General features: G+C 71.4%; 54 protein-coding genes and 1 pseudogene (1 of these 55 cut by a window edge). 28 read left to right on the forward strand and 27 right to left on the reverse strand.

Translation table 11 applies throughout. The annotated features are described in order from the left end of the window. From QC385_RS32530 to solA, 4 genes are all read right to left on the reverse strand, one after another. A partial coding sequence (locus QC385_RS32530) for an ABC transporter ATP-binding protein (protein WP_279544944.1) occupies positions 1-856 on the reverse strand: 856 nt, incomplete at its 3' end. Further along, the gene (locus tag QC385_RS32535; RefSeq protein WP_279544945.1) at positions 849-1,958 is read right to left on the reverse strand and encodes an ABC transporter substrate-binding protein; all 1,110 of its coding nucleotides are present in this window, start codon (positions 1,956-1,958) and stop codon (positions 849-851) included. The genes QC385_RS32530 and QC385_RS32535, both read right to left, overlap by 8 nt. Positions 1,959-2,327: 369 nt before the next feature. Beyond that, complete coding sequence (locus tag QC385_RS32540) at positions 2,328-3,008, reverse strand: haloacid dehalogenase type II (protein WP_279544946.1); 681 nt, start codon at positions 3,006-3,008, stop codon at positions 2,328-2,330. Positions 3,009-3,123: 115 nt separating this feature from the next. Beyond that, the gene (solA, locus tag QC385_RS32545) at positions 3,124-4,263 is read right to left on the reverse strand and encodes an N-methyl-L-tryptophan oxidase (protein ID WP_279544947.1); all 1,140 of its coding nucleotides are present in this window, start codon (positions 4,261-4,263) and stop codon (positions 3,124-3,126) included. A gap of 265 nt (positions 4,264-4,528) precedes the next feature. Between solA and QC385_RS32550 the strand changes: the two genes are divergently transcribed. The 3 genes from QC385_RS32550 (at position 4,529) to QC385_RS32560 (ending at position 10,442) form a co-directional block, all read left to right on the forward strand. Continuing rightward, positions 4,529-6,163, forward strand: coding sequence for a PucR family transcriptional regulator (locus tag QC385_RS32550; RefSeq protein ID WP_279544948.1), 1,635 nt, complete (start codon positions 4,529-4,531; stop codon positions 6,161-6,163). A 375-nt stretch (positions 6,164-6,538) separates the two neighbouring features. After that, positions 6,539-7,630 carry an extracellular solute-binding protein gene (locus QC385_RS32555; RefSeq protein WP_279544949.1) on the forward strand — a complete coding sequence of 364 codons (1,092 nt, stop codon included), beginning with the start codon at positions 6,539-6,541 and terminating at the stop codon, positions 7,628-7,630. A 37-nt stretch (positions 7,631-7,667) separates the two neighbouring features. After that, on the forward strand, positions 7,668-10,442 hold the full coding sequence (locus QC385_RS32560) for a SpoIIE family protein phosphatase (protein WP_443033052.1): 2,775 nt from the start codon (positions 7,668-7,670) through the stop codon (positions 10,440-10,442). Positions 10,443-10,451: 9 nt separating this feature from the next. Here QC385_RS32560 and aztD read toward each other — a convergent pair whose 3' ends face one another. The 4 genes from aztD to aztB all read right to left on the reverse strand — a co-directional run bounded on the left by aztD (position 10,452) and on the right by aztB (position 14,820). Continuing rightward, positions 10,452-11,648, reverse strand: a complete 1,197-nt coding sequence (gene aztD, locus QC385_RS32565) for a zinc metallochaperone AztD (protein WP_279544950.1) — start codon at positions 11,646-11,648, stop codon at positions 10,452-10,454. Between the two features lie 95 nt (positions 11,649-11,743). Further along, positions 11,744-12,703, reverse strand: a complete 960-nt coding sequence (gene aztC / locus QC385_RS32570; RefSeq protein ID WP_279544951.1) for a zinc ABC transporter substrate-binding protein AztC — start codon at positions 12,701-12,703, stop codon at positions 11,744-11,746. Then, positions 12,700-13,941, reverse strand: coding sequence for a hypothetical protein (locus QC385_RS32575; protein ID WP_279544952.1), 1,242 nt, complete (start codon positions 13,939-13,941; stop codon positions 12,700-12,702). Before QC385_RS32575 ends, aztC begins: the two co-directional genes overlap by 4 nt. A 21-nt stretch (positions 13,942-13,962) precedes the next feature. After that, the gene (gene aztB, locus QC385_RS32580; protein WP_279544953.1) at positions 13,963-14,820 is read right to left on the reverse strand and encodes a zinc ABC transporter permease AztB; all 858 of its coding nucleotides are present in this window, start codon (positions 14,818-14,820) and stop codon (positions 13,963-13,965) included. Positions 14,821-14,835: 15 nt separating this feature from the next. Here aztB and aztA point away from each other — a divergent pair, with 15 nt between their 5' ends. Further along, positions 14,836-15,576, forward strand: coding sequence for a zinc ABC transporter ATP-binding protein AztA (gene aztA, locus QC385_RS32585; RefSeq protein ID WP_279544954.1), 741 nt, complete (start codon positions 14,836-14,838; stop codon positions 15,574-15,576). Between the two features lie 94 nt (positions 15,577-15,670). Here the strand turns inward: aztA and QC385_RS32590 are convergent, their stop codons facing one another. Continuing rightward, positions 15,671-16,849, reverse strand: coding sequence for an acyl-CoA dehydrogenase family protein (locus tag QC385_RS32590; RefSeq protein ID WP_279544955.1), 1,179 nt, complete (start codon positions 16,847-16,849; stop codon positions 15,671-15,673). A gap of 141 nt (positions 16,850-16,990) precedes the next feature. Then, positions 16,991-17,359: a ferredoxin gene (locus QC385_RS32595; protein ID WP_059423021.1), complete on the reverse strand. Its 369-nt coding sequence runs from the start codon at positions 17,357-17,359 to the stop codon at positions 16,991-16,993. A gap of 125 nt (positions 17,360-17,484) precedes the next feature. Here QC385_RS32595 and QC385_RS32600 point away from each other — a divergent pair, with 125 nt between their 5' ends. The 11 genes from QC385_RS32600 (at position 17,485) to QC385_RS32650 (ending at position 27,061) form a co-directional block, all read left to right on the forward strand. Continuing rightward, positions 17,485-17,889, forward strand: coding sequence for a ChaB family protein (locus QC385_RS32600; RefSeq protein ID WP_150478596.1), 405 nt, complete (start codon positions 17,485-17,487; stop codon positions 17,887-17,889). A gap of 37 nt (positions 17,890-17,926) precedes the next feature. Beyond that, positions 17,927-18,286 carry a DUF6479 family protein gene (locus QC385_RS32605; RefSeq protein WP_279544956.1) on the forward strand — a complete coding sequence of 120 codons (360 nt, stop codon included), beginning with the start codon at positions 17,927-17,929 and terminating at the stop codon, positions 18,284-18,286. Positions 18,287-18,383: 97 nt separating this feature from the next. Beyond that, positions 18,384-18,734, forward strand: a complete 351-nt coding sequence (locus QC385_RS32610; protein WP_010044117.1) for a hypothetical protein — start codon at positions 18,384-18,386, stop codon at positions 18,732-18,734. A gap of 206 nt (positions 18,735-18,940) precedes the next feature. After that, positions 18,941-19,447: a SigE family RNA polymerase sigma factor gene (locus QC385_RS32615; protein ID WP_279544957.1), complete on the forward strand. Its 507-nt coding sequence runs from the start codon at positions 18,941-18,943 to the stop codon at positions 19,445-19,447. Positions 19,448-19,458: 11 nt separating this feature from the next. Continuing rightward, positions 19,459-19,977, forward strand: a complete 519-nt coding sequence (locus QC385_RS32620) for a cellulase (protein ID WP_279544958.1) — start codon at positions 19,459-19,461, stop codon at positions 19,975-19,977. Between the two features lie 199 nt (positions 19,978-20,176). Beyond that, complete coding sequence (locus tag QC385_RS32625) at positions 20,177-21,466, forward strand: bifunctional glycosyltransferase family 2/GtrA family protein (RefSeq protein WP_279544959.1); 1,290 nt, start codon at positions 20,177-20,179, stop codon at positions 21,464-21,466. Beyond that, positions 21,463-22,743: a hypothetical protein gene (locus tag QC385_RS32630; RefSeq protein ID WP_279544960.1), complete on the forward strand. Its 1,281-nt coding sequence runs from the start codon at positions 21,463-21,465 to the stop codon at positions 22,741-22,743. The genes QC385_RS32625 and QC385_RS32630 overlap by 4 nt, the downstream gene beginning before the upstream one ends. Positions 22,744-22,869: 126 nt before the next feature. Beyond that, positions 22,870-24,543, forward strand: a complete 1,674-nt coding sequence (locus tag QC385_RS32635) for a purine-cytosine permease family protein (RefSeq protein ID WP_279544961.1) — start codon at positions 22,870-22,872, stop codon at positions 24,541-24,543. Positions 24,544-24,725: 182 nt separating this feature from the next. After that, positions 24,726-25,184, forward strand: a complete 459-nt coding sequence (locus tag QC385_RS32640; protein ID WP_279544962.1) for a hypothetical protein — start codon at positions 24,726-24,728, stop codon at positions 25,182-25,184. 131 nt (positions 25,185-25,315) lie between these two features. Further along, a complete protein-coding gene (locus QC385_RS32645; RefSeq protein ID WP_059423030.1) occupies positions 25,316-25,801 on the forward strand; it encodes a cation:proton antiporter regulatory subunit in 486 nt (161 codons plus the stop codon). A gap of 6 nt (positions 25,802-25,807) precedes the next feature. Continuing rightward, positions 25,808-27,061: a cation:proton antiporter gene (locus QC385_RS32650; protein WP_279544963.1), complete on the forward strand. Its 1,254-nt coding sequence runs from the start codon at positions 25,808-25,810 to the stop codon at positions 27,059-27,061. 176 nt (positions 27,062-27,237) lie between these two features. On the opposite strand, the gene QC385_RS32655 is transcribed toward QC385_RS32650, so the two are convergent. Both QC385_RS32655 and QC385_RS32660 read right to left on the reverse strand, forming a co-directional pair. Further along, the gene (locus tag QC385_RS32655; protein ID WP_279544964.1) at positions 27,238-27,819 is read right to left on the reverse strand and encodes an Rv1733c family protein; all 582 of its coding nucleotides are present in this window, start codon (positions 27,817-27,819) and stop codon (positions 27,238-27,240) included. A 73-nt stretch (positions 27,820-27,892) separates the two neighbouring features. Further along, positions 27,893-28,993 (reverse strand): winged helix DNA-binding domain-containing protein, encoded by a 1,101-nt coding sequence (locus QC385_RS32660; protein ID WP_279544965.1) that lies wholly within the window; start codon positions 28,991-28,993, stop codon positions 27,893-27,895. A gap of 263 nt (positions 28,994-29,256) precedes the next feature. On the opposite strand from QC385_RS32660, the gene QC385_RS32665 reads away from it, so the two are divergent. Next, on the forward strand, positions 29,257-30,486 hold the full coding sequence (locus tag QC385_RS32665) for an acyl-CoA dehydrogenase family protein (RefSeq protein WP_279544966.1): 1,230 nt from the start codon (positions 29,257-29,259) through the stop codon (positions 30,484-30,486). A 256-nt stretch (positions 30,487-30,742) separates the two neighbouring features. After that, a complete protein-coding gene (locus QC385_RS32670; RefSeq protein WP_279544967.1) occupies positions 30,743-31,642 on the forward strand; it encodes a TauD/TfdA dioxygenase family protein in 900 nt (299 codons plus the stop codon). A gap of 56 nt (positions 31,643-31,698) precedes the next feature. Here the strand turns inward: QC385_RS32670 and QC385_RS32675 are convergent, their stop codons facing one another. The 4 genes from QC385_RS32675 to QC385_RS32690 form a co-directional block, all read right to left on the reverse strand. Beyond that, a complete protein-coding gene (locus QC385_RS32675; protein WP_279544968.1) occupies positions 31,699-33,279 on the reverse strand; it encodes an MDR family MFS transporter in 1,581 nt (526 codons plus the stop codon). Positions 33,280-33,459: 180 nt separating this feature from the next. After that, entirely contained in the window at positions 33,460-34,164 is a 705-nt protein-coding gene (locus QC385_RS32680) for a TetR family transcriptional regulator (RefSeq protein WP_279544969.1), read from the reverse strand. 52 nt (positions 34,165-34,216) lie between these two features. Continuing rightward, positions 34,217-34,666 carry a DUF1360 domain-containing protein gene (locus tag QC385_RS32685; protein ID WP_279545094.1) on the reverse strand — a complete coding sequence of 150 codons (450 nt, stop codon included), beginning with the start codon at positions 34,664-34,666 and terminating at the stop codon, positions 34,217-34,219. Between the two features lie 76 nt (positions 34,667-34,742). Then, a complete protein-coding gene (locus tag QC385_RS32690; protein ID WP_443033053.1) occupies positions 34,743-35,723 on the reverse strand; it encodes a Rieske 2Fe-2S domain-containing protein in 981 nt (326 codons plus the stop codon). Between the two features lie 110 nt (positions 35,724-35,833). Here QC385_RS32690 and QC385_RS32695 point away from each other — a divergent pair, with 110 nt between their 5' ends. Together QC385_RS32695 and QC385_RS32700 are read left to right on the forward strand one after the other, a co-directional pair. After that, entirely contained in the window at positions 35,834-36,247 is a 414-nt protein-coding gene (locus tag QC385_RS32695) for an SRPBCC family protein (RefSeq protein ID WP_279544970.1), read from the forward strand. Between the two features lie 16 nt (positions 36,248-36,263). Further along, a complete protein-coding gene (locus tag QC385_RS32700; protein ID WP_059419924.1) occupies positions 36,264-36,572 on the forward strand; it encodes a hypothetical protein in 309 nt (102 codons plus the stop codon). A gap of 239 nt (positions 36,573-36,811) precedes the next feature. Here QC385_RS32700 and QC385_RS32705 read toward each other — a convergent pair whose 3' ends face one another. Beyond that, the gene (locus tag QC385_RS32705) at positions 36,812-37,801 is read right to left on the reverse strand and encodes an SDR family oxidoreductase (RefSeq protein WP_279544971.1); all 990 of its coding nucleotides are present in this window, start codon (positions 37,799-37,801) and stop codon (positions 36,812-36,814) included. Positions 37,802-38,019: 218 nt separating this feature from the next. Between QC385_RS32705 and QC385_RS32710 the strand changes: the two genes are divergently transcribed. Continuing rightward, positions 38,020-39,114, forward strand: coding sequence for a glutamate--cysteine ligase (locus QC385_RS32710; RefSeq protein WP_279544972.1), 1,095 nt, complete (start codon positions 38,020-38,022; stop codon positions 39,112-39,114). A gap of 66 nt (positions 39,115-39,180) precedes the next feature. Here the strand turns inward: QC385_RS32710 and QC385_RS32715 are convergent, their stop codons facing one another. Together QC385_RS32715 and QC385_RS32720 are read right to left on the reverse strand one after the other, a co-directional pair. Then, entirely contained in the window at positions 39,181-40,218 is a 1,038-nt protein-coding gene (locus QC385_RS32715) for an SPFH domain-containing protein (RefSeq protein ID WP_279545096.1), read from the reverse strand. 5 nt (positions 40,219-40,223) lie between these two features. After that, the gene (locus tag QC385_RS32720; protein ID WP_279544973.1) at positions 40,224-40,655 is read right to left on the reverse strand and encodes an NfeD family protein; all 432 of its coding nucleotides are present in this window, start codon (positions 40,653-40,655) and stop codon (positions 40,224-40,226) included. 119 nt (positions 40,656-40,774) lie between these two features. On the opposite strand from QC385_RS32720, the gene QC385_RS32725 reads away from it, so the two are divergent. Next, positions 40,775-41,218, forward strand: coding sequence for a hypothetical protein (locus QC385_RS32725; RefSeq protein ID WP_279544974.1), 444 nt, complete (start codon positions 40,775-40,777; stop codon positions 41,216-41,218). A gap of 14 nt (positions 41,219-41,232) precedes the next feature. Here the strand turns inward: QC385_RS32725 and QC385_RS32730 are convergent, their stop codons facing one another. From QC385_RS32730 to QC385_RS32750, 4 genes and pseudogenes are all read right to left on the reverse strand, one after another. Then, positions 41,233-41,379, reverse strand: coding sequence for a hypothetical protein (locus tag QC385_RS32730; protein WP_279544975.1), 147 nt, complete (start codon positions 41,377-41,379; stop codon positions 41,233-41,235). Between the two features lie 3 nt (positions 41,380-41,382). Further along, positions 41,383-42,456 (reverse strand): PucR family transcriptional regulator, encoded by a 1,074-nt coding sequence (locus tag QC385_RS32735; protein WP_279544976.1) that lies wholly within the window; start codon positions 42,454-42,456, stop codon positions 41,383-41,385. A 358-nt stretch (positions 42,457-42,814) separates the two neighbouring features. Next, a pseudogene (locus QC385_RS44125) lies at positions 42,815-43,849 on the reverse strand (DNA repair ATPase); the annotation flags it as partial. Between the two features lie 94 nt (positions 43,850-43,943). Next, on the reverse strand, positions 43,944-44,342 hold the full coding sequence (locus QC385_RS32750; RefSeq protein WP_279544978.1) for a hypothetical protein: 399 nt from the start codon (positions 44,340-44,342) through the stop codon (positions 43,944-43,946). Between the two features lie 430 nt (positions 44,343-44,772). On the opposite strand from QC385_RS32750, the gene dhaK reads away from it, so the two are divergent. Genes dhaK through QC385_RS32765 form a run of 3 tightly spaced genes read left to right on the forward strand, consistent with a single transcriptional unit; the run spans position 44,773 to position 46,816 of the window. Beyond that, a complete protein-coding gene (gene dhaK, locus QC385_RS32755) occupies positions 44,773-45,765 on the forward strand; it encodes a dihydroxyacetone kinase subunit DhaK (protein ID WP_279544979.1) in 993 nt (330 codons plus the stop codon). A 48-nt stretch (positions 45,766-45,813) separates the two neighbouring features. After that, entirely contained in the window at positions 45,814-46,413 is a 600-nt protein-coding gene (gene dhaL / locus QC385_RS32760) for a dihydroxyacetone kinase subunit DhaL (RefSeq protein ID WP_279544980.1), read from the forward strand. Next, positions 46,406-46,816, forward strand: coding sequence for a PTS-dependent dihydroxyacetone kinase phosphotransferase subunit DhaM (locus QC385_RS32765; protein ID WP_279544981.1), 411 nt, complete (start codon positions 46,406-46,408; stop codon positions 46,814-46,816). Before dhaL ends, QC385_RS32765 begins: the two co-directional genes overlap by 8 nt. Positions 46,817-46,903: 87 nt before the next feature. On the opposite strand, the gene QC385_RS32770 is transcribed toward QC385_RS32765, so the two are convergent. Then, a complete protein-coding gene (locus tag QC385_RS32770) occupies positions 46,904-47,587 on the reverse strand; it encodes a glycoside hydrolase family 75 protein (protein ID WP_279544982.1) in 684 nt (227 codons plus the stop codon). 401 nt (positions 47,588-47,988) lie between these two features. Between QC385_RS32770 and QC385_RS32775 the strand changes: the two genes are divergently transcribed. Together QC385_RS32775 and QC385_RS32780 are read left to right on the forward strand one after the other, a co-directional pair. Continuing rightward, complete coding sequence (locus QC385_RS32775; RefSeq protein ID WP_279544983.1) at positions 47,989-48,975, forward strand: fibronectin type III domain-containing protein; 987 nt, start codon at positions 47,989-47,991, stop codon at positions 48,973-48,975. 171 nt (positions 48,976-49,146) lie between these two features. Continuing rightward, positions 49,147-49,689 (forward strand): hypothetical protein, encoded by a 543-nt coding sequence (locus QC385_RS32780; RefSeq protein WP_279544984.1) that lies wholly within the window; start codon positions 49,147-49,149, stop codon positions 49,687-49,689. 66 nt (positions 49,690-49,755) lie between these two features. On the opposite strand, the gene QC385_RS32785 is transcribed toward QC385_RS32780, so the two are convergent. Both QC385_RS32785 and QC385_RS32790 read right to left on the reverse strand, forming a co-directional pair. Further along, positions 49,756-50,316, reverse strand: coding sequence for a PadR family transcriptional regulator (locus tag QC385_RS32785; protein WP_279544985.1), 561 nt, complete (start codon positions 50,314-50,316; stop codon positions 49,756-49,758). Positions 50,317-50,344: 28 nt separating this feature from the next. Then, positions 50,345-52,360, reverse strand: a complete 2,016-nt coding sequence (locus tag QC385_RS32790; protein ID WP_279544986.1) for an NADPH-dependent 2,4-dienoyl-CoA reductase — start codon at positions 52,358-52,360, stop codon at positions 50,345-50,347. Between the two features lie 97 nt (positions 52,361-52,457). Here QC385_RS32790 and QC385_RS32795 point away from each other — a divergent pair, with 97 nt between their 5' ends. Further along, positions 52,458-53,624, forward strand: a complete 1,167-nt coding sequence (locus QC385_RS32795; protein WP_279544987.1) for a M20 family metallopeptidase — start codon at positions 52,458-52,460, stop codon at positions 53,622-53,624. A 70-nt stretch (positions 53,625-53,694) separates the two neighbouring features. On the opposite strand, the gene QC385_RS32800 is transcribed toward QC385_RS32795, so the two are convergent. Continuing rightward, complete coding sequence (locus tag QC385_RS32800; protein WP_279544988.1) at positions 53,695-54,063, reverse strand: hypothetical protein; 369 nt, start codon at positions 54,061-54,063, stop codon at positions 53,695-53,697. 235 nt (positions 54,064-54,298) lie between these two features. Here QC385_RS32800 and QC385_RS32805 point away from each other — a divergent pair, with 235 nt between their 5' ends. Beyond that, a protein-coding gene (locus QC385_RS32805; RefSeq protein WP_279544989.1) for a SpoIIE family protein phosphatase crosses the window boundary here: on the forward strand, positions 54,299-56,320 show its 5' portion. It continues 57 nt past the right edge of the window; the window shows 2,022 of its 2,079 coding nt (coding positions 1-2,022); it begins with the start codon at positions 54,299-54,301; its stop codon lies beyond the right edge, outside the window.

A 56,320-nucleotide genomic window follows, 5' to 3' on the forward strand; every position in this document is an offset into this window, starting at 1 on the left:
TGATCAGGCCGCCGGACGCATCGAGGCGGACCAGGGTGTGCTCGTCGGTGTGCTGATCGATGCGCCCGGGCAGGAAGTTGGCAGCGCCGAGGAAGTCCGCCACGAACGGGGTCCTGGGCCGTTCGAACAGCTCCCTCGGGGTGTCGAACTGCTCGATCAGGCCGTTGCGCATCACCGCGATGCGATCCGACATGACCAGGGCCTCTTCCTGGTCGTGCGTCACATAGATGACGGTCAGGCCGAGTTCCTGCTGGATCGCCTTGATCTCCACCTGGAGCTGGTCACGGAGCTTCTTGTCCAGCGCGCCCAGCGGCTCGTCCATGAGGATCACCGGCGGGCGGTAGACCAGCGCCCGGCACAGCGCGACACGCTGCTGCTGACCGCCGGACAGCTCACGCGGCTTGCGGCCGCCGAACCCGGACAGACCGGCGATCTCCAGCGTCTCCCCGACCCGCCTGCGGATCTCGTCCTTCGACACCCCGCGCAGCGTGAGCGGGAAGGCGACGTTCTCGCTCACGGTCATGTGCGGGAACAGCAGGTACTGCTGGAAAACGAAGCCGAGGTTGCGTTTCTGCGGGGCGAGCTTCGTGACATCACGGTCCCCGACGGTGATGGTGCCGGAGTCGGGTTCGCAGAACCCGGCGATCATCATCAGGGTCGTGGTCTTGCCCGACCCCGAGGCACCGAGAAAGGTGACGAACTCCCCGGCCGCGATCTCCATGGACGCCTCGTCGACTGCGACGACGTCCCCGTAGGTCTTGCGCAGGGCCACCACCGACAGCGCTTTGCCCGTCGCGGTGGGCAGGGTGCTGCCGGCCACCTTCACAGATGGTGTGGCGATACCGAATTCAGCCACGAGCCCACTCCAACCAGCGCTTGGTGACGGCGGTTTCGTTCTTCAGCCACCAGTCGATGTCGGTGTCGAAGCCCTCGTCGTAGTACTTCGGCGCACCGGCGAGAGCGTTGCGCTCGTCCTCGGTGAGCTTGGCGTAGGCCACCGGGGAGGACGGGTTCGACGGGAAGGCCTTGGCCAGGGCGGCCTGAACCTCGGCACGCAACGCGAAGTCCATGAGCTGGTAGGCACCGTCCACGTTGGCCGCGCCCTTGGCGATGGCATAGCCCGAGAACTGGCGGCGCATGCCGTTGAGCTGCCGCGCGACCGGGACACCCTGCTTCTGGAGATCGGCGATCCGGCCGTCCCAGACGGTGGACATCGTCACCTCCTGGCGGCTCAGCAGCACACCGGGAAGCGGGCCGCTGTCCCAGAACTTCTTGATGTCACCCCGCAGCCGGGTCAGCACCTTGAAGGCGCGGTCCACATCCAGCGGGTACAGCTTGTCCATCGGCACACCGTCGGCCAGCAGCGCGAACTCCAGCTCCGGCAGGTCACCGTCCGGGCTGACCATCGCGCGGCCGCCCTTGAACGCCTTGGTGTCCCAGAAGTCCGCCCACGACTCCGGCTTGCGGCCATCGAAGGCGTCCGTGCGGTACGCGATGCACTGGCCGTAGAAGCTGTGCCCGATGGCGTGGTCGGTGATCTGGTTCTCGGGGATCTTGGCGCTCTTCAGGCTCTTGAGCCGGCCGGGGTCCAGCGTCTCCAGGGCATCCTGCTTCACGTACTTGTGGTGGGACATCATCGAGTTGTTGATGAGGTCGCACTGCGGGCGCCCCTGCTTGATCTGGGCCAGCAGCGGGGCGTCGTCCAGGTTCAGCACCTTGACGCCGATCCCGGTCTCCTGCGTGAACGGCGTGTAGATCGCCTTCTGCAGGGCCGCGCCGTAGGAACCGCCACTGTCACGGACGACCACCGTCTTGCCGCCCTTCCCACCGGTGCCGGTGGAAGCGCTGCGGCTGGTGCCGGTACCGCAGGCGCTGAGGGCGGTCGCGGCGGCGAGACCCGCCGTGGCTCCGCCGACGCCGCGCAGGAAGAGTCTGCGATCTATACGGGCGTCTCTCATGGTATGCCTCCTGGGGGTGGTGCTAAGGGGAACAGGGACGGCTGGGATGGGGGGCTGGGAGTGGGTCCGTCTCGTCGGATCCGACGCCCGCGCCGGGGGGTCGGGAGGGTGCCGATTCGCGCGTGACGGGGACCCACGAGACGGCCAAGGCGGCCGGTTAGGCGCCGGGACGACGGTGAGGCCGTGCACCCCGTAGAAGATCCGACCGTCGGGCGGGGCGTGGACCGTGTGCTACCCGCCGCCGGCCGGGTCGATGATGCGGCGGTGGACATCGCCCCCTCGGCCCGGCACTTCGAGTTCTACGCGGGCGTCGCCGACAAGCTCAGCGGGGTTCTTCGGGGCTGTCCGTGCGGGGGCGTGAGCGACGTGTCAGATGCCGAGCATGGTGTTGAGGTCGTCCAGGGACTTCACCGGCACGTAGTCGTAGCCGTGCGTCACCGGGTCATAGCCGCGGTCCAGCAGGATGAGGTTGCGGAAGCCCATGTCGTGCATCGGCATCAGGTCGTAGCGGGTGTGCGAGGAGACGTGCACGAAGTCCTCGGGGGAGGCGTCGAGCTGGTCGAGCATGTACTCGAACGCGGCGTAGCGGGGCTTGTAGAAGCCCGCCTGTTCCGCCGTGTAGACCGCGTGGAAGTCCGCCCCGAGCCGGGGCACGCTCTCCTCCAGGAAGGCGTCGTCGGCGTTGGAGAAGATCACCAGCTTGTAGTTCTCGCTCATCTTCTTCAGCGGCTCCGGCACATCGGCGTGCGGGCCCCAGCTGCGGACACCGTCGGCGAAGCGCTTGCCCGCGTCGGGAGCGGCCTTCACACCCCACTTGCGGCAGACCCGCTCGAAGGAGTCATGCAGCACCTGCTCGTAGGAGTAGTACGCGCCGCGGACCTGGTCGTAGCGGTAGCCGCGGAACTCCCGGACGAACTGGTCCCACTGCCCGGCGGGAATCTGGTCGCCGACGAGCTCTCGCGTGATGGGGGTGATCGGGTACTCGATCAACGTGCCGTAGCAGTCGAACGAGACGTACTTCGGGCGGAATTGAAGCGAGGGAATGGGCATGAGGGTCTCCTGTCTTGGCTTGGGGGAACTGGATACGGCCGGCGCATGCCCTTCCGGGCATTCCCATGACAGAGATGTCGGGGGTGAGGGGCGATGCCGTCGGCATCGCCGGGGATCAGGCGGCGGTGCCGGCTCCGGCCGGTGCGAGGAAGCCGATGGGATGGTCCGTGGTGCCGTCGAGTGCCAGGTCGGCGGCGATCTCGCCCATGGCGGGCGAGAGCTTGAAGCCACTGCCGGAGAATCCGGCCATCACGACGATGTCGTCCTCGCCGGGGAGATGACCCACGAGCGGGTTCCCGGAGGCGGTGTAGCCCTCCATGTAGACCGACAGCCTGATGGGGTCGGGGTTCAGATCGGGCATCAGCTCGCCGATGAGCTCGCGGAAGGTGGCGAGTTCCTCCGGGCGGACCGTGCGGTCGAGCCGTTCGGGATCGGGTACCGGCAGGTAACGGGCGAAGGAGAGACCGAGCTTGACGGAGATGCCGTCGGGTGACGGGAGCCCGTAGCAGTCATGGGGTGCGCTGCGTACGAAGGCGGGGGCGCCGCCCGCGAACCAGTCGTGGCGGGTGGGGATGTGCCAGGAGCTGATCAGCCGGCGGATGTCGACGGTCTGCGGAAGGTCCGGGAGCAGGGTGTTGATCCAGGGGCCCGCGGTCACCACGGCGGTGTCGACGTGGTCCGTGCCCTGGTCGGTGACGATGTGCACGCCGCCGCCCGCCGCGGGGGCGATCTCCCGCACCGGGGTGTAGCGGTGCAGCCGGGCGCCCAGCTGTTCGGCGCGGGCGGCGGCTGCCTGGACCGACGCCTCGGGCCTGATGATGGAGCCCATCCGGTCGAGGACGGCGGTGTGCCCGTCCGGGAGGCGGTGCTGGGGGTAGCGGCGGGAGAGTTCCTCCCGGTCCAGAACCTCGTGGTCCAGCCGGTGGGTTGAGCTGGCGGAGAGGAGGAGACGCATCGACGGCGATGCGGTCTCGCCCATCACCAGGCAGCCGCTGCGACGCCGCAGTGAGGAACCGGTTTCGCGCTGGAGCCGGTCCCACATCCGGTCGGCGAGCCGCAGCAGCGGGATGTACCCGGGGTCCCCGAGGTGCACTGCGCGGAAGATGCGGCTCTCGCCGCCGGCCGCGCCGCGATCGTGCCCCGGGGCGTACCGGTCGTAGCCGATGACCTCGGCTCCGCGAGCGGCCAGTCGCCACATGACCTGGCTGCCCATACTGCCGGCACCGATCACGGCAACGCGCTTCGGGATGCGCATGAGGTCGCTCCTTTCGCCGGGTGCGGCCTGGGTGTCTCAGTGGTGCCCCGGCACGGTGGGGACACCGTGCGGACCCTTCCGATTCGGGCCCTTTGGGGATGGCGTTCACTCTCGACCCCGGCGAATACGCAGGTCAACCCACACTCTGTTCCGCCTCGGGCCCTTATCGAGACGAAGTGTCACGGCGAGCGGGCCGACCACGGAAAGTAACCCTGCCCCTCTTGTCACGGTGATGTGCCGGTGCGAAGGTGACCCCCACCCCCGGATGAAAGCACTCCCTATGCCGCCCAGACATCCCGCAACCGGACACTTCCCGACCATCACGGAGGTTCTGAGCCTCCCGGTGCTGGCCGAGGGGATGCCGCGCGTGCTGGCCGGTGAGTCACAGCTGGACCGTGGAGTGCGCTGGGTGCATGTCACCGAACTGCTCAACCCCGCGGATTTCCTCGAGGGCGGCGAGCTTGTCCTGACGACCGGCATGCCCTATCCCGAGGACGCCTCCGAGCTGTGCGGCTACGTCGACCAGCTCGCCGACGTCGGCGCGGCCGGCCTGATCGTGGAGCTCGGTTACCGGTACCGGAAGGTGCCCGACGAGCTGGTGGCGGCCTGCCGTGCCCGTGAGGTGCCGCTGGTCGAGCTGGCCCGCGGCGTCCGGTTCATCGACGTCACGCAGGCGGTGCACGCGCTCATCCTCGACGCCCATGGGGCGCTGCTGCGCCGCGGCAGGGACATCCAGGACATCTTCACCGCCCTGACGCTGCGGGGCGCGGCCCCCGAGGAACTGGTTCACACCACGGCCGAGCTCACCGGGGCCCCCGTGGTGCTGGAGGACCTCACCCACCGGGTCCTGATGTGTGAACTGCTCGGCCGGCCGTACGAGCCGGTGGTGTCGGCCTGGTCCCGGCGTTCCCGGGCCACCCCGACCCCGGAGAAGATCACACCCAGCGGCCCGGAGGGGTGGTTGATCGCGCCCGTGCAGGACCACCAGGGGCCGTGGGGGCGGCTGGTCCTGCTGGAGGGCCGGCTGAACCCGGAGCCCGACCCGGAACACGTCCTGGTCCTGGAGCGTGCGGCGGTCGCCCTGAGCATGGCTCGGCTGGCCGGGCCGGCCTGGTGGGAGCGCCGGGCCCACCGCTCGGTGCTGCGGGACCTGTACGAACGGCGTTTCCGCTCCCCCGCGGACGCCCGCGCACGCGCCGAGGCACTGGGACTGCCGACCCTCGGGCACCGCCTCTTCGCCGTGGTCATCCGCCATACGCACACCGGCACCGGGGAACACCTCGACGAGCGGATCGCGAAGGCGATGGCGCAGACCGGCATCCGCGCCCTGGTCGGCGAGACGGCCCCGGGCCGGATCGGCGTACTCCTCGCCCTGGCACAGGCCAGCGCCTGGCAGCCGGTCGCCGAGCGGATCGGCCGTCTCTGCCGCGAGGAGCTCGGCCCGGAGGCCGTCGTCGCCGTCGGCCCCGGCGTGACCGACCTCTCCGGGATCGCCCGGTCGTGGCAGGAGGCCGAGCAGACGGCCGAGGCCATCACGCCCGCCTCACCCGACCGCTGGTTCTACGTCCCCGCCGACGTCCGGCTGCCGGAGCTCCTGGGCGTGCTGCGGGAGGACATCCGCCTCCAGCGGTACGCGGAACGGCAGCTCACGCGTCTCATCGAGCACGACGACCGCAACGGCGGCGACCTGCTCCCGGCGCTGCGCGCCTATCTGACGGCGGCCGGGAACAAGTCGGTCGCGGCGAAACAGGCCGGCATGTCCCGGCAGGCGTACTACCAGCGCCTCCACACCATCGAACGGCTCCTCGGCTGCGATCTGGAGTCGGGCCTCCAGTGCACGTCCCTGCATGTCGCGGTGCTGGTGCTGGACGCGCGGGGAGCGGCGGCGCCCGGCACGTGACGAGGTCAGGTGCCGCGCAGCGCCTTGCCGGTCGCGCCGAGTGAGCCGGTCAGCCGTCCGTAGTCGCCGGATCGTGCCCTGCGAGCGGCCCCCCTCCGTCCTCGTCGAGGACGACCGCTTCGCCGCCGCCTTCGAGGAGTTCACCGGGCGGCTGACGGACAACTGTCGCAACGAAAGGCTGACCCGGGCTCTTCTCCCACCTCGCCCTGGTAAAGCAATCACATTGCCTGCATACTTGCACAACCCTCACGGAGGAAGATCTCTGCCGAAATGACGATCCCGTAGCGAATAGACGGGACCCGAAGCAGGGAAGCGCATTCCGCGTGAATCCGCCCTCCCCTACCGCCTCGCGCCCAGATCCACAGGAGGAAGAGGGTGAGAGAACACGGAATCGATCGCAGAGCATTCCTGAGGGGCGGCGGAGCCGCGGCAGGCGTCGCCGCCCTTGCCCTCACCTCATGCGTGCCCCGCTCCGACCAGGGCACCACCAGGACCAAGAGCAGCGGACCACTCGTCGTCCGCGACATCGGCGGCACGTACGGGGCGGCGAACCGAAGGGCCGTCTACGACCCGTTCACCAGGGAGACCGGGCTTCAGATCGAGGTGGTGAACATCCTGCACGAGCGGATGATCGCCCAGATCAAGGAAGGCCGCCCCCGGTTCGATGTCATGGACATCAACATGACCCACTTGGCGCTCTTCAAGCAGGAGGGGCTTTCAGAGGAGCTCGACTACGACCGGCTGAAGCACGCGAGGAATGCCGGCATCGCCGAGTCCCTGTTGACCTCTCACGGCGTGGGAAAGAACTATTGGGCCAGCGTCCTGGCATACCGTGCCGACGCCTTCGGCGGGAAAAGGCCGGAGTCCTGGGCGGACTTCTGGAGCACCGGGCAATTCCCGGGCAAGCGCGCGTTGCAGGGCTCGCTGGACTGGCCGGAGCTGGAGTTCGCCCTCCTTGCCGACGGCGTGCCGCTCGACAGGCTGTACCCCCTCGACGTGGACCGTGCCTTCGCGGCCCTCGACGACATCAAGGACTCCTTGCCGACGTTCTGGGAGAGCGGCGCCGTACCGGGCGAGCTGCTGGACCGTGAGGAAGTCGTGGCCTCCAGCGTCTGGAACGGCCGCGTCCAGAATCTGGTCAAGGACGGTTCCCCGCTCGCGTACGCGTGGAACGGTGCTCGCAGGCAGAGCAACGGCTACGGCATTCCCAAGGGCGCGGCGAACCCGGAGGCCGCCTACCGGCTCATCGACTTCGCCCTGCGGCCCGAGGTACAGGCCCACTTCGCACGGATCCACCCCGAGGGCCCTGTCGTGCCGGCCGCCTACGCACACCTCTCCGAGACCGCCGCCGCGCACCTGGCGAGCTCTCCGGGACACCTGCGGTCCGGCTTCGACCTGGACGTCGAGTGGTGGGTCGAGAACGGAGATGCCCTGACCAAGCGCTGGCAGGCGTGGGCACGCGCCTGAGCCCGAGGCACAGGGAGCGGTGAAAGGCAGGAGGGATATGGCCACTCGTTCTGGTCGGCTCAGGGTGTCTCGGTTCCGCCCGTACAGCGGGTACAGCGGACCGCGCTCGACCGCCCTGCCCCGGGTGCGCAGCGTCGCGGGCCAGGTGTTCCTGCTCCAGTTGGCGATCATGGTTCTGTTCGCCGCGGCCGCGGGCGTGGCCCTCGTGTTCCAGGCCCGGAGCGCGAGCATGCAGGAGGCCCGGCAGCTTGCCTTCGGAGTCGCCCAGGCCTTCGCGCATGCCCCGGGGACGCTGGAGGCCATGAAGTCCGACAACCCCCGTGTCCCGATGCAACCGCGTGCGGAGGAAGCCCGTGAGGAGTCCGGGGTCGACTACGTCGTCGCGTTCGATCCGAACGGCTTCCGCTGGACCCATCCGGACCCGGCACTGATCGGGAAGCACATCTTCGCGCTGCGCGAAGGCGCCGCGGCCGACAGGCCCTTCACCCAGACCTTCGAGGGCAGTCTCGGCCTCTCCGTGGACTCGACGGTCCCCGTCTACGACACCGGCGGGAAGACCATCGTCGGCTTCGTGTCGGCCGGCATCACGGTCGACAGCGTGGACGAGGTGGTGCAGGGCCAGCTGCCGCAGCTGCTCGGTTTCGCCGGCGGCGCGCTGGTGATCTCGGCCGGTGGGACGGCGCTGGTCTCCCGGCGCCTGCGGCGGCAGACCCACGGCCTGGACCCGTCCGAGATGACCCGCATGTACGAGCACCACGACGCGGTGCTGCACGCAGTGCGGGAAGGGGTGCTGATCATCGGAGGTGACGGACGGCTCCTGCTGGCCAACGACGAGGCGCGGCGGCTGCTGGCGCTGCCGACGGATGCCGAGGAACGCCGTGTCACCGACCTGGGCCTGGAAGATGGCACCGCCCGGCTGCTGGGATCGGGCCGGGTGGCCACCGACGAGGTGCACCTGGCCGGCGACCGGCTGCTGGCGGTCAACATGCGGCCGGTCGGCCCCGACGACGGCCCGGCGGGCAGCGTGGTCACGCTGCGCGACACGACGGAGCTGCGGGCCCTGGCGGGCCGGGCGGAGGTGGCGCGGGAGCGGCTGCGGCTGCTGTACGAGGCGGGGGTGCGGATCGGCACCACGCTGGAGGTGACGAGCACCGCGCAGGAGCTGACCGAGGTGGCGGTCCCCCGGTTCGCGGACGCCGCCACCGTCGACCTGCTGGACCCGGTCCTGCGGGGTGAGGAGCCTGCCGGGCCAGGCTCCGAGATGCGCCGCGCGGCGGTGCACGGCGTCGAGGGAGCCCGGACGCTTCACCCCGTCGGGGAGCTGATCCGTTTTGTCCCCACCTCGCCCATGGCCGTCGGCGTCGAGCGCGGCCACGCCGTCCTGGAGGCAGACCTGGCCGCCTCCGGGGACTGGATGGCGGCCCAGGACCCCGTCCGCGCCCGGCGCGTCCTGGAGCACGGCTTCCATTCCCTGATCACCGTGCCGCTCCAGGCGCGCGGCGTCGTGCTGGGCATGGCGAGTTTCTGGCGCTCGGAGGCCCCTCCCTTCGAGGAGGAGGATCTTGCCTTCGCCGAGGAGCTCGTCGCCCGGGCCGCGGTGGCCATCGACAACGCCCGCCGTTACACCCGCGAGCACGCCCTGGCCGAGACACTCCAGCGCAGCCTGCTGCCCGGCTCCCTGCCCGACCACTCGGCCGTGGAGGTCGCCCACCGCTACCTGCCGGCTCTGGACGGGGTCGGCGGCGACTGGTTCGACGTCATCCCCCTGCCCGGCGCCCGGGTCGCGCTGGTCGTCGGCGACGTGGTCGGGCACGGCCTGCACGCCGCTGCCACCATGGGCCAGCTGCGCGCGGCGGTGCACACCTTCTCCGCCCTGGACCTGTCCCCGGACGAGCTCCTCGGCCACCTGGACGAGCTGGTCGCCCGGATCGACGGCGAGGAGAGCGCTGAGCGGGACGACAAGGGCGTCACGGGAGCCACCTGCCTCTACGCGGTCTACGACCCGTCCTCCGGGCAGTGCTCGCTGGCCCGGTCCGGGCATCCGGAGCCCGCCCTGGTACACCCCGACGGCACCGTGGAGTACCTGCGGGTGCCGGGCGCCCCGCCGCTCGGGCTGGGCGGCGGGGAGCCCTTCGAAACCGCCGAAGTCACCTTGCCCGAGGGGTCCAGGCTGGTCCTGTACACCGACGGGCTGATCGAGGACCGGGAAAGCGGCATCGACATCGGCCTGGAAGCGCTGCGCGATGCCCTGGCACGCCCCGGCCGGACTCCGGAGGAGACCTGCCGGGACGTCTTCGACACCCTGCTTCCGGCCCACCCGGGCGACGACATCGCCCTGCTCGTAGCCCGCACCCACCGGCTCGATCCCTCCCGGGTCGCCGAATGGGACGTGCCGGGCGATCCCGCGGTCGTCGCCGGGATCCGGGCGGACGTCACCCGTCGGCTGGAAGCCTGGGGGCTGGACGAGATGGCCTTCACCACCGAGTTGGTGATCAGCGAGCTGGTCACCAACGCCATCCGCTACGGCACCGAGCCGATTCGGCTGCGGGTGCTGCACGACCGCGACAGCCTGGTCTGCGAGGTCGCCGACGGCAGCAGCACCTCACCCCACCTGCGTCGGGCCGCCACCACCGACGAGGGCGGACGAGGTCTGTTCCTCGTCGCCCAGTTCTCCCAGCGGTGGGGCACCCGCTACCTGGCCCGCGGCAAGGTGATCTGGACGGAGCAGTCGCTCCACGGCCAGGCATCCGACGCCGACGGAGCCACGGCCGACACACTGCTGGACCAGTGGGACGAGGCCTGGTCGACGTGACGACGGGGTTCAGTGGCCGGTGACGACACCGGACAGTTCGTTCGTGCTCTTCGGCAGGGTCACGGAAGTGACCTTCTTGCCCGTTTCGATGTCGATGGCGTGCAGCTTACGCTTGCCCGGCTCGGAGACGTACGCGGTGTGGTCGCGGACGAAGAGGGTGGGCCGGGGCTGCTGCCAGTCCAGCGGCTCCTGCCACTCGTCCACGACGGGGATCCTCTTCTCCACCTTGCCCGTTTCCGGGTCGATGACGTGGAGATTGCCGTTCGTGCCCAGGAGGAGGGCTTCGCCCTGGGGTCCGCGGCCGAGCGAGCGGAAGGAGTAGCTGGTGCCCAGGTCGACCAGGCGCAGTTTCGCGGTCTCGGTGTCGATGAGGGAGATGCGGGTCGGCCGCTCCAGTTCGGCCTCGGGGTCGGTCTTGTAGTCGCCCAGGAGGATGGGCGACGCATCGCTGCCGCTCTGGTTGCCGATGCGGCCGTAGTCGTCGGGAGCGTCGACCTTGGTGAACTTGCCGTCCTTGTAGATGAGGATGCCGTCCTCGCAGCCGATGCCGACGGCTTCGCCCTTGGCCGCGGCCTCGCCGTGGACGCCGGGGCAGTTCTCGTTGCGCTTGATCTCCTTGTTGTTCTTGTCCAGGACGAGGGCGCCGGTGCGCTTCTCCTCGGTGCCGATTGTGCTGAGGAGTTCGCCGTTGCTCAGTTCGATGGCGACGCCGTGGTGCGGCTCGGCGGAGGTGTAGCTGCGGCCTTGCGGTTTCTTGCCGCCCGCGAGGTCGTCGGGGTCGAAGACGTCGACCTCGCCGGTGCCATCGGTGAACAGGACCGTCTTGCCGGCGTGCCGTACGACGTGTCCGGGCTTGGCGCCCTTGTACTCGACGCCGGTGAAGGTCTGTTCGGCGGCGTTCAGGACGCGGAAACCGGAGTCGGTGGAGACGATGACGTGATCGTCGTCTCCGGCGGGGTTGAGGCGGTTGAAGCCCGGCAGTTCGATCGTGCCGGCCGGCTTCAGGCTCTCGCCGTCCAGGACGTACAGCCCGCCGTCGAACGTGGCGACCAGCGGGTCCTTGACCGCGACGGCCTTGGTGCCCGCGGCGTTCTTGGCCTTCGTGTCGGTGGAGGAGGCCTCTCCTGCGCAGGCGGTCAGGACGGCGGAGGCCGCCAGGGCGAGGGCCGTGCCCGTGAAGGTTCTGTTGCGTATGGACTTGTTCACCGGGGTGTTCCTTTCTGGCCGCGCGGGCGCGGCGTCGGGGTGTGGGTGCTGCTGCTGGACGGTCGATCGGCCGGGAGCCATGTGAGGGGACGCGTTCAGGCGCCGGTCAGGCCATCTGTCATGGCGGTGGTGTTGGCGCGCATCATCTGCAGGTAGGTGCCTGCGCCCTTGCCCTTTTCGGTCAGGGATTCGGAGTAGAGCTCGACGACACGCGTCCGGTCGCCCAGCTCCGTGCGCAGGACCTCGGCCAGCCGCTTGGGCTGGGAGGAGTCGGCGAAGACGGTGCGTACGCCCGCCTTGCGCATGGCCTCGGTGAGCGAGCGCAGGTCGGAGGAGCTGGGCGAGGCCAGCGTCGTACCGCTCGGGATCACCGCGCCGACCACCCGGAAGCCGAAGCGTTCGGCGAGGTAGCCGAAGACGTGGTGGTTGGTCACCAACGCACGCCGTTGTTCGGGGATGCCGCCGAGGGACTTCTCCATCCAGGTGGTGAGGTCGGCGAGTCGGCCGTCGTAGCGCTCGGCGTTGTCGCGGATCGCGTTCTGGTCGACGCCGTCCACGTGCTCGACCACCTGGTCGGCGATCAAACCGACGGCCTTACGCATGCGGTTGGGGTCGGTCCAGAAGTGCGGATCGGGCTGCCCGGCCTCCTCCTCGGGGCCCCCGTCGTCGTGCGCCTGGAAGGTGAGGGGATCCACCGCCTTGCCGGCCTCGAGAGTGGCCACCCCGGACTCGCGGGCGGCCTCCACGTGCCGCAGCACGTTCTCCTCCAGGCCGAGCCCGTTGAAGACCACGAGGTCCGCACGCTCCAGTTCGGCGGCCTGCACGGCCGACAGGCCGAAGGAGTGCGGGTCGGCGTTCGGCTTCATCAGCACGGTGACGTCGGCCTCGTCGCCGACGATCTCCCGGGTGACGTCACCCAGGATGTTCGTCGTCACGACCACCCGGGGCCGGTCGTCGCTGCTCGCACAGCCGGTGCCGGCACCGGCCAGGGCGAGGGTGAGCAGGGCCAGCAGGAAGGTGCGCAGCCGACGCGCCTCTTGCGTCTGTCTCGTCATCGTCCGGTCTCCACCATCAGGGCCGGCTCGATGTCCAGGTCGAAGGTGCGCGCGACGCGCAGGTTGTCGTTGTAGTCGATCTCGTACACGCGTCTGCCCTTGGGGTCGTTGAGGTAGGCGCGGCTGCGGTCGACCTCGATGACCGGTCCCGCGTTCCCGTCGGTGCCGGCGGCGGAGGCGCCCGTCAGGAGCGGCTTGGTCCGGGTGACCTGCCTGCCGGTGGCGATGTCGTAGCCGTGGAGCGATCCGTCGGTTCCGAGGACGATCAGGACCGAACCCTCGCCCGCCGTGTTGGCCGAGACCACCGGACCGGTCCTCACCCGTGTCCACGTGCGCTCGGTGACGTCCAGGACCCACACGGCCCGGTCACCGGCCGGCGCCGTGAGCGTGTCGCTGCCCGGCCGGTACCGGAAGGCCGTGGCGCGATCCTTGCCGGGTACGTCGTCGCGGTACGGGATCTTGCTGGTCGTGAACGCGCCGTCGGCCTCACGGACGAGCAGGGCACCGTCCGCGCAGCCCAGGACGACTCCGCGCCGGGTGACGGCATCGCCCCGCGGGTCCTGGCACTCCGTGTCCGGCGACGCGACGCGCTTGCCCTCACGGTCGTACACCGCGAGCCGCGCGGCGTCCTGCCCGTTGTCCGTGAGGCTGAGCAGGTGTTCCGCGTACGGCACGGCAGGGCCCGCGTGTGTCCCGGGGAGCGTGCGGGGCGAACCGGCCTTGCCCTTCTCCAGTTCTGCCCGGCGGTAGATCGTGGCGCGGCCGTCCTCGTCGGTCACCGCGGTCACGGCGGCGTCGCTGCGGACGCGAGTGCCGGGCCCTCCGGGCAGCCGGCCCACGTCACGTATGGCTGCGCGGTAGTAGTGGACGTGGTCGCCGTGATCCACCGTCCAGGCGCCGACGTCGAGGACGTGCGTGCCGCCTGAGGTGTGGAAGTAGCCGAACCGGCCGTCCGTGGCGAGTTCGGCGGTGCCTTTCCTCCGGGACACCTCCTGCGTCTTTCCGGTGATCAGGTCGAGTACCCGGGTGTCTCCTGTGCCCGGGTCGTTGAGCAGCAGCCGCGACTGCTGCTCGGCCTTCTCCTGTGCCCCCTCGACGTATCCGTGCGGAGCGGATGCGGAGGCGGTGGACTTCGGGGTGGACACGTCGTCGTTCCGGCCCGCGCAACTCGTGGTGAGCAGGGAGACGGCCACGAGCGTGGCAGGAGCCCAGGGAATGACGTTTCTTCGGACGAGCAAGGGGATCGCCTCAGATTCTCTTCAGTCGGTTGCCGTGGCGTGGACGCCGACGAAGCGCGCACGCCGGTGGCGGCGGAGACCGGATGCCAGGTGGGAGAGGAAGAACAGGCTCACCGCTAGGGCCGAGACGGTCGCGCCGGCCGCGGTGCTCAGATGCCAGGACAACAGCAGACCGCAGAAGGTGGCGGTGATGCCGAGCAGCGCCGCGAGGGCCATGACACCTCGCACACTGCGCGCCCAGGGCAGCGCGGCCGCCGGCGGGGCGATGAGCAGGCCCAGCACCAGCAGCGTCCCCACGATGTGGAAGGAGGCGACGATGGCCAGCGCCAGCAGGCCGAGCAGCACGGCGTGTGCCAGGCGGGGACGCAGGCCGAGCGTCCGGGCCTTGCGCGGGTCGAAGGCCAGGGCGAGGAAGGCCCGGTGGCCGAGGGCCGAGACGACCAGTGCCAGCAGCAGCGCCACACCCAGCAACACCAGATCCTGCTCACGGACGGCGAGGACGTCACCGAACAGGAACCCGGTCAGATCGACCGCGAAGGACTGCGAGCGCGACACGATGATGACGCCGAGGGACAGCATCCCCACGAACAGCAGACCGATCCCGGTGTCCTGGGACAGCCTCGGGGTGCGGCCGAGGGCGGTGACACCGGCGGTCATGACGACCGCGCTCAGCACCGCCCCGACCAGCAGGTTGCCACCGAGCAGCGCGGCGAGCGCGACCCCGGGCAGCAGCCCGTGGGACATGGCGTCACCCAGGAAGGCCATCCCCCTGAGCACTACCCAGGTACCGGCCAGTGCGCAGATCACCGACACCAACATTCCGCCCCATAGGGCCCGTTGCACGAAGGTCACCTCGAAGGGACCCGTCAACCACTCCATGCGGTGGACATTACAATGAAAATCATGTTCAAAAAATCCCCGTCTTTCGCCCATTCCGAGGACAGGACGTCCCGCGTTCGCCTCGCCAAGATCTCCGCCGGTTACCCGGGCCGTCCCGTCCTCCATCAACTTGACGTGGAGATACCGGCGTTGACGACCACGGCGCTCGTCGGCCCGAACGGAAGCGGGAAGTCCACCCTGCTCGGAGTACTGGCCGGAGTGATCCAACCCACATCAGGCGAGCTCCACCACGCCGGCAACCGGCCGCCGGCGTTCGTCCCGCAGCGCGGCGCCGTCGGTGACGCACTGCCGCTGACGGTCAGACAGACGGTGGAGATGGGGCGCTGGGGCGAACGCGGACCGTGGCGCCGGCTGACCCGGCAGGACCGCGCCACCGTGGACACGGCCATGGAACGACTGGGCATCGCCGACCTCGCCACCCGTCAGCTCGGGGAGCTGTCCGGCGGGCAGAGACAGCGCGCCCTGATCGCCCAAGGACTCGCCCAGGAGTCGGACCTGCTGCTGCTGGACGAACCGACCACAGGCCTCGACCCCGAGGCGAGGGAGCGCATCGGGGCGCTGCTGACCGAGCTGGTCGCCGACGGAGTGACGGTCGTCCAGGCCACGCACGACCTGGAAGCCGCACGCTCGGCGGACGCCTGCCTCCTGCTCCGCGACGGTCACCTGGCAGGACAGGGGGACCCCGAGCAGTTGCTCACGGCCTCGACGCTCGCCCGGATCTGGCAACCGGCGTGATGCGACTCCGGCAAACGATGTGACGCGACCGCCCTCCGGCTGCTCGGCCACCTCGGATACCCGGGGAATCCGAGCCTGTCCTGGACGCCTTCGGTCAGCGCCGCACCCGCGGCATTCCCAGCCCGATCCACGAGATGATCTCCCGCTGGATCTCGTTGTTGCCGCCGCCGAAGGTGAAGATGACCGCCGAACGGTAGCCGCGTTCCAGTTCGCCGTGCAGGACCGCGCCCGCCGAGCCCTCCTTCAGGGCGCCGGGGGCGGCGACGATCTCCATGAGCCAGGCGTAGGCGTCGCGTCGGGCCTCGGAGCCGTACACCTTGACGGCGGAGGCGTCCTGCGGCGTGAGGGTGCCGTCCTGGACGGCACCGACCATCCGCCAGTTGAGCAGCTTCAGCGCGTCCAGCCGGGCGTGGGTCCGGGCCAGGAGGCGGCGGACCCAGGGCAGATCGGCGACGCGGCGGCCGTCGGCGAGCTTGGTCTCCATCGCCCAGCGCTGCACGTCGTGCAGGGCGCGAATCGCCATGGTGCCGTGGGCGGCCAGGGTCACGCGTTCGTGGTTGAGCTGGTTGGTGATCAGCCGCCAGCCCTGGTTCTCGGCGCCGACCCGGTGGGAGACGGGGACGCGGACGTTCTCGTAGTAGCTGGCGGTGGTGTCGTGCGAAGCGAGGGTGTTGATGAGGGTGCAGGAGTAGCCGGGGGCGGTGGTCGGCACCAGGAGCATCGTGATGCCCTTGTGCGGCGGCGCGGCCGGATCCGTGCGGACCGCCAGCCACACCCAGTCCGCCGTGTCGCCGTTGGTCGTCCAGATCTTCTGTCCGTTGACGACGTATTCGTCGCCCTCCACCACCGCACGGGTCCGCAGTGACGCGAGGTCGGTGCCCGCGCCGGGCTCGCTGTAGCCGATCGCGAAGTCGATCTCACCGGAGAGGATCCTCGGCAGGAAGTAGGACTTCTGCTCGTCGGTGCCGTACCGCATGATCGTCGGGCCGACGGTGTTCAGCGCCATGAGCGGCAGCGGGACGCCGGCCTGGGCGGCCTCGTCGAAGAAGATGAACTGCTCCATCGCGCTCAGGCCGCGCCCGCCGTACTCCTTCGGCCAGCCCACGCCCAGCCAGCCGTCCGCGCCGAGCCGCCGGATGGTCTCGCGGTAGAACCGCTTCTGGGCGGCCGGGTCGCCGTGCCGGGCGTACGCGTGGTCCGGGACCAGTTCGGCGAAATAGGCGCGCAGTTCGGCGCGCAGCCGCTGCTGCTCGGGCGTGTATTCGAGGTGCACGGCGCCTCCAGGCTCCCAAGGCCGGTCCTGTCGGCGCACACCGTAGAACGTGTTACAGAAATTGGGAATGGGCGAGGGATGGGGAACGGCTCCTCAGTTCAGAGTCGTCTCCTCAGTTCTCCTCTGTTCAGCGTCGGCTCCTCAGTTCAGCGTGGCGAGGAAGTCCGTGCACGCCCGTGCGCAGGCACGGCACGCCGCCGCCGAGTCCTCCGCCCCCGGCTGCCGGTCGAAGACGTGCGCTGCCTCCAGGCACACGGTCCGGCACCACTCCACCTGGACGCGGATGCTGGTCTCGTCCACCTGGTTCTGTTCGGACAGCACACGGCAGGTCGCGTCGCAGACCTCCGCGCACATGATGCCCTTGCGTCGTACGAGTTCCTGGTTCTCGGTGCCGTCGGGATCCACGAGGCTCGCGCGCAACGCGCACGCCCGGGCGCACTCGGTGCACGCCTGGGCACAGGCGAAGCGGTCCTCCAGGAACCGGAACAGCTCCTGCTGGGATGTCGTCACACCGCGCGGGTAGCCCCGCCGATGCCGGTCAAACCCGGTGTCGGCAAGGGTTCCGTACGGTTTTCCGGCTCCGCCCGCCGGGCACCCGGCAGGCCCGGGAACGACGACGCACGGAGGTGAGTCACATGCCCGGGCGAGAGGAACTTCCGTCGACCCTGGAGCGCTCCGCCGAGGAGGCACAGCGCACCTGGATCAAGGCGCACGACTCGGCGGTGGAACAGTACGGCGAGGGCGAGCGCGCGCACCGCGTGGCCTTCGGGGCGCTGAAGCACACCCATGAGAAGGTCGGCGACCACTGGGAGCGCAAGGAGGGCGGCCGCAAGGCCCCGTCGGACCCGCGGTCGGCCCGGCCCAGGCAGCAGGGCGGCCGCAGCGGCGAGGGCGTCGACGAGCGCGCCTCGAAGGAGCACCTGTACGACCTCGCGAAGCGGCTGGGCGTCGAGGGGCGGTCGCGGATGTCGAAGGCGGAGCTGCTGGACGCCGTCCGCAAGGAGAACCGGTCGAAGACCCGGGCCGCACGGTCGGGGTGAGCAGGTTCACGGCGACGACCAAGGGTACTCGCGAGCCATGAATACCGCATGGATGGAGATGGCCGCGGGCGGGGACGCCCCCGGCTTCGGGTTCGTCGTGACGGGTCTGGCGGTCGTGGCCCTGCTGCTGGGCGCCTTCATCCTGGGCCTCCGGCACAAGCGTCGGCGCCCGCCGCGCCCAGACGAGCAGCCCAGGCTCCCCGACGGGGGTCCCGTCCGGGAGGCGAGGGAGCGGAGGGAGCCCGACGAGGTGCCCCGGGGCCAGGGTCGCCTGACGCCGCACGAGCTGAAGGCACACGGCAACCAGAGCGACCGCAGGAGCGCGACCCAGGAGCGTCCCCGCTGGAACGAGGGCAGCAGCGGCTCGTTCGGCAGCGGCGGTCCGGGCGGCCGCTGAGCCCCCCGCCCCGCGGCACTCCCGCTCCGTACCCCACGTCGTACGTGAACCGTCATACGTGCACGTCGTACACGCCGTACACAGGGAAGTGAGAACCATGGCCGATCCCGCCCGCAACACCCTGCCGCTCCCGGACTACGACCACCTGCCGATCGGCGGCCTGGAGAGCCGGGTGCGGTCGCTGTCCGCGGACGAGGTGGAGGAACTGCTGGCGTACGAGCGGTCGCACGCCGACCGGCTGCCGGTGACCGAGCTGCTGGGATCCCGTCTCGAGCAGCTGCGCGAGGGCGCGGAGCCGACGTCCGGGGACCCGGGTGCCCTGCGTCCCGAGTCGGGCGAGGGGCACGGAGGCTCGCCGGTGTCGCCCGCCACGTCCCCGCAGCCGTTCAGCCCGCCGCCGCACGGCACCCCCGACCAGCGGGGCAAGCCGAAGGGCGACCGCACGTAGGCGTCACCGCCGGACAGAAGGGCCCGTGCCTGTGCACGGGCCCTTTTCAGGTGCGCACCCGACACGTCCGGCGCGCACGCCTTGCACGCGCGCCCACACTCACACGACTCTGAGTGAGGTGGATCACAGCCGGTGAGTGCAGCGTGATGGGGGGCCCAGCGTCTTTTCAGTGGTGTAGGGGGTCACTGAGACGCGGGACGGTGGGGATGGAGCAGGTTCGGGCGGACGGCTTCGACGAGTTCGTGGCCGCCCGTTGGTCGGCGCTGCTCCATGTCGCGCGGCTGCTGACGGGCGGCGACCGGCAGCGGGCCGAGGACCTGGTGCAGGAAGCGCTGGTGAAGCTGTGGTTCGCCTGGCCGAAGGTCGCCGAGCAGGCTCCGGAGGCGTACGTCCGCACGGTGCTGGTGCGGATGGCGGCGCGCTCGGCGAAGCGGCGCTGGTGGGGTGAGCGTCCGGTGGAGCAACTGCCCGACCGGGCCGATCCGGGGGACGTGTCGTCCACCGTGGCGGAACGCTCGCGGCTGGAGGCCGCGTTGGCCCTGCTGTCCGCCAAGCAGCGGGCCGCGGTGGTGCTGCGCTACTACGAGGACCTGCCCGAGGCCCAGGTCGCCCAGGCGCTGGGCTGTCCGGTGGGCACCGCACGGTCCCACACGTCACGCGGAGTCGCACGGCTCCGCCAGATCCTGTCCGACGCCGTCAGGCCCGTGGGGTGAAGGGAGAAGCGATGGACGACTTCGAGCGGGACCTGTCGCGGCTGCTGCGCGACACCCAGCGGCACACTCCCTACGAGCCCGAACACCGGCAGCGGCTGCACGCGGGCATCCGCTCCCGCCGCAGGGCGCGGCTGCTGTGGAAGGCGGGCGGCTCCGCCGTGGCCGTGGCCGGGCTCAGCATCGGGCTCGCCCTGCTGCCGAACATGCTCACCAGGGCCCAGCCCGCCGATCACCGGCCGCAGCCCGCGACGAGCCCGACCCCCTCGCAGACCGGCGAGCCCACATTCGACTCCCCCACCCCCAGCACGACTCCGACCGAGCCGGAGCCGTCCGCACCGGCGACCACGACCGGCGGCAGCACGCTTCCCGGGGGCCCGAGCACGACGATCAGCCCCACGCCGACCGCCACGGCCTCCGAGACCCGGACCACGTCGGCACCCCCCACGCCGCCCCCTTCCCCGACGCCCACGACGGCTCCGCCGTCCGCCCTGGAGGAGACGCAGGAGCCTTCCGCATCGGCCACCGAGTAGCCGCCTGAGCGGCCATACGTCAGGGGCGGCGACCGCCTGGGCGGCCCCGCCCGTCGGGGCGACCGCCTGACCGCGGCCCGACCCGTCAGGGGCGTCAGCGCCCCGCATCCGTCACCGCACCACCGCCACGGGCGCCTTCGGCATGCCCCGAACCGGCGCTCGCGTACGTCCGGCGCCAGAAAGAGACCGTGAAGCAGCCATGAGAACCGCACGGCGGCCGGCCCTGGTCGACCGCCCGCCGACCGAGCTGTCCGCGTTGCCGTGCCGGGCCCCGCTGCCCGCGCACCACCCGGACCCCGTCCTCGACGTCGTCGTCCCCGTTTTCAACGAGGAGAACGACCTGGAGCCCTGCGTCCGGCGCCTGCACGCGCACCTCACCGAGACCTTTCCCTACCCCTTCCGGATCACCATCGCCGACAACGCCAGCACCGACCGGACCCCGTGCATCGCGGCCCGGCTGGCCTCGGAGCTGCCCGGCACGGACTGGATCCGGCTGGCCGAGAAGGGGCGCGGCCGTGCGCTGCACGCCGCCTGGTCACGCTCGGGCGCCCCGGTGCTGGCGTATCTCGACGTGGACCTGTCCACGGACCTCGCGGCGCTGCTGCCGCTGGTCGCGCCGCTGATCTCCGGGCACTCGGACATCGCCATCGGCACCCGGCTGGCGCGCGGTTCGCGGGTGGTGCGCGGGCCCAAGCGGGAGATCATCTCCCGCTGCTACAACGGTCTGCTGCGCTCCACGCTCGCCGTGGGTTTCTCCGACGCACAGTGCGGATTCAAGGCGGTGCGGCGGGACGTCGCCGAGCGGCTGCTGCCGCTGGTGGAGGACCGCGAGTGGTTCTTCGACACCGAGTTGCTGGTCATCGCCGAGCGGGCGGGACTGCGGATCCACGAGGTGCCGGTGGACTGGGTGGACGACCCGGACAGCCGGGTGCACATCGTGTCCACGGCGCTGGCCGACCTGCGCGGCATGGCCAGGCTCGGCCGGGCCCTGGCCCGCGGCCGGCTGCCGCTGTCCGCGCTGCGCCGCAGCGGCGGCGACCTCGCCCCGGAGCTGCCGGCGGGCCTGGCCCGGCAGCTGGTGCGCTTCGCCGCCGTCGGGGTCGCCAGCACCCTGTGCTACCTCCTGCTCTACACCACACTCCGGCCCGTCACGGGAGCGCAGGCCGCCAACGCGCTCGCGCTGCTGGCCAGCGCGGTCGCCAACACCGCCGCGAACCGGCGGCTCACCTTCGGGGTGCGGGGCCGGGGCGGTGCGCTGCGTCACCATCTCAAGGGGCTCGTGGCCTTCCTGGTCGGGCTGGCGCTCACCAGCGGTTCACTGGCCGCCCTCCACCACGCCGCCCCCGGGGCCGGACACCGGCTCGAACTCGTGACGCTCGTCGCCGCCAACCTGGCCGCGACGCTGCTGCGCTTCCTCCTCTTCCGGGCCTGGGTCTTCCCCGCCCGCCACGACGCCCGTCCCACTCGCCGTACGACAGGATCCTCATGAGCACCGTCGAGCTGCGCCGACCGCCGACCGGCCTCGACACCCCCGAAGTCCCCCGGGGCTCCCGGGAGTTCCGCCCGAGGCTGCGCGAGGCCGCCGGGCGCTACGGACCCGTGCTGCTGACGTACGGGGTGCTGAAGCTGGCCGGCTTCGCCGTCTTCATGTATCTGCTGGACTCCGCGGGCGACTTCCGCAAGAAGAACCCGCGATTCGGCGGCGGCGAGCATGCCTGGGACGTCCTGGCCAGCTGGGACGGCTGGTGGTACCAGCAGATCGCCCAGCACGGATACGACCCGGCCCTGGAACCGGTCCCGGGGGCGACGGGCCTGATCACCCTGGAGGGCAACTCGGCGGCGTTCTTCCCGCTGTACCCGACGCTGATGCGGCTGGTCTCGGAGTGCACCGGGCTCGGCCTGTACGGCGCCGGCATGACGGTCTCCGTCATCGCGTCGTTCGTCGCCGCCCTCGGCATCTACGCCGTGACGACACAGCTGGGCGGTCACCGGGCCGGGCTGGTCGCGGCCGGGCTGTGGGCCGTCTGGCCCGGTTCGGGCACGGAGTGGTCGGGCTACTCGGAGTCCCTCTACACGGCCCTCGCCGCATGGACCTGCCATGCCGTCATGTCCCGCCGCTGGCTCACCGCCGGTCTGCTGACCTGCGCTGCCGGGCTCTGCCGGCCCACCGCCGTCGCGCTGGTCGCCGCCCTCGCCGTCGCCGCGCTGCTGTCCCTGCGCCGGCGGGCGGACGGGATCAGGCGTGCGGACGCGATCAGGCGTCCGCTGGCCGCCGTGGCGATCGCGCCGCTGGGCCTGCTCTGCTACCTCGCCTGGGTCAACTACCGCATGGGCGACATCAACGGCTACTCCAAGCTCCAGGACGGCGCCTGGGCCCACAAGTTCGACTGGGGAGTCCACTCGTTCGACGTGCTGACGTCCATCCCGGTCGGGCACTTCGACTACCTCTTCGCGATGCCCTTCCTGGACGTCATCGGTGTCTGCGTGGTGCTGACGGTGCCGGTGCTGACCGTGCTGCTGCTGCGTCTGAGACCGCCCGCCGTGCTCGTCGTCTACACGCTTGTGTCGTACCTCATGGTGATGACCACCCAGCAGATCTTCGGCAACGTCTCGCGCTATCTGCTCCCGCTCTTCCCGCTGTTCATCCCGCTCGCCCTGGCCATGCGCCGGCTCCACTGGCCGTCCCTCGCCGCCGTGCTCGGCACGGCCGCGCTGGCCTCCGGGTCGTACGCGGGCTACGTGCTCTTCGAACTCGGGGTGCCGTAGAACGGCCTTCGGCCCTCGCGCGACGCCTCCGAAACACTCCCTTCACGCCAGAAGTACGGAGGGGTAACGACCGCTGCCTACCGTGCCTGCCTTGTCAGACCCCAACCCGCAGCAAGGAGGCGTGGCATGAGCAGCGAGCCGCGACTGGCCGAGGTGGCCGAGCCGGAACCCGCGCAGAAGGCGGCACCGGGCGCCGACCAGGCCGTCAAGGAGACGCTCGAGGACTACACGCTGCGCTTCGCGCCGCGCAGTTACCGGCGCTGGACCCCGATGGTGGTGGCGACGACCGCGCTCGGCGGCATCGCCTACATGGCCGACTTCTCCATCGGGGCCGGTATCGGCCTGGCCCACGGGACCGGCAACGCGCTGCTCGCGATCGCCGTCGCCGCCGTCGTCATCTTCGTGACCGGCTTCCCGCTGGCCTACTACGGGGCCCGCTACAACATCGACCTGGACCTGATCACCCGCGGCTCCGGCTTCGGCTACTTCGGCTCGGTCCTCACCAGCGTCATCTTCGCCAGCTTCACCTTCATCTTCTTCGCCCTCGAAGGCTCGATCATGGCCCAGGGCCTGAAGCTGGGCCTCGGACTGCCGCTGTGGCTCGGCTACTTGGTGTCCACGGTCATGGTGATCCCGCTGGTCATCTACGGCATGACGGCGCTGAGCAAGCTCCAGGTGTGGACCACGCCGATCTGGCTGCTGCTGATGGTCGGCCCGCTGGTGTACCTGGTCGCCACCGACCCCGGGACCGTCGACCGCTTCCTCGCCTACGCGGGCACCGACGGGGACGGCGGCGTCAACACCGCCTCCGTGCTGCTGGGCGCGGGCGTGTGTCTGTCGCTGATCGCGCAGATCGGCGAGCAGATCGACTACCTGCGCTTCATGCCGCCCAAGACCGAGGCGAACAAGCGGAGTTGGTGGACGGCCGTGGTCATGGCCGGCCCTGGCTGGGTGGTGCTGGGCGCGCTGAAGCAGGCCATCGGCGTGTTCCTCGCGGTCTACATCATCGCCGAGGTCGGCCCCACCGCCGCACCCGAGCCGATCCAGCAATTCAAGCACGCCTTCGACGCGATGATGCCGTCCTGGATCGTCCTCCCGCTGGCCGTGGCCCTGGTCGTGATCAGCCAGATCAAGATCAACGTGACGAACGCGTACTCCGGCTCCCTCGCCTGGACCAACTCCTTCACCCGCGTCACGAAGCGCTACCCGGGCCGGATGATCTTCGTCCTGGTCAACCTGGGCTTCGCGCTCGTCCTGATGGAGGCCGACATGTTCAGCTTCCTCAACAGCATCCTGGGCTTCTACTCGAACTGCGCGATCGCCTGGGTGGTCACCGTGGCCACCGACATCGGCATCAACAAATACGTGCTGAAGCTCTCCCCGCACGCCCCCGAGTTCCGCCGCGGCATGCTCTACGCCGTCAACCCGGTCGGGGTCGTGTCCTTCGTCGCCGCCTCCGCGCTGTCCATCGCCATGTACTTCCACGGACTGGGCGACACGCTCCAGCCGTACTCCCCCGTCGCCGCCGCCGTCATCGCGTTCGTCCTCACCCCGCTGATGGCCGTGGTCACCAAGGGCAGGTACTACCTGCGCCGCACCGACGACGGCATCGCCGAGCCGCTCCTGGACGAGGACGGCAACCCCAGCGCCGTCACCTACGAATGCCACGTGTGCCGACAGCGGTTCGAACGGCCGGACGTGGCCGCCTGCCGGACGCACGACGCGGTCGTCTGCTCCCTCTGCCTGAGCACCGACAAGGTCGGCGACCACGTCCTGCCGGAGGCACCCGCCGCCGTCTGACAGCCGTGGGGCGGAGGGCGCGAGGCACTTGCGCCCCACGGCACGCTCACCGCGGCGACTTCGCCGCCGGCCTCCGGTCGGTCTCGGACGCGCTGGGAGGGGGCGGCCTGGCGCACCGGGCGGCATACTGATCTCGGCTTGCGCAGTGATCAGGCCGATGGCCGGAGAGGAGATGGCGGGACGTGACCACCGAAGGACCGGGCGGCGGACGGGGAACTCCCGACGAGCCGGACGGCACTCCCCCGGTCCCGGACGACGTGTGGCTGAGGTTCCTCACGGACAGCGAGCACGCCATACGCGCCTCCGCCCCCAGGGAGCCCTCCGCGAGGGAGCGGGCGGCGGGACGGCAGCTCCAACCCCCGCACACCGTCGGTGACCTGTGGCAGCCGGAGGACCTGGGGGTCCGCGTGGCCTGGCGCGACCTGGACCGCCGTGCCAGGGCCCGGCGCGTGGGACGCGTCGTCGCCACCGCCGCCGCCCTGGCTCTCGCGCTGGGCGCCTGGTCCCAGTTGTCCGCCGGCGCGGGCACGGGCACCCGGCCGGGGACGGGCACCGTGCGGCAGGTGGAGGGGGCGACCGCGAGGCAGTCCACGGCCACTCCCTTCCCGTCCGGATCCGCTGTCCCGGTGCCCTCCAGGTAGCACACACACGACGGGTACGGTCCCGCCCGGCCGCCTAGGATGAGCCCACAGGCCGGACCTGGGCGCTCGTCCGGGCGCGGCCCCCGCAGGCGAGTCTCAGGAACACGCACGCCGACGGAAGGGGGACAGACATGAGCGCGCCACGCCTCAGCAGCACGCCGTTGCCGGGCATCGGTGTCCGCTACGACCTGACGACCCGGGACAGCCGCCGGTTGTCCGTGGTCGCCCACCGCGACGGCCACCGGACGATCAGCGCCTACCGCAAGGACGACCCGGACGCCTGCGACCTGTCGGTGCGTCTGACGGCGGAGGAGGCGGCGACGCTCATCGACGCGCTGATGCCCGCGCACCACACGCCGAACCTGCTGTCCACCACCGACCTGGGGCTCGTCGCCGAGCGGATCGAACTGTCCGGCTCCTCGCACTGGAACGGCCGGCTGCTGGGCGAGTCCCGGATCCGCACCGACACCGGCGCGTCCATCGTCGCGGTGCTGCGCCGGGCCGAGGCGATACCCTCCCCCGCGCCGGACTTCCGGCTCGCCGGCGGTGACACGCTCATCGTCATCGGGACCCGCGAGGGCGTGGAGGCGGCCGCCGCGATACTCGGGCGGGAGTGACCCGCCGTGCACTCCTCCGCGGTCTTCCTGATCGAGTTCGGCTGCCTCATCCTCGGGCTCGGGCTGCTCGGCCGCCTCGCCGGGCGCTTCAGCTTCTCGCCGATCCCCCTCTACCTGCTGGCCGGGCTCGCCTTCGGCGAGGGCGGACTGCTGCCGCTGGTCGCCAGCGAGGACTTCGTCGCCATCGGCGCCGAGATCGGCGTCATCCTGCTGCTGCTCATGCTGGGCCTCGAGTACACGGCCACGGACCTCGTCTCCAACCTCAGGACCCACTATCCGGCCGGGGTCCTCGACGCCGTCCTCAACGCCCTGCCCGGTGCGGTGCTCGCGCTGCTGCTCGGCTGGGGGCCGGTCGCCGCCGTCGTGCTGGCCGGTGTCACCTGGGTCTCCTCCTCCGGCGTCATCGCCAAGGTCCTGGGCGAGCTGGGGCGGCTCGGCAACCGCGAGACCCCGGCCATCCTGAGCATCCTGGTCCTCGAGGACCTCTCCATGGCGGTCTACCTGCCGATCGTCACCGCCCTGCTGGCCGGGGTGGGCCTGGCAGCGGGCGCGGTCACGCTGGCCATCGCCCTGGGCGTGGCCACGCTCGTGCTCGTCCTCGCGGTGCGCTTCGGCCGTCACGTCTCCCGCTTCGTCTCCAGCGACGACCCGGAGAAGCTGCTGCTGGTGGTGCTCGGCGTGACCCTGGTCGTCGCCGGGCTCGCGCAGCAACTCCAGGTGTCCGCGGCGGTGGGCGCCTTCCTGGTGGGCATCGCGCTGTCCGGCGAGGTCGCCGAGGGCGCGACGAGCCTGCTCGCGCCGCTGCGTGACCTGTTCGCCGCGGTGTTCTTCGTCTTCTTCGGCCTGCACACCGACCCCGCCAGCATCCCTCCCGTACTGGTGCCCGCCCTCGCCCTGGCGGCCGTCACCACCGCGACGAAGATCGCCACCGGCTACTGGGCCGCCCGGCGCTCCGGGATCGGGCCCAAGGGCCGCTGGCGCGCCGGCGGCACGCTCGTGGCACGCGGCGAGTTCTCCATCGTCATCGCCGGGCTCGCCGTCACGGCCGGCATCGAGCCCTCCCTCGGCCCCCTGGCCACGGCCTACGTCCTCATCCTGGTCCTCCTCGGCCCCCTGACCGCCCGCTACACCGAGCCCGTGGCCACCGCCCTGACCGGGCGCCTGCGCCGCAGGAGCGCCACGTCCCGCGAAAGCACAGCGCCTGCTCCGCCGGGCGCCCACGAGACCATCGACGACCAGGACATCGTCGGCCGCACCTGATCGACCGGCCGCAGTCGGGCCGGGGCGCCGGCCGGTGCTCTCCCGGCAGCTCAGCCCGCCGTACGGCCGATAACCCCGCCTGCCTGGCGGGTCCGCCAGTCGGCCGGCAGCGCAGGTCGCGCCCCTGTCCCCCGCCGGGCGGAAGCCTCCGCGCGGGTGTCACGGCCGGTGCGCGGTCAGCCGGTCTTCCAGCCGCGCCGCGTGTCGATCCGCTCCCATTCCGCGTCCCACTGCGCCATGCGCCGGCGGTCCAGGCACAGTCGTGTCAGCCAGGCGGCGCCCAGTACCGCCCCGCCCGCGAAGGCTCCCGCCAGCCCGCCGCCCATGGTCGTGTGCAGCCAGGCCTCGGCCTCGGACACCGGTGGGGCCGTGATGTCACCGCTCCTGTTCACCCACACGTGGATCGTGCTCCCGGCGGGGAGCCTTGGCGGCACCCGCGCCTCGTCCGTGTGCGTCGAACCGTCCGGCGCGGTCCACCGCACCTCGGCCCACACCCGGTGGTCACTCGCCGCCCGGGCCGGTGACGGGCCCGGCGCGTCCTCGACGGCGACCGCCGAGACCTGACGGGTCTCGGCCCGCTGCCGCTCGACGGCCCGCTCGACGGCGCCCGCCGCCATCAGACCCGCGCCCGCACCGCCCAGCAGGGCGAGCACCCAGCCGGCGAGCACGACCCAGGCTTCGACGACGTCGATGCGCCGCTTGAGCGCGTTGTGGCGCCACCGCCACCACCGCACGGTCACACGCTCTGACGTCTCCATCGGCCGACACCCCCTCGTGAGCACCGGCAGCACCCTTCCAGTGTGCGCCTGAACCGTGTCCTTGGCGTATCGCTCAGCCCGAAGACGCGGAGATCCGCACCCGGTCGCTCTCGTCACCGGACAGGAAGGACGCCAGCGCCCGCCCTTCCTCGCCGACGGAGCCGCGGTCGGCCCGGGAGAAGCGGCGCAACGGGGTGACCAGGACGGTGTCCTCCTCGACGGTCCAGGTCGCCGCGACCCGGCCGTCGACCAGGACGACGCGGGCGCCTTCGACCGACAGGCCGCGGTGGGTGTCGTCGATGATCCGGCCGCGGTCGTGGTAGCCGAGGATCGCGTTGTCGAACGCCGGCAGGAACCGCACCGGCGCGGGGGTGTCGGGGTCGGGGCGCGGCGCGTCGGGGAGGTCCAGCAGTTCACGGCCGCGTTCGTCGCGGAAGGTGACGAGTTCCTCGCGCAGGGCGGAGACCGCGGCCGGCAGTCCCGCCAGGCCGCACCAGGCGCGCAGGTCGGCCGAGGCGGCGGGTCCGAACGCGGCCAGGTAACGCCGCACCAACGTCTGCCCCACGGGGTCGGAGTCGTCCGGGACCGGCTGGTCGACCTCACGCCCCAGCCAGGAGGAGACCAAGGCGTAGCGCACTCCCGCCGTCGTGCGCCACAGCCCGCGCGGGGGCAGCTGCACCATGGGGAGCAGACCGGCGACCAGCATCTCACCCAGGGGCCGGTGCCCCGCCGCCCGCCAGCGGTCGGCGACGGCGCGCGCGAGGTCGCCCATCGAGCGGGGTTCGCCGTCGGCCATGACCTCCCGCCCCGCCGCCGCGAGTTCGCCGAGGTCCACTTCCTCCAGCTCGCGGCGGTACGTCCCGAGCACCCGCTGACGCAGCATCGCGTCATGGCGCGCCCGCCAGGCCAAAAGATCGGTGGCGGTGACGAGGTGGACGGTGCGGCGCATGAGATGGGTCCGCACCACACGCCGCCCGGTCAGCAGGTCCGACAGCACCGTCGGTTCGAACGCCCGCAGCCGGGACCAGAGCCCGATGAACGGTTCCTGCGGCTCCTGCGCCTGGAGACCGCACAGGTGCCCGGTGGCGTCGAGCGCCGGCAGGTCGGCGCGGTCGAGGAGCAACTGCCGCGCGAGGGTGGCGCGGTTGAGCGCCCGGGCATCGAGAACGGTCAACGGAGCACCTCTGCCTTCGAGTCGTGTGCCGACCCGTGGTTCGAGCGGTCCGGGCGGCCTGCCCGATCACCGTCGCACGGGATGCGGTCAGGTCGTGACCGCATCCGGTGTCACCAGCGCGGCACGGTCGGCCACATACCGCCGTCTCCTGGACCCTCTTCCCTAGTTTCCCTATAGAATTACTAGGGAATTACTGACGGCGTACAACGCGCCGCACAGCATGACGCGTGTGCCTCACACATCGACATGAGGAGACCTCTGCCATGGGCGTTGCCCCTGCGCCGTCCGGCTCCGACGTGGAGTCCGGCCGGACCGGGCCCGGGAACGCGCACTGGCTGCGCGTGGCCGGCGAGACCGCTGACGATTTGGCCACGGACGCGGTGGCCAGAGACCAGGCGGGCAAGCCCCCGTTCGACGAGGTGTCACGGCTGCGGGAGTCGGGACTGCTGACGCTTCTCGTACCGGCCGGGCTCGGGGGCGGCGGCGCGGACTGGCCCACGGCGTACGCGGTGGTCCGGGAGATCGCCGCGGCCGACGGCGCGATAGGTCAACTGCTCGGCTGTCACTACTTCATGTCGTGGAGCTCCCGGTTCTTCACCGAGCCGGCTCCCGCCGCGCGGCTGGAGCGGCGGTCCGCGGCGGAGCAGTGGTGCTGGGGTGGTGGTCTGGCACGTCAGGAACCGGCTCTCACACTGTCCAGGGACGGACAGGGTTTTGCGCTGACCGGCCGTCAGAGCTTTGCCGCAGGCGTCCTGGTCGCCGACCGCCTCGCCGTGCGGGCGGTGCGGGCGGACACGGGCGAACCCTTCGCCGTCGTGGTGGATCCCGCCCTTCCGGGCGTGGTGATCGACGGCGACGCCGACCCTTTCGGGCAGCGGCTCGCGGCCGGCGGCAGCGTGGAGTTCGACGCCGTGCCGATCGCCGCCGACGACGTCCTGGGCTCACTGGCCGCGGACGAGGACGTTCTGTCGCCCCTGACTGCTCTGGTGTCGCCGGTCGGGCGTCTCCTCTCGGCGCAGCTCCGTCTCGGCATGGCGGAGGGAGTGCTCACCGAGGCCCGTGAATACAGCAGGACCGGCCAGTCCCACTGGCACCCGGACTGGCCGGTCGGCTCGCCCCAGGACCCGCAGGTGCTGACCGCCTGCGGGGAACTCACCGTACTCACCCGCTCCGCGTCCGCCCTCGCCGACCAGGCACGGGACGCCGTGCACGCCGGGCTGGCCCGTGGTGAAGACCTCGGCTACGACGAGTACGCGGAGATCTCCGTCCTCGTCGCCATGGCCGAAGCCGCCGCGTCCAGGGCCGTGCAGGAGTCCACCGCCCGCGCCCTCGACATCATCGGCGCCCGCTCCGCGTCCTCGCGGCTGGGCTTCGACCGCTTCTGGCGCAATGCCCGGACCCACACCCTGTACGAACCCGTAGCCCACCGGCTCCGCGATGTCGGGGACTACTTCCTCAACGGTACGCACCCTCCGTTCGTACTCCCCGTCTGACCATCGACGGGCCGGCTCGGCGGCCATTGTGAACAGCGCGCTTCACTCTTATGTCGCCCTCCCGACCGGCGTTGACCAGGCGAATTCGCGCTGTGATCCTCATTCCTGTGAGCAATTCGGAGAACGCTCCTCTCCCCGCTCTCTTCCGCAGGCGACCATCACGGCTGTTCCGTGTCCAGGCGCCGCGTCCTCGTAGTCGACTGAATTCCCCGCAGACGTTCCGGAGTGAGTCGGCAGCACTGAAAGGACCCCGCACATGACCACCAGCACCGGCTTCGACGTCCGCAGGATCGGCGGCCGCATCGGCGCCGAGATCCTCAGTGTGGATCTCTCCGGCGACCTCGAACCCGCCCTCGTCTCCGAGCTCGACTCCGCGCTCCTGGAACACAAGGCGCTCGTCTTCCGCGATCAGCACCTCGACGACGCGGGCCAGCTCCGCTTCGCCTCCCTCTTCGGCGAACTCACCACCGCCCACCCCACCGTGCCCTCCGTCGACGGCCGGCCCCACATCCTGCCCGTCGACGGCGACGAGGGCATCCGCTCCAACGTGTGGCACACGGACGTCACGTTCGTCCGGACGCCCCCGAAGGCGTCCACCCTGCGCAGCATCGTGGTCCCGCCCTATGGCGGCAACACCCTCATCGCCAACTCGGCCGCCGCCTACCGGGATCTGCCCGAGCCGTTGCGCGAGCTGGCCGACAAGCTCTGGGCCGTACACACCAACGACTACGACTACGCCGCACCGAAGAGCGAAAAGGCGGCCGAGTACCGCAAGCGGTTCGTCTCGCGCACATACCGCACCGTCCACCCGGTCGTCCGCGTCCACCCCGAGACCGGGGAGCGCGGCCTGTTCATCGGCGGCTTCGCCCAGAGCATCGTCGGTCTCGGCCCGTCCGACTCGCGTGACCTTCTGCGCATCTTCCAGTCGTACGTCACCCGCCCGGAGAACATCGTGCGCGTGGCCTGGACACCCGGCGACGTCGTCCTCTTCGACAACCGCATCACACAGCACTACGCCCCCGACGACTACGGCGACCTGCCCCGCCTGCTGCACCGGGTGACCGTCGCGGGCGACGTCCCCGCCGGCGTCGACGGCACTCTCAGCCACGTCCTCGAAGGCGACGACGCCTCCCACTACACCCCCGCCGCGGCGTGAGCGCGACAGGGCCGCCGGAAGGGGACGCGTGCCCCTGCCGACGGCCCTGGATCTCGTCAGGCGTCCGCGTCGACGCGCGGGAGGGAGCCGCCCGCGACCTGCGTGCCGGCGTCCGCCGACTCCTCGGAGAGCCGCTCCATGCCGCTGGTGTTCTTCAGCGGCTTCTCCTTGATGAACAGCACGGCGATCAGCGCGAGCGCCGCGAACGGGGTGGCGACGAGGAAGAGTTCGGCGGTGGCGACCCCGTAGGCGTGCTCCACGATCTCCCGCATCGGCGCCGGCAGGGCGGTCATGTCGGGCACTCCCCCGTGCCCGGTCTGGCCTCCGCCCTCGACGGCACCGCCCGCGTCCTTCAGGCTCTCGGTCATCTCGGAGGTGACACGGTTGGCCAGGATCGCGCCGAGCACGCTGGTTCCGATGGTGCCGCCCATGCTGCGGAAGAAGGACAACACCGAGGTCGCGGCGCCCAGTTCGGCCGCCGGGACGTCGTTCTGCGCGGCCAGCACCAGGTTTTGCATCAGCATGCCGACACCGATGCCCATGACCGCCATGTAGACGCTGAGGAGACCGAAGTGGGTGTCCGTCCCGATCGTGGAGAGCAGCCCGAGACCGACGGTCATCGTGACGGCGCCCACGACGAGGTACACCTTCCACCGGCCGGTCGCGCTGATGATCTGCCCCGCGACGGTGGACGAGACCAGCAGGCCCAGGATCATGGGCAGGCTCATCAGACCCGCCATCGTCGGCGACTTGCCGAGCGACACCTGGAAGTACTGCGACAGGAAGACCGTGCCGCCGAACATGGCCACACCGACGAGGAGGCTGGCGACGGTGGTCAGCGCCACGGTGCGGTTGCGGAAGATGCCGAGCGGAATGACCGGCTCGGCGACCTTCGCCTCGACGAGGACCGCGAGGACCAGCAGCACCGCTCCCCCGCCGGTCAGTGCGGCGGTCTGCCACGACGCCCAGTCGAACTCGTTCCCGGCGAGCGTGACCCAGATCAGCAGCGCGCAGACACCCGCGACGATCAGGAAGGCGCCCAGGTAGTCGATCTTCGCCTCACGGCGGACGGTGGGCAGGTGCAGCGTGCGCTGGAGCAGGGCGATGGCGAGCAGGGCGAAGGGCACGCCGATGAAGAAGCACCAGCGCCAGCCGAGCCACGAGGTGTCCACCAGGACGCCGCCGATCAGTGGTCCGGCCACGGTGCCCACGGCGAACACGGCGCCGAAGATTCCCGCGTACTTGCCCAGCCTGCGCGGCGGGATGATCGCCGCCATCACGACCTGCGCCAGTGCCGTGAGACCACCGGCACCGATGCCCTGGGCCACACGGCTGAAGATGAGCAGCTCCACGTCGTGGGAGAAGCCCGCCAGCAGCGAGCCGACGACGAACAGGCCCAGTGAGAGCTGGAGCAGCAGTTTCTTGTTGTAGAGGTCGGACAGCTTGCCCCACAGCGGCACGGTCGCCGTCATGGCCAGCAGCTCGGCGGTGACGACCCAGGTGTAGGAGGACTGGCTGGCCCCGAGGTCGGCGATGATCCGGGGCAGCGCGTTGGACACCACGGTGCCGGCCAGGATGGCGACGAACATGCCCGCCATCAGCCCCGACATCGCCTGGAGTATCTGCCGGTTGGACATGGAGGACGGTGACGCCTCTACGGGCGCCGCTGAAGAATTCACATCGTCTCTTTCACGGTGTTGATGGCGGGCGACTCGAGCGGCACACGACCGCGGGCGCGCGAACCGTCCGAAAATCTGGGGCTGTTCGAGAAAGGGGGCCGGGCGGGACATGGACGCCGGAGCGATGAGCGGCGATGCCTACCGGCCGAGCGAATCGGTCGGTCCCGCCGGTGGCGGGGCCGGAAGCCCCGCTGCGAGATGCTCGAACGTCTCCCGGAAGACGTCCACGAAAGCGAGTTCGTCCTGCCGGACGCACCAGTGCTCGACGGCGATCCGGACGGCCGCGATGCCGACAGCGGCGAGCAGTCGCGGATAGAGGTCCAGCGCCCGCCTCCTGTGTTCGTCGTCCGACGACCCGGGCCCCGCGCGGTCCTCGGAGAAGAGCGGCGAGCCGGCGCCGACGCGCTCGGCGAGCGCTTCGGCCAGGGCGAGTTCATCGGCCATGTGGGCGCCGATGCTGCGCGCGAGCAGGTGTGGTGAGCGGCGCAGCACCTCGGAATGCAGGCGCCACAGTTCCTGCTGCTGCTCGACTTCCGCGAGCTCGGCCGCCATGGCGTCGCGCAGCGCCTCCAGCGGGGACATCTCCGTGGGCGCCGCCCGTACCGCGTGCCGGACCCTCGCACTCGCGTCCGCACCGATCATGACGAAGACGTCGTCACGGGAGTCGAAGTAGTTGAAGAACGTCCGCGCGGACACCCCGGCTGCCTCGCTGATCGCGTCCACGGTGACGTTCTCCGCCCCGTGCTCCGCCGCCAGCCGCACCGCGGCCGCCACCAGAGCGGCGCGGGTCGCCCGCTTCTTGCGCTCGCGCAGCCCGACGCCCTCCGGGTTCCCCTCCGTCATGATTGCATGGTACGCAAAAATGCAGACTCTGCAAAAATCAGGCTTTCCGCGGTCAGTCGCCCGCAGCCCTGGTCATCAGCGCGCTGTACCCCAGTTGCAGCGCGTCCGCGCCGGCCACGGCGGTGAGCGTGCCCATGGCTATGCGAGTCGGGCGCGGCCAGAGGAACTGGCCGGCGGTCAGGGTCGTGGCGACCCAGACGCTCATGCAGAACGGGCAGGTCGCGAGTTCGCCGACGGTGTGCTTGCCGTGCTCGGGCCGCGCCTCCTCGTGCAGTTCGGCGGGGCCCTGCGGGCCGACGTACCTGGTGAAGGGGGCCCGCAGCGGGCTGGTCACCGATGCCTTGCTCAGCAGCCGGCTGAGCCGGAACGTGGCCACCGAGGTCAGCACCACGTCCCACGGCTCGGGCCGCTCGGGCAGCGCGCGCCCCTGGCGCCGTACCGCCGTCGTCCAGGCCGCCGTGTACGCCGCGAAGCCCGCCATGGCCGCGAGATAGCCGCCCAACGGCCGTTCGTGCCCCGCCTCGTAGTTCCGTCGGGTGCGGTCGAGGAGCCCCTGGAGCCGCCGTGCGAGACGGCTGTCAGTCGCTGTCGCCGTGTCCACGCGTGACCTCTGGTCGCGTTCCGCTTCCCTGCCCGACCAGTTCCCGGTCTTTCCCCTCATGTTCTCCCTCGTCCTGGTGGCGCAGGCGTACCTCGACGTGGCCGTCGGTGATCCGGGTTTCGAAGGCGGGCTGAGGAGCGGTGGCCGGGCCGCGGACGTTCCAGCCGTCGGCGAGGCGGAAGACGCTGCCGTGCCACGGGCACTGGATGCAACCGTCGGCGACGGTGCCTTCGGAGAGCGGTCCCGCGAGGTGGCTGCACCGCTCGGCCAGCGCGTGGATCACCCCGCCGGGTTCGCGTACCACCAGCACCGGCACGTCATCCACGCTGCGCCGCACCGGCTGACCGGCCGGGAACTCGTCGACGGTGCCGATCCGGTGCCAGCCCTCCGTGACGACGTGCGGGACCTCTTCGGCGTGATTGGCGCCGGACGCCTGCCGGTAGGCCAGGTGGCCGCCCAGCATGCCGCCGAGTCCGACCGCCGTCAGCCCCAGGAAGCCGTAGGCCCGGCCCGCCGTTTCGCGTCCCTTGACCCGGCAGGTGAGCGAAGCGGCGTACAGACCGACGGCCGTGAGGTTGCTCAGGGCGTGCGCCAGCCCCACACGCTGCTGCTGACGGTGCAGGTCCGCCCAGTCGACCCAGCCCGCCAGGGCCGTGGGCGCGGCGGCGGCCAGACCGACGCCGACCAGCACCCCCGACTCGCGGGAGCGGCCGGGCCGCAGGTCCAGGACGGCCGCCGACAGCCAGCTTCCGATCGGCACCTGCACCATCAGCGGATGCACCGGATGCCCCAGCCACCTGCCGTGCAGCAGATCCCGGCCGCGCCCCAGCGGCAGGGCCCGCACGCCCCTGCGGAGCAAATCGATCACCGCATCGGCCCCAGGCTCCCGCTCCAGGCGGTCCAGCAGCCACAGGACCCGGTTCTGCCCCATCGGCCGACGGCGTGGCATTGCGCTCATGCCCAGCCGGGTCCCCACCGGCACCGACGGCAAACGGGCCCGGAGGATTACGGCCGGGCAGGCCGGGAACGCGGTGCGCTGAACCAACCCGAAGCGAGGCCGGTGCCGCGATGACCGAGTACGAACGTTCCCGCACGATGCCCGCACAGCCCGAGCAGGTCTTCGACCAGGCCGCCAACATCGGCCAGTTGGACACCTGGCTGCCGGAGGCCCTGCACGTCGAGGCCGAGGAGCTGCCCGCGGTCACCGTGCACGAGGACCGCACGGACGAGGACACCTCCGCCCTGCTGCGTGCCCAGCGCGACCAGATGCGGCTCGAATGGGGCACCCGCGACCAGGGCAGCTACACGGGCTGGCTCCAGGTCGCCGGGATCGGCGGCGGAGCCAGCGAGGTGACGGTGCACCTGTCGTTCTTCGACGACAGCCACGACCCCGGCGAGACGCTGGTCCGCGACGCCCTGGACACCAGCCTTGAGCGCCTGGAGGAGCAGGTGCGGCTGCGCGTCGACCACGCGGCCGGCTGATCCGGGACAGCACGGCATGGCACGCGTCAAGCAGTACGCCGTCGCGGCGTCCGGACAGTGGACCGACGAGGAGGAAGGCCGGCGCCGCCTGCCGTCCGGCGAGGTGCACGCCTGGGAGCCGGGGCTGAACCAGACCGTCTGCGGCCTGTCCCTCAGCCGCTCCCGGCTGGTCCGCTTCCCGCACGTCACCTGGCCGGACACCTTCCCGGAGTCCGGCGGTGCGGCGGACCGCGTCCGGCGCCAGTGCCCGCGGTGCGCCTCGGTCGCCGGACGCCGTGGTCAGGACGCACGCCCTCGGTGGCAGCGCACGAACCCGCGGCCGTGACGTCGTAGAACTGCTCCCGTCTCCCGTCGGGCCAAGCCGTCTGCCCGGCCTGCGCACAGGGCCCGGGGAGACGGCTTGGCGAGGACGACAACCATGGGGATGACGACAATCATGGGGACGACCAGGGCCGGCGGCTGCCGCCCCCGCCTGGGGAGCCACGGCTGAGGGGACGGGCGACCGGGGCGTACCGCCCGGCCACGACAGGCGCGAGGGCCCGTACTCGGCGCCCCGCCGACCCGTCAGGCGCCCGCCGGGCCGTGCGTCACCCGCCGCCCGGCCGCGACGGCCGCTCCCGCCAGCGCTGCGGCGACGGCCGTCCTGCGCAGCGCGGTGCGCCGTCGGCCGCCCCAGCCGCCGTGCACCGACCCCTCCCCCTCTGCCGGTACGTGCAGCGTTCCGTGCGTGGCCGGGGCCTCCTCGTCCTGGGACAGGTGGGTCTTGTCCGTCTGCCGTGCCATGGTCCGCTCCGCGAGCCCGGGTGCCATCCGGGACTGGCGTACCAGTGCGCGGCCCGCGGGGCCGACCACCACTTCGCGACGCGGCCTGCGGACGAGCCGCACGACGGCCCGGGCGACGCGCTCGGGGCTGTACACGGGCGGCATCGCCACGACCTTGCGCCCGGTGTAGTTGGCCGCCTGCTGGAAATGCGGCGTGTCGATGGTCGCGGGGAGCACCGTGCACACCTCGATGCCCTTCACACCCTCCACCCGGAGCTGCTGCCGAAGGCTGGAGCCGAGCCCGCGGACGGCGTGCTTGGACATTCCGTAGGGGTGGCTGTACGGCTGCGCCACGGCACCCACGATGGACGCGATGTTGATCAGCGTGCCCGTGCCCTGTTCCCGCATCACCCGCAGAGCCGCCCGGGCCCCGTGCACGTAGCCCATCACGTTGACGTCCAGGACCTTTCGGAAGTCCTCCAGCGGTACGTCCTCGAAGCGGCCGAAGGCGTTGACGGCCGCGTTGTTGACCCAGACGTCGATGCGGCCGAACTCCTGCACGGCACGCCGCGCCAGGTCCTCGACCGCCTTGGCGTCCGTCGTGTCGGTCGGCACGACCCGTGTCCGGGCCCCGCGGTGCTTCGCACACGCGTGGGCCGCCGCCTCCAGCGCCTCCTCGCGTCGCGCGGCCAGCACCACGGCGCAGCCCTTGCGCGCGAACGCCTCCGCCGTGGCCCGTCCGATCCCGCTGGACGCTCCGGTCACCACCACCACGTGATCGCGCAGTCCCATCCCGTACCTCCTCACGTCTGCCCGAGCCGGGCGCCTCCTGCCCGCCTCAGAGGCGGTACGAGTACCCGGGACCACCGAGTCACCTCATCATCCCGTTTTGCAAGGGTTTGCCATGCCGTCGCCGCGGCACTCGGGCCACGCGCGAGCGTCCGGCCGACAGCGTCCGGCCCACGCCGCGCGATCCGGTCCCGGTGACGGGGCAGAACAGAGGGTGACCGATGACGACGATCGGTGTGGAAGAGGAGTACCTGCTCCTCGACCCGGTTACCGGGCTGCCGGTACCCCTGGCCGACAAGGTGCGCGCCTCGGCGGGGCTGGCGCATCTCGTGGCCGACCAGGAGGTGCAGTGCGAGCTGCTCCAGGCGCAGGTCGAGGTGGCGACGCCGGTGTGCGGCACATTGGAGGAGGCGGGGGGACATCTGCTGCGGCTGCGGCACGCCATCGGGGCGGCGGCCGAAGCGCACGGCTGCCGGATCGCCGCCTGCGGGACGCCTCCGCTGCGCCATCGCCATCCGGTGGCCGTCACCGACCAGGCCCGGTACCGGGCCATGCTCACGCAGGCGCCCCAGCTGGTGGCGGAGCAACTGGTCAACGGCATGCACGTGCACGTGGCCGTGCCCAGCCGCGAGATGGGCGTTCAGGTGCTGAACCGGATCCGGGTCTGGCTGCCGACCCTGACGGCCATGTCGGCGAACTCCCCGCTCTGGGACGGCCACGACACCGGCTTCGCCAGCTGGCGCACCGTGATCTTCGGCCGCTGGCCGGTCAGCGGCGGGCCCCCGTTCTTCCGTGACGTGGACGACCACGACCGGCGCGTGACGCGACTGCTGGAGAGCGGCGTGATCTCGGACACCGGGCAGTTGTACTGGCAGGCCCGCCTGTCGGCCCGGTACCCCACCGTCGAGGTGCGGAGCCTGGACGTCCAACTGCGCGCGGACGACGCGGTCATGCTCGCGGGCATGACCCATGCGCTCGTGGACACGGCCATCGCGGAAACGGCCGCCGGGGCGCCCGTGCCCGACTGCCCGCCGGAGCTTCTCCAGGTCGCTCTGTGGCATGCCGCCCGGCACGGCCTGAGCGACACCCTGATCTGCCCGAACGGCCGGCCGCGGCGGGCCGGCGACGTGCTCTACCAGCTCCTGCGGCACGTCGCACCGGCACTGGACGCGTCCGGCGCGACCCGGCAGGTGACGGCCCTGGTCCACCGGCTTCTCCAGAACGGCACCGGGGCGGACAGACAGCGCGCCGCTCTCGCCGAAGGCGGCATACGGGCCGTCACCGACCTGATCGGCACGGAGAGCAGCATGACGTGATTCCCTGCCTGCCACGGCCGGGTCCCTGAAGCGTCCCCTGCCGCTTCGTCACACCCCCGACCGCTGTCAGCCAGGGGACCGGGTCGGGAGAGATCCGGGGCCGGCGCGATCGGCCTTGGCCGCGTCGGCCAGGGCCGCGGCAGCGGCTTGTTCCGCCTGCGCCGTGTCGTCGGCGGCCTGGGCAGCCATGTCGTCCGTCGGCTTCTCGCGCGTGGCCGGCGACGGGGGCAGTGCCTCGCTGAAGGCGCGGGACACCCCCTGGAGTGCGGAGGTGACCTCGCTCGGGATCACCCAGAACGTACTGCCCGCTCCCTGCGCCAGCTGGGGCAGCGTCTGGAGGTACTGCCAGGCGAGCAGCTTGGGGTCGGGGTCGTTGCGGTGCACTGCCTGGAACACCTCGTCGATGGCCCGGGACTGGCCCTCGGCCTGGAGGATCGCGGCAGTGCGGTTGCCCTCCGCGCGCAGGACGGCGGCCTGCTTGTCGCCTTCGGCGGTGAGGATCTGCGACTGACGCTGTCCTTCGGCCCCGAGGATCGCGGCTCGTTTGTCCCGCTCGGCTCGCATCTGCTTCTGCATCGCGTCCTTGATGGACTGCGGCGGGTCGATGGCCTTGATCTCCACCCGGTTGACCCTCAGCCCCCACTTACCAGTGGCCTCGTCGAGAACACCGCGGAGCTGGCTGTTGATGGTGTCGCGTGAGGTGAGGGTCTTCTCCAGGTCCATGGATCCCACGACATTGCGCAGCGTGGTGACGGTCAATTGCTCGACCGCCTGGAGGAAATTAGCGATCTCGTAGAAGGCCGCTCGCGGATCGGTGACCTGGAAATAGAGGACGGTGTCGATCTCGACGACGAGGTTGTCCTCGGTGATGACCGGCTGCGGTTTGAAGGAGACGACCTGTTCCCGGAGGTCGATCACCGGGTGAACCCGGTCGATGTACGGAATGACGAGACTGAGGCCGGGATTCAGGGTCCGGTGGTAGCGGCCGAGTCGCTCGACATTACGAGCACGGGCCTGGGGAACGATACGGACCGCCCGCACCACGGTGAAAACCGCGAACAGCGCGACGATCAGGCCGGCAATCAAGAACGCCGAGGCTTCCATGGTCATCAGTCCCGTGGGTAGACGATGGCGGTGGCGCCACTGATCTCTATGACGTCGACGGTCTTTCCGGCGGGAATGACCAGCGTCTCGTCCAAGGCGCGGGCCGTCCACTCCTCACCGTCGATACGAACCCTGCCGCCCAGGCCCGTCACCTCCGAGACGACATAGGCACCCTTGCCGACCAGGGCGTCCACGCCGAACCGTGCCGCTTGGGGCTTGAGCACGTGGCGCAGAGCGATGGGGCGCAGGAACAGCAGGGTGACCGCTGACACGGCGGTGAAGACCAGGAACTGGAAAGGCAGCGGCAGGCCGACCGCGGCGGAACCCGCCGTGACCAACGCGGCCGCGCTCAGCATCCCCAGCGCAGCGGTCAGGGTGAAGATCTCCGCCACAGCCAATACGCCCGCGATGATCAACCAGATCAGCCATGGGTCCATCGCGCGCCCCCTCTCAGCGGTGCGGCCCCGGAAGGGTCTTTTGCGTCCGTTTTACCCACAACGCGAAGATCCTTACCCCAGGGAGACGTCACAGACTTGCCACGTCGGCGTCGCTGGGGGTGGGGCCGGGCCTGGCGGTCCTCGCCGGGATCGGTTTCACTGTTGCCCCGCTGATCGGAGGGGAAGAGGAGACACGCGATGACGACGCCGACGGCATCCCCGGCATCCACCAGCGGACCGGCCCTGGTTTCGCCGGCGCCACGGGCGACCGCCGACATGGTCCGCGCCGCCTCATGAGCGGCGCCGGGTCGCTGCTGCCCGTGGTCGTCGTGGTCGCCGCACTGATGATCAGGGCCGCGATCGGCGAGCTGCGCCGGCCGGGCAGTGTCCGCCGGCAGTGGGCGTGCGCGACGAGCGGGCCTGCCGTGGCCGCCGGGCTCGTGGCGGCTGTGGCCGTCGCCGTGACAGGCTGGTCACAGGCCGGGGCGGTGGCCTTGGCATGGGCAGCGCTGGCCGGCGCGCTCGTCGCGTTCCTTGTGGGCCGTCCGACGAACAGGCCCTGACGCCCTCGCCCGCGTCAGACCGCGGAGATGCCTTCCATGCCGGACTCGTCGAAGGCGGGCAGGCCCTCGGCCGTGGTGACCTTGGCGAGAGCGCCGGCGGCCTGGACGGGGAAGCCGTCGGCGGTCCCCGAGACGGCCGTGAGAGTCCTGGTACGGGTCACCGCTCAGAACGATTTCGCCGGCCAGTCCAGCAACCGGGCCCCGATCACCGCGGTCTGGAGCGTGTAGCGGTGGACCGGGTCGGACGGATCGGCGCCGGTGAGCTTGTGGATGCGTTCCAGACGATAGGTGAAGGCCCGCACGCTCAGCGACAGCCGCCGCGCCGCTTCCGCGGACACACAGCCGGAATCGAAGTACGCGGTGAGGGTGTCCAGGAGCGGCTGGGCACCACCGCGGGCCTGACGCAGCGGGCCGAGAGCACTGTGCACCAGGTCGGCCATGGCCTGCCGGTCGCGGGTGAGGACCGGATAGACGAGGAGGTCGGCGGCGCGCAGCACGGGCTCGTCGAGTTCCAGTCGTTCGGCGAGTTCGAGAGCGTTCAGGGCCTCTTCGTACGAGTGGACGACGCCTGCCGCGCCGGGCTGGGGACGGCCGATCGCCACCTGTGCCCCGCCCGTGACCGCGAACGCATGCTTCGCGAAGTACGCGAGGACCTCGTCCTGGTCGCCGGGGGCGATGCACACGAGCCGTCCGTCCTTGGTGGTGAGCAGGATGCTGCGGTCCCCGAACCGGCTGATCAGCGCGCGCTCCACCTCCCGGGGGGCCGGATCTCCCTCGTCGTAGGCGGTCGTGCCGCGCGCCACGGCGACCGCGTGCTCGTACGACAGGCGCAGCCCGTAGCGCTCGGCGCGCTGGGCCAGGCGGCCCAGGTCGCTGCGGCCGTACAGCAGGTCGTCGATGAACTCCCGGCGGGCGGCTTCCTCCTGGCGCACGGCGTGCCGCTGGGCCCGCTCGTAGCCCTCGGCGAACGCGTCCATGGCCTGGGCGGCGGCAGCGAGCACGCTGTCCACGGAAACACCGTTCCCGGTCGGCCAGTTCGCCCGGGCCTCGGCCATGTGGGCAGCGACCAGGGCACGCAGTCCGAGACCGGCCTGCTCCGCGGCCTTCTCACCCAGCGCGCGGCGCGAGTCCAGTTCCTCCCGCGTCAGCCGGCGGCCCGTCGCGGAAGCGTCTGCGAGGATGCCCGCGTATCCGTCCAGGTACTTGCCGTACTCCTCGGACACGTGCTGACCTGTCATGGAACTCCCCCCGTTGTTCCCCTTGACATCCTTCCCTCCTTGCCGGATTCCGGCAATGCCGATGCTCCGCAAATGCGCCATCAAGTGCGGCTTCGACATATGCACGTCGGAATCGGGCAGCCGGGCCGGACGTCCAAGTGGCACCTCACCGCTCCCCGTTCGCCGGGGCCGGCCGGAACGCGTGGCGGGCAAGGGGGTTGGCCGTCAGGTGGCGTGGGTCGGCCGCGCGGTTGATCGCCGTCTCCACGGCCGCGATCCGGTCGGCGAGCAGCCCGAGGACGGCCACGGCGCGGGCCAGAGGGTCGTCGTGCGGTCCGCACAGCGTCCGGGTGCGTACGTGGGGTCGTCTCGGTGACGCCCGCGTGAGGGACAGGCAGTCGGAGATGCCGCGGACGAGGTCGGCGTTGCCGACTCGGGCGAGCGGGCCGGTGCCGATGGGCTGAGCGGCCGCGTACATGTCGGAGACGTACGGGGAGTTCCACAGCTGGAGGGGGTGCACGCGCTGCGGCTCGTCGGTGTCCGCCCGCAGCACCATCAGCGTGCCGTCGTCGACGAGGGCCCAGCCGTGGCAGGACAGCGGGGTGGCGACCTCCTTTCGGATCATGTTGTACGGCAGCAGGAGGCTGCGGCCTGCCACGCGCGCGTGGAAGGCGAACAGGACGTCCTCGCCGTTGGGCGAGCGGACCATCCGCTCGAATTCCAGGGCTGTCATGTCAAAGGGGGCGGCGATGCCGTCGAACGTCTTGTACGCCCCCGTCGCCAGGCAGTAGCCGCCGGGAAAGATCAGCTCGGTGATCTTCCGGATGCCCTGCGCGTCGAGCACGTTGGCCGGGTCGAGCTGGGTCAGCGGCGTCTGCTCCAGGTAGTCGATCGCCGCGTCCTCGAGGTGGTAGCCGTTGAGGTCGACGCCGATGACCTCGATGATCCGGTACCGCAGCTCCTCGCGCTTGGTGTAGAGGTCGGTGAAGTCCAGCTGCTTGCCGACGGTCTTCAGCACCTCGGAGAACTTCGCGTGGAACAGTTCCTGGAGCGTGTCCCGGTCGCTGGCCCGTGCGGTGCCCACGGCCTGGGCGACCTTGATGACGTCCTCGACGGTCTTGTTGACCTTCACGAAGAACGAAATCCGGATGTCCGCGCGGATGTTGTCGCGGCAGATCAGGCCCTCCTTGCCGACCCGGGTGATCTCGATGGTCTTCACCGAGATGTCCATCACCTCGGCCTTGTGCAGCACGGGCAGCACGACCTGCCCAGTGAAGGTCACGTCGACCTTGCGCATCTTGGAGACGATCAGCGCCTTGCCCTGTTCCACCTTGCGGAACAACCGGGCGACGACGAGTACGAGGAGCAGGCAGACGGCGACGAGCCCGCCGGTGCCCACGATCACGGCAGCCATGGCATACGTCCTTCAGCGTGAGGAAGTTGAAAGCGAGGGAGAACCCAAAAGAGAGGCACAACGGGCCGGAGCCGCGTTCCGGCGTCGCCGCGGCTCAGGCCGCGTGGTCCGCCCGTACGGACGGCCCGGGTTCGTCCGGGAAGAGGCGGTGCAGCGGACGCACGATCAGGCACGTCGCACCCCAGGCGACGAGCATCGCCCCCACGGGTGCGACCAGGTGCAGCAGCCCGGCGACCGGCCCCGGGAACGCGAACGCGGTGAGGAGAACCGCCGCTCCGACGCTCAGCGACCAGGCGAGCGCGGTCAGCAGTGAGAAGGCCACCGTCACGGGCACCCCGTCCATGCGCCAGGCCCGGAGATCCACGTCCGCGTCGAAGCTGCCGACGCCGGTGACACCGACGGCTGCGAGGAGCCAGAAGCAGACGACCACGACGAGTGCGGCGGTCAGCAGGATCGTGGGCGGGGCCGTGGCCGCTGCCAGAAGGGTGCGCATCTCGTGGTTCCCCCTCTCCCCCGCGGCGCGCCTCAGTCGTCTGCGGTGATGCACGGCCGTTCCGGGCCTTGGTGCCGGGCACCTGCCGGTGTCCGGCACCAAGGCGATCCGCCGTGCTCCCCGCGAGCCATGCTGCACGATCCGGCCTGGGCCGCGCATTGCCGGTTTCCGGCAGTGTTCATGGAGGGCTGTATGCCGGGCCCCGTCAAGAAGACGTCAAGAAGAGAGCGCCCTTCCGGCAGTCCCGTGGGGAGATGCCGCAGCCGGACCTGACGATCTGTCGGCAAGGTCGGCGTCGGGTCGGCATCAATACCGCCGGGACCCGCTGTCGACGGCCGGGAAACGCCAAGATCGACAACTGGTCAAGCCTGAGCCGGGCTGCGAGGATGAAGGCCAGAGGCGCACGTACCAGTCTCACCAGGAGGTACCCGTGAAGATGCTGATCAACGTCCCGGAGACCGTGGTCGCGGACGCGCTGCGCGGTATGGCGGCCGCCCACCCGGAGCTGACCGTGGACGTGGAGAACCGGGTGATCGTGCGGCGGGACGCTCCCGTGGCCGGGAAAGTGGGGCTGGTCTCGGGCGGTGGCTCGGGGCACGAGCCGCTGCACGGGGGTTTCGTAGGGCCCGGCATGCTGTCGGCGGCCTGTCCCGGCGAGGTCTTCACCTCCCCGGTGCCCGACCAGATGCTGCGCGCGGCCGCCGCCGTGGACAGCGGGGCCGGGGTGCTGTTCATCGTGAAGAACTACACCGGTGACGTGCTCAACTTCGACATGGCCGCCGAGCTGGCCGAGGACGAGGGCATCCAGATCGCGAAGGTGCTGGTCAACGACGACGTGGCGGTGACCGACAGTCTTTACACGGCGGGGCGGCGCGGTACCGGCGCGACCCTGTTCGTGGAGAAGATCGCGGGCGCCGCCGCCGACGAGGGCATGCCGCTGGAGCGGGTGGAGGCCATCGCCCGGCAGGTCAACGAGAACTCCCGCAGTTTCGGTGTCGCGCTGAGCGCGTGCAGCACACCGGCCAAGGGCAGCCCCACCTTCGATCTGCCGCCGGGCGAGCTGGAGTTGGGCATCGGCATCCACGGCGAACCCGGCCGTGAGCGGCGGGCGATGATGACGTCCGGCGAGATCGCCGAGGCCGCCGTCGAGGCGGTGGTGGAGGACCTGAAGCCGCGCAATCCCGTGCTGGTCCTCGTCAACGGCATGGGCGCGACGCCCCTGCTCGAGCTGTACGGCTTCAACGCCGAGGTGCACCGGGTCCTCGCCGCCCGCGGCGTCCCCGTCGCCCGCGTCCTCGTGGGCAACTACGTCACCTCCCTGGACATGGCGGGCACCTCCCTCACCCTGTGCCAGGTCGACGAGGAGATGCTGCGGCTGTGGGACGCGCCGGTGAGGACGCCGGGTCTGCGCTGGGGCGTGTGACGCGAGGGGGTAGAGGACCACCACGTACCTACCAGGCAAGGAGATCCAGTGCTCGACGCCGATTTCTTCCGCCGTTGGATGACGGTGACCGCCGCGTCCGTGGACCGCGAGGCGGAACGGCTCACCGCCCTCGACTCCCCCATCGGGGACGCCGACCACGGCAGCAACCTCCATCGAGGGTTCACGGCCGTGTCGGCGGCCCTGGAGAAGGAGGCTCCCGGCACGCCCGGCGGCGTCCTGACGCTGGCCGGGCGCCAGCTGATCTCGACGGTCGGCGGCGCCTCGGGGCCGCTGTACGGCACGCTGCTGCGCCGTACCGGCAAGGCGCTCGGGGATGCCGCCGAGGTCAGTGCGGAGCAGCTGGCCGAGGCGCTGCGGGCCGGGGTGGACGCGGTCATGACCCTCGGCGGTGCGGCGCCGGGCGACAAGACCATGATCGACGCGCTGGTGCCCGCGGTGGACGCGCTGGGCGACTCGTTCGCGGCGGCCCGGACCGCCGCGGAGGAGGGCGCCGTGGCGACGACGCCCTTGCAGGCGCGCAAGGGCCGGGCGAGCTATCTGGGCGAGCGCAGCATCGGGCACCAGGACCCGGGTGCCACGTCTGCGGCGCTGCTCGTCGCCGGACTCGCGGAGGCCGCCGGTGAGTGACGAGCGGCTCGTGGGAATTGTGCTGGTGTCGCACAGCGCGGAGGTGGCCGCCTCGGTCGCCGAGCTGGCGAAGGGGCTCGCGGGCGGCGGCCCGGCGGTGCCCGTCGCCCCGGCGGGCGGTACCGAGGGCGGCGGGCTCGGCACCAGCGCCGAACTGATCGCCGCGGCGGCCGCGTCCGTCGACCGGGGCGCCGGCGTCGCCGTGCTGACCGATCTGGGCAGTGCGGTGCTGACCGTGAAGGCGCTGCTCGCGGAGGGCGATGAACTCCCGGAGCAGACGCGGCTGGTGGACGCTCCGTTCGTGGAGGGAGCCGTGGCCGCGGTCGTCACGGCGGCCACCGGGGCCGACCTGGCGGCGGTGGAGTCGGCCGCGGCGGAGGCGTACACGTACCGGAAGGTGTGAGAACCGGGCTGGGCGCGCCGGGACGCGGCGTGCCCGGCGACCCGTCGGCCACCGGGCGGGAGGCTTCCCTGACACCCCGTCAATCGCTTACCGGCTACCGACGAATTGCCTCGCCAGCCGCTCCCCCGTCGCCACGGCCGCCGCATGGTCCTCGATGGGCGACACGCGGGCGTTCTTGAAGACGATGTAGGTGACGCCGGACGGTGTGCCGCCGCCCTGCGGGTCGGCGCGGATGCCGAGAGCCTTGGCGGTCGCGTAGGAGGCCTCTCCGATGATGTCCTGCGGGCCCGTGTCGCCGACGACCGCGTACTGCACACGGTTGCCGTGGACGACGGCCACGACCGAACCGCCGCCCACGCCGTGTGCCCGGTAGTCCCAGATGCTGCTCGGGGCGGGCACGACGATGAAGGGGAGGCGTTCGGCGCTCAGGGGGCGGCCGTCGGACTGCGCGTAGGCGGTGCTGTCGGAGAAGTACGGGTCCGTGCGGCGGTTGCAGCGGGGCCCGGGGCGGCCGTCGCAGTCGATGTCCATGTCGGCTTTCCAGAACACGGCCTCGCGGGTGCCGCAGACCGGGATGTTCGCGGGTGCGCCGTAGTCGCTGCGGTACCGGCCGCGGGAGACCGGGGCGCAGTTGCGCACCTTGGTCAGGAGGTCGGCGGCGGTGACGGGGTTTCCGCGCCACGCGACCGGCTGGGGCGTGGTGGCGGGGGGCGTCGTCGGGGCGAGCAGGGCGGCGCTGGCCGCGGCCAGTGTGAGTGACTGGACACGCACGATAGAGGAGCCTCTCCTGGGGGAACCTGACGGGCACTCAGCCCAATCTGGCCCCGGGGACGATCACCCGGCCACCGCTGGGGGGCCGGACGGTGCATGGCCCAACCTCCGACAGGGGCCGGGGGCCTGAGTCCGCGTAAGGACCCAGGCCTGCCCGGCCGCCCGCGCCGGCGCGGGATCTGCGACGACAGCGGTCCGCGCGACAGGCTCGAACTCCCTGGTGTCCGCCAGGAGTTCGGCCGTGAGGTGCTTCAGCATACGTAACTCTCCCGGGTGGTCACCAACGGCGGGAGGTGACGCCCTCTCAGAGGGCTCTCCGCATCCGCCCTCTTGATGTGAGCGCGCCAGCCACGCCATATTGGTCCGGACCATTCCCGAGTGCCGCCCCGGGAGGCAGTGTCGTGCGAGGCCTTTCCGCTCTCCCCTCCCACCTCGGTCGCCTCGCGTTCTCCGCGGCTCTCGTCCTGGTCGCCTCCTGCGGCTGGACCGGCACGGGCGAGGGGGACGGCGGCGCTCCGCCCGGCGCGCCGACGGGCGTCACCGCGACGGCGGGCACGGCGACGAGCGTGCACGTCATGTGGAACACGACCGCCCGGGCCGATGTCTACGAGGTGTATCGCGGCACCGCCAAGGTCAGGGAAGTGCCGGGCTCGAAGCACATGGTGGACGTCACCGGGCTCCGGCCCTCCACCCCGTATGTCTTCACCGTGCGGGCGCGGGACGCCGAGGGGCGGCCGGGACCGCACAGCCGGAAGGTCCGAGCGAGGACACCCGCGGCCGTCGCGGACGACCGCTCCGCACCCACCCGCCCGTCGGCGCCGCACGGCCGGGTGGCCGGCAGCCGGGCGGTCCAGCTGTCCTGGTCCGCCTCCACGGACGACCGTGGCGTGGCGTCGTACGACATCCATCAGGGGGACGTGAAGATCCACAGCGTGAGCGGGTCCCAGACGGCCGCCGTGGTCACGGGGCTGCGGCCCGGCATGGCCTACTCGTTCACCGTCCGGGCCAGGGACGCGGCCGGGAACGTCTCCCCCGCCACGTCCGCCGTCCGTGTCACCACGCCGGGCAGGGACGACGGCCGTGCGACGGCCCCCACCGGCTTCCGGGCGACGAGCCACCGCTCGGACGGGGCGTACTACGTCGACCTGAGCTGGGTGCCGCCGCGCGTGGACGGTGAGGTCACCGAGTACCAGATCCATCTGGACGGCCGGCCCGCCACCTCACTGGTGTACGGCGGGGACGCGCCGCGCGACCGGGCCACGTACAGCTTCTACCTGGGGCGGGACGCCGGTGTCAGCCACCGGGTCCGGGTCCGGGCGATGCTGCCGGACGGCACCTGGGGAGGCTTCTCGGCGGAACGGACGGTGACGACGGGTCCGGGACGCTGACGCGATCCTCGGCATGGTCCGGCCGCGGGAACCCGTCACCTGCCCGGCGGCACCCGGCGTGCGGCCGGGGCCCGTGGCGCTTTGGCTGACCCCTGAGGCAGCACGGGCGTTCCCCGATCCTCGGCGGCGCAAGGGATGTACCGCCAACCGTGCCGCCGGAGGGCAGTCCACATGCGCAACTCATCGCCAGTTCTCCGCTCCGGCCTGACCGTGGCAGCCGCCGCCGCGCTGCCCCTCGCCCTGGCCGCGGCGCCCGCCGCTGCGGGCCCGGGCATCTCCGTGAGCACCACGGGTTCCACGGTCTCGGTCACTACCAGCGCGTGCACCCAGATCAACGGCAGCTGGGGCACCGCCTCACTTCTCACCAGCAGTCAGGGCAGCTTCGCCCAAGGGCGGCAGGTGACCCTGTCGGGAACGTCGACCAGTCAGTCCGCTGCCTGGTCGAACGTCACCTCGGGGACGTACACCGTCATCGTCATCTGCTCCGACGGCACCACCGCGGGCACGCAGTCCGTCGTCGTCTCCCCCACGGCCTCCCCCACGAGGTCACCGTCCCCCTCGGCCTCGCCGTCCCGCGGTGTCATGGGCGGGGTGGGCGGGAGCGCCACGGACTACGGCACCGTCACGCTCGTGGCGGGCGGCACGCTGGTCGGGACCGGCCTCCTCGCGACGGCCTGGTACCTGCGCCGGCGCAACAGGCCGTACCGGCTCTGATCCGGTACGCGTGGCGGCCCGCCCTCCCGAAGCGCTCCGGTCGGGCGGGCCGCCGTCACGTCCGGGTCAGGCCGGGCGGGTCGCCCCGTCGTCCGGGAGTTCGGCGACGTCGGCCAGGGCGCGCTCGAGCCACCGGGTCCAGAACGTCTCCAGGTCGATGCCGGCCTGGAGCACCAGATGCCGCAGCCGGTCCTCGGTGCCGTCCCGGCCGGGCGGGAAGTCCCGCTTCTCGATCTCCTGGTACTCCGCCAGCTGCCGTTCGTGCAGCTCCAGATGGCGCCGCAGATCGGTCTCCAGACCCGCGGTGCCGACCACGGCCGCCGCCCTCAGCCGCAGCAGCAGAGCGTCGCGGTGCGGCTTGGGGTCCTGGGAAGCGGCCGTCCAGCGGGCCAGTTCGGCGCGGCCCGCCGGCAGGACCTCGTAGCTCTTCTTCTGCCCGCGGGTCGGCTGTTCGGCGGGCAGGGCCCGGATCAGGCCGTCGGTCTCCAGCTTTCCCAGCTCGCGGTAGATCTGCTGGTGCGTCGCCGACCAGAAGTACCCGATCGACCGGTCGAACCGGCGGGTCAGCTCCAGCCCGGACGACGGCTTCTCGAGCAGGGCGGTGAGGATCGCGTGCGGGAGTGACATGGCCTCATCCTAGGGACGCGTACCGGCACTACAGGGCGGCCGCCAGCTCGGTGCCCTGCTTGATGGCGCGCTTGGCGTCCAGTTCCGCGGCCACGTCGGCGCCGCCGATGAGGTGCGCGCTGCGCCCGGCCGCGATCAGCTCCTCGTACAGGCCGCGGCGCGGCTCCTGGCCCGTGCACAGCACGATCGTGTCGACCTCCAGCACGGTGCTCTCGCCGTCGATCGTGATGTGCAGTCCGGCGTCGTCGATCCGGTCGTAGCCGACGCCCGGGACCATGGTGACGCCGCGGTGCTTGAGTTCGGTGCGGTGGATCCAGCCGGTGGTCTTGCCGAGTCCGGCGCCGACCTTGGAGGTCTTGCGCTGGAGCAGGTGGACGGTGCGCGGCGGGGCGGGCCGCTCGGGCGCGGCGAGGCCGCCGGGGGCGCGGTAGTCCAGGTCGACGCCCCACTGGCGGAAGTACGTCTGCGGGTTCTCGTGTGCCTTGTCGCCGCTGTCCGTGAGGTACTCGGCGACGTCGAAGCCGATGCCGCCCGCGCCGAGGACCGCGACCCGGTCGCCGACGGGGGCGCCGTCGCGCAGGACGTCGAGGTAGCCGACGACACTCGGGTGGTCCACGCCGGGGATGTCGGGGGTGCGCGGCGTGACGCCGGTGGCGACGACGACCTCGTCGAAATCGTCGACGTCGCCGGCCCCTACGGAGGTGTTCAGCCGTATGTCGACGCCGTGCCAGTCGAGCTGGGTGCGGAAGTAGCGGAGCGTCTCGTCGAACTCCTGCTTGCCGGGGACCTTGCGGGCGACGTTGAGCTGGCCGCCGATCTCGCTCGCCGCGTCGAACAGCGTCACGTCGTGCCCGCGCTCGGCGGCCGAGACCGCGCAGGCCAGCCCGGCCGGGCCGGCGCCGACGACCGCGACGCGCTTGCGCAGCCTGGTCGGGGAGAGCACCAGTTCGGTCTCGTGGCAGGCGCGCGGGTTGACCAGGCAGGAGGTGATCAGGCCGCTGAAGGTGTGGTCGAGGCAGGCCTGGTTGCAGCCGATGCAGGTGTTGATCGCCTCGGGCCGGCCGGCGGCGGCCTTGGTGACGAAGTCCGGGTCGGCGAGCATCGGGCGGGCCATCGACACCATGTCGGCCACGCCCTCGGCGAGCAGTTCCTCGGCGAGTTCGGGGGTGTTGATGCGGTTGGTGGTGACGAGCGGGACGGACACCTCGCCCATGAGCCGCTTGGTGACCCACGTGTACGCGCCGCGCGGCACGGAGGTCGCGATGGTGGGGATGCGGGCCTCGTGCCAGCCGATGCCGGTGTTGATGATCGTCGCCCCGGCGGCCTCGACGGCCTTGGCGAGGGTGATCACCTCGTCGAGCGTGGAGCCGCCCGGGACGAGGTCGAGCATGGACAGACGGTAGATGACGATGAAGTCCTCGCCGACCGCCTCGCGCACCCGGCGCACGATCTCCAGGGGGAAGCGCGTGCGGTTCTCGTAGGAGCCGCCCCAGCGGTCGGTGCGCTGGTTGGTCTGCAATGCGATGAACTCGTTGATGAGGTAGCCCTCGGAGCCCATGATCTCGACCCCGTCGTAGCCGGCCTGCCGGGCGAGGCGGGCGGCGCGGGCGTAGTCGTCGATGGTCCGCTCGATGTCGGCGTCGGTGAGCTCGCGGGGCGGGAAGGGACTGATCGGCGCCTGGAGCGGGCTGGGCGCGACCAAGTCCTTGTGGTAGGCGTACCGGCCGAAGTGCAGGATCTGCATGGCGATCCGCCCGCCCTCGCGGTGCACGGCGTCGGTGATGACCCGGTGCTGCTCGGCCTCCGCCTCGGTCGTGAGCTTCGCGCCGCCCTCGTACGGGCGTCCCTCGTCGTTGGGCGCGATACCGCCGGTGACGATCAGGCCCACTCCCCCGCGGGCGCGGGCGGCGTAGAAGGCGGCCATGCGGGCGAAACCGCCCTCGGCCTCCTCCAGACCGACGTGCATGGAGCCCATGAGGACCCGGTTGGGCAGGGTCGTGAAGCCCAGGTCGAGGGGGGTCAGCAGGTGCGGGTAACGGCTCATCGGGCCCTCCGTGCGCGGTGTCGTGTCTGTAGTTGTAGAGGACTGCCGACCGTTTATGCAACTAGTTGCACAAGGTGATGGAGGGCACAGTAGGTCCATGACCTGGGATCTCGACCCTTCCTCCGTGGTGCAGCTGGCCGGCGAGCTCATTCGCCGGCCGAGCCGTGCCGGCGTCGACGACCACGAGCCCGTCCTGGCCGTCCTGGAGGACTGGCTCGCCGGCCGGGGCCTGCCGCACCGGCGTCTCCACGACGACGCCCGCCGCCCGGTCGCCCTGCTGGTGGAGATCGCGGGCGGCCGGCCCGGGCCCTGGTGGGCGCTGGACGCCTGCCTGGACACCGCGCCGTTCGGCGACGAGTCGGCCTGGTCCTTCCCGCCCGACGCCGGGGACGTCGTCGACGGCCGGCTGCGGGGCAGGGGCGCGGCCGACTCGAAACTCGCCGCGGCCCTGTTCTGCCACATCGCGGCCGAGCTGCACGGCCGGGCCGGCGAGCTGCGCGGCGGGCTCGCGGTACTGCTGGACGCCGACGAGCACACGGGCGGCTTCGGGGGCGCCCGGGCGTATCTCGCCGACCCGGCAGCGGCCCGCCCGGTGGGGGTGATGATCGGCTACCCGGGGCTGGAGGAGGTCGTGGTCGGCGGACGCGGGCTGTGGCGGGCCAGGATCGCCGTGCACGCGACGTCAGGGCACTCCGGGTCGAGCCGGGCGTCGGTCGGTGCGGTGTCGCGCGCTGCGCATCTGGTTCGGCTGCTGGACGAGGCCCCGCTGCCCGGGGTGAGCGGGGAGTTCCCGCTGCCGCCGAAGCTGACGGTGACCTTCTGCCACGGCGGCGAGGGCTTCTCCGTCGTCCCGGACCTGTGCGAGGTGGGCGTCGACATCCGCACGACGCCCGGCTTCGGCGCCCGAGCTGCCGAGGCCCTGGTCCGGGCGGCGGTGAGCGACCTGGACGAGCGGTCACCCGCACCGCGCCCGACCGAGGTCACGGCGGTTACGGCCTGGCCGCCGTACCGGCTGGCCGAGGACGAGCAGCCCGCCGCCGCGCTCCTGGACGCGGCGGCGGGCGAGGGGCTGCGGGTGCGGGCCAAGACGGCGGGCCCGTCCAACATCGGCAACCTGCTGGCGGCCGAGGGCATCCCGGCCACGGCCGGCTTCGGCCTGCCGTACGAGGGACTCCACGGCGTGGACGAACGCGTGCACCTCGCGGACCTGCCCGTGGTGCACGCCGTCTACCGGCGGGCCGTCCTCGGCCTGCTGGGGGCATGAGGGGCGCTCACCAGCTCGCGCGGGGCGGTCACCGGCACGTGAGGCGCGGTCACGAGCTCATGAGGGTCGGTCACCGGCTTTCGAGGCGCACGTGCAGTTCCTTCTCCTGGTCGCCGGAGACCGTGCTCATGTCCCGCACGGTGAACAGTGAGTCCAGCCTCCTGCGGAACTGCTCGATCGCCCAGTAACCGCCGTGCAGGTCGGCGTCGACGGAGGACGACAACCGGCCCGGTCGCGCGCCCTCGTGCGTATCGGCGACGTCGAAGGTGCCGAGCCACACGGTCGGGCGCGTCTCGTGCAGATCCTCCGGTACGTCGTCCGCGCACCGGTCGGACTCGAAGCAGGCGCACAGCGTGTCGAACACGATCCGGGCGTCCTGCTTGCTGCACCCGCTGATCTCCACCGAGACGTTGTGGGGATGCGGTTGCTCACGGTCCATCGTGATCGCTCCTCTCGTGGCGTATCCGCCCCTACCCCAGCAAAGCACCACCTTCTGCCGAGCACTACCGGCGGTACCCCTGCCGTGATGACGGGTTTACGGAGCGGGCCGCTCCGTGTTGGGAGAAGGTGGAAGGGTGACGGAAGGGGCCTCAGATCGACGGCTCCGCGCGGTAGAACATGGGGTGTCGGCACCGTGACGGCGTGCCGCGAGATCGGCGAAGGCGGGGCGTGGGATGAGTGCAGGCGGGTCCCCCATGGCCGAGGGCGACGGGCCGGTGCGCGCCCCGGCGCGGCCGAGCGGGCTGCTCGATGTCCTGCGCGTGGCCTCGGTGGTCCTGGACAGCGAGGGCCGCATCGTGCTGTGGAGCCCCCAGGCCGAGGAGCTGTTCGGGTACTCGGCGCAGGACGCGCTGGGCGAGTACGCCGCCCGGATCATGGTCCACGAGCAGCACGTCGACCTCGTGGTCAAGCTGTTCGCGGACGTCATGGGCACCGGGCAGAGCTGGGCCGGGGCCTTCCCCGTCCGCCGCAAGGACGGCACCACGCGGCTCGTGGAGTTCCGCAACATGCGGCTGCTGGACGACCAGGGGGAGGTCTACGCGCTCGGTCTGTGCGCCGACCAGTCGACCGTGCACCGGCTGGAGCGCGATGTGGCGCTGGCGACGCGGATGATCGCCCAGTCCCCGATCGGTCTGGCCGTGCTGGACACCGACCTGCGGTACGTCTCGGTCAACCCGGCGCTGGAGGAGCTCAACGGCGTACCGGCCGAGGAGCACCTGGGCCGCACGGTCCGCGAAGTGGTGCCGCGGATGGACGTCGACGCCCTGGAGACCGCGGCCCGCCGGGTCCTGGAGACCGGACAGCCCGTGGTCGACCAGTCCACGATCGGCCGCACCCCGGCCGACCCGCACCAGGACCACGCCTGGTCGATCTCGCTGTACCGGCTGGAGAACGCCTTCGGGACCGTGCTGGGCGTGGCCGTCTCGATCGTGGACGTCACCGAGCAGTACCGCGCGGGCATCGAGGCCGAGGCCGCGCGGCGCCGGCTGGCCATGATCGCCGACGCCTCCGGCCGTATCGGCACCACGCTGGACCTGGACCGCACGGCCCGTGAGCTCGCCGACGTGGCCGTGCCCGAACTCGCCGACGTCGCGGCCGTCGACCTGCTGGACGCCGTGGTGCAGGGCCGGAGCACCCGCCTCGGCCCGGCCGAGGCGGCCGTGATCCGCGCGCTGGCGGTCCAGGGGTACGACTCAGCCGAGGCGCTGGTGGCGGCCGACCCGCCCGGGCAGGTGGCCCGGTACGCGCCCGACCGGCTCGTCACCGAGTGCGTGCGCTCGGCCAGTGCCGTGATGCTGCCGGAGGTCAAGGACGAGGACCTGCCGCGCATCGCCCGGTCCCCGGAGGCGGCCGAGCTGCTGGGCCGGGCCGGGGTGCACTCGTACCTGGCGGTGCCGCTGATCGCGCGCGGCGAGGTGCTGGGCGCCCTGGACCTCAAACGCACCCGCAACCCGCTGCCGTTCACGGAGGACGACCTGCTGCTGGCCCGTGAGCTGGCCGCGCGGGCCGCCGTGCAGATCGACAACGCCCGCTGGTACCAGAGCGCCCGCGACACCGCGCTCACCCTCCAGCGCAGCCTCCTGCCCAGCCATCCGCCCGTGACGGGCGGGCTGGAGGTGGCCTCCCGCTACCAGCCGGCCGGGGCCACGAGCGAGGTGGGCGGCGACTGGTTCGACGTGATCGGTCTGGACGGCGGCAAGACCGCGCTCGTGGTGGGTGACGTGATGGGCAGCGGCATCCCCGCGGCGGCGGCCATGGGGCGGCTGCGTACGGCGACCAACACGCTGGCCTCCCTCGACCTCGATCCGGCCCTGCTCCTGGAACACCTCGACAAGATCACCGCAGGGCTGGAACAGACCATCGCCACCTGCGTCTATGCCGTCCACGACCCGCGTCTGCGGCAGTGCCGGATCGCCAACGCCGGGCATCTGCCGCCGGTGCGTCTCCGGGCCGGGCGGCCCCCCGAACTGCTCGACCTGCCGACCGGGGTGCCGCTCGGCGTCGGGGGTGTCGCCTTCTCCACCACGACCGTCGACCTGGATCCGGGCGACCGGCTGGTGTTCTACACCGACGGTCTCGTCGAGACCCGGCGCGACTCGCTCGACGAACGGCTCGACACCCTGCTGTCCCTGCTCGAAGGACCCGACCGCCCCCTGGAGGAGGTCTGCGACCTGCTGCTGCGCACGCTGCACGAG

This window comes from Streptomyces sp. DH10 (genome assembly GCF_029813805.1).
Lineage (GTDB): Bacteria > Actinomycetota > Actinomycetes > Streptomycetales > Streptomycetaceae > Streptomyces > Streptomyces coeruleofuscus.

Bases quoted from the DNA above. Each gene is read 5' to 3' on its own strand.
- QC385_RS32535 (WP_279544945.1), bottom strand. From the start codon at position 1,958: ATGAGAGACGCCCGTATAGATCGCAGACTCTTCCTGCGCGGCGTCGGC.
- QC385_RS32540 (WP_279544946.1), bottom strand. From the start codon at position 3,008: ATGCCCATTCCCTCGCTTCAATTCCGCCCGAAGTACGTCTCGTTCGAC.
- solA (WP_279544947.1), bottom strand. From the start codon at position 4,263: ATGCGCATCCCGAAGCGCGTTGCCGTGATCGGTGCCGGCAGTATGGGC.
- QC385_RS32550 (WP_279544948.1), top strand. From the start codon at position 4,529: ATGAAAGCACTCCCTATGCCGCCCAGACATCCCGCAACCGGACACTTC.
- QC385_RS32560 (WP_443033052.1), top strand. From the start codon at position 7,668: ATGGCCACTCGTTCTGGTCGGCTCAGGGTGTCTCGGTTCCGCCCGTAC.
- aztC (WP_279544951.1), bottom strand. From the start codon at position 12,703: ATGACGAGACAGACGCAAGAGGCGCGTCGGCTGCGCACCTTCCTGCTG.
- aztB (WP_279544953.1), bottom strand. From the start codon at position 14,820: ATGGAGTGGTTGACGGGTCCCTTCGAGGTGACCTTCGTGCAACGGGCC.
- aztA (WP_279544954.1), top strand. From the start codon at position 14,836: ATGAAAATCATGTTCAAAAAATCCCCGTCTTTCGCCCATTCCGAGGAC.
- QC385_RS32600 (WP_150478596.1), top strand. From the start codon at position 17,485: ATGCCCGGGCGAGAGGAACTTCCGTCGACCCTGGAGCGCTCCGCCGAG.
- QC385_RS32605 (WP_279544956.1), top strand. From the start codon at position 17,927: ATGAATACCGCATGGATGGAGATGGCCGCGGGCGGGGACGCCCCCGGC.
- QC385_RS32610 (WP_010044117.1), top strand. From the start codon at position 18,384: ATGGCCGATCCCGCCCGCAACACCCTGCCGCTCCCGGACTACGACCAC.
- QC385_RS32615 (WP_279544957.1), top strand. From the start codon at position 18,941: ATGGAGCAGGTTCGGGCGGACGGCTTCGACGAGTTCGTGGCCGCCCGT.
- QC385_RS32620 (WP_279544958.1), top strand. From the start codon at position 19,459: ATGGACGACTTCGAGCGGGACCTGTCGCGGCTGCTGCGCGACACCCAG.
- QC385_RS32625 (WP_279544959.1), top strand. From the start codon at position 20,177: ATGAGAACCGCACGGCGGCCGGCCCTGGTCGACCGCCCGCCGACCGAG.
- QC385_RS32630 (WP_279544960.1), top strand. From the start codon at position 21,463: ATGAGCACCGTCGAGCTGCGCCGACCGCCGACCGGCCTCGACACCCCC.
- QC385_RS32635 (WP_279544961.1), top strand. From the start codon at position 22,870: ATGAGCAGCGAGCCGCGACTGGCCGAGGTGGCCGAGCCGGAACCCGCG.
- QC385_RS32645 (WP_059423030.1), top strand. From the start codon at position 25,316: ATGAGCGCGCCACGCCTCAGCAGCACGCCGTTGCCGGGCATCGGTGTC.
- QC385_RS32655 (WP_279544964.1), bottom strand. From the start codon at position 27,819: ATGGAGACGTCAGAGCGTGTGACCGTGCGGTGGTGGCGGTGGCGCCAC.
- QC385_RS32665 (WP_279544966.1), top strand. From the start codon at position 29,257: ATGGGCGTTGCCCCTGCGCCGTCCGGCTCCGACGTGGAGTCCGGCCGG.
- QC385_RS32670 (WP_279544967.1), top strand. From the start codon at position 30,743: ATGACCACCAGCACCGGCTTCGACGTCCGCAGGATCGGCGGCCGCATC.
- QC385_RS32675 (WP_279544968.1), bottom strand. From the start codon at position 33,279: ATGTCCAACCGGCAGATACTCCAGGCGATGTCGGGGCTGATGGCGGGC.
- QC385_RS32680 (WP_279544969.1), bottom strand. From the start codon at position 34,164: ATGACGGAGGGGAACCCGGAGGGCGTCGGGCTGCGCGAGCGCAAGAAG.
- QC385_RS32690 (WP_443033053.1), bottom strand. From the start codon at position 35,723: ATGAGCGCAATGCCACGCCGTCGGCCGATGGGGCAGAACCGGGTCCTG.
- QC385_RS32695 (WP_279544970.1), top strand. From the start codon at position 35,834: ATGACCGAGTACGAACGTTCCCGCACGATGCCCGCACAGCCCGAGCAG.
- QC385_RS32700 (WP_059419924.1), top strand. From the start codon at position 36,264: ATGGCACGCGTCAAGCAGTACGCCGTCGCGGCGTCCGGACAGTGGACC.
- QC385_RS32705 (WP_279544971.1), bottom strand. From the start codon at position 37,801: ATGGGACTGCGCGATCACGTGGTGGTGGTGACCGGAGCGTCCAGCGGG.
- QC385_RS32710 (WP_279544972.1), top strand. From the start codon at position 38,020: ATGACGACGATCGGTGTGGAAGAGGAGTACCTGCTCCTCGACCCGGTT.
- QC385_RS32715 (WP_279545096.1), bottom strand. From the start codon at position 40,218: ATGGAAGCCTCGGCGTTCTTGATTGCCGGCCTGATCGTCGCGCTGTTC.
- QC385_RS32720 (WP_279544973.1), bottom strand. From the start codon at position 40,655: ATGGACCCATGGCTGATCTGGTTGATCATCGCGGGCGTATTGGCTGTG.
- QC385_RS32735 (WP_279544976.1), bottom strand. From the start codon at position 42,456: ATGACAGGTCAGCACGTGTCCGAGGAGTACGGCAAGTACCTGGACGGA.
- QC385_RS32750 (WP_279544978.1), bottom strand. From the start codon at position 44,342: ATGCGCACCCTTCTGGCAGCGGCCACGGCCCCGCCCACGATCCTGCTG.
- QC385_RS32780 (WP_279544984.1), top strand. From the start codon at position 49,147: ATGCGCAACTCATCGCCAGTTCTCCGCTCCGGCCTGACCGTGGCAGCC.
- QC385_RS32785 (WP_279544985.1), bottom strand. From the start codon at position 50,316: ATGTCACTCCCGCACGCGATCCTCACCGCCCTGCTCGAGAAGCCGTCG.
- QC385_RS32790 (WP_279544986.1), bottom strand. From the start codon at position 52,360: ATGAGCCGTTACCCGCACCTGCTGACCCCCCTCGACCTGGGCTTCACG.
- QC385_RS32795 (WP_279544987.1), top strand. From the start codon at position 52,458: ATGACCTGGGATCTCGACCCTTCCTCCGTGGTGCAGCTGGCCGGCGAG.
- QC385_RS32800 (WP_279544988.1), bottom strand. From the start codon at position 54,063: ATGGACCGTGAGCAACCGCATCCCCACAACGTCTCGGTGGAGATCAGC.